61 protein-coding genes and 2 other annotated features (2 of these 63 only partly in view) are annotated in these 57177 nt (G+C 43.1%); of the genes, 9 read left to right on the top strand and 52 right to left on the bottom strand.

Annotation, left to right across the window (positions count from 1 at the left end; genetic code table 11):
• Together ABT997_RS07245 and ABT997_RS07250 are read right to left on the bottom strand one after the other, a co-directional pair.
• Positions 1-494 carry the 5' portion of an ABC transporter ATP-binding protein gene (locus ABT997_RS07245; RefSeq protein ID WP_023022533.1) on the bottom strand. The gene continues 274 nt to the left of window position 1, outside the view, so the window shows 494 of its 768 coding nt (coding positions 1-494); the start codon lies at positions 492-494; the stop codon falls past the left edge of the window.
• 177 nt (positions 495-671) lie between these two features.
• Positions 672-929 (bottom strand): SemiSWEET family transporter, encoded by a 258-nt coding sequence (locus tag ABT997_RS07250; RefSeq protein WP_003011864.1) that lies wholly within the window; start codon positions 927-929, stop codon positions 672-674.
• A 286-nt stretch (positions 930-1215) separates the two neighbouring features.
• On the opposite strand from ABT997_RS07250, the gene ABT997_RS07255 reads away from it, so the two are divergent.
• Positions 1216-1479 carry a SemiSWEET family transporter gene (locus tag ABT997_RS07255; RefSeq protein ID WP_006596747.1) on the top strand — a complete coding sequence of 88 codons (264 nt, stop codon included), beginning with the start codon at positions 1216-1218 and terminating at the stop codon, positions 1477-1479.
• 371 nt (positions 1480-1850) lie between these two features.
• Here the strand turns inward: ABT997_RS07255 and ABT997_RS07260 are convergent, their stop codons facing one another.
• From ABT997_RS07260 to ABT997_RS07280, 5 genes are all read right to left on the bottom strand, one after another.
• The gene (locus ABT997_RS07260; RefSeq protein WP_350019070.1) at positions 1851-3836 is read right to left on the bottom strand and encodes an FtsX-like permease family protein; all 1986 of its coding nucleotides are present in this window, start codon (positions 3834-3836) and stop codon (positions 1851-1853) included.
• The gene (locus tag ABT997_RS07265; RefSeq protein ID WP_061563696.1) at positions 3837-4595 is read right to left on the bottom strand and encodes an ABC transporter ATP-binding protein; all 759 of its coding nucleotides are present in this window, start codon (positions 4593-4595) and stop codon (positions 3837-3839) included.
• Positions 4596-4610: 15 nt separating this feature from the next.
• Positions 4611-4739, bottom strand: coding sequence for a hypothetical protein (locus ABT997_RS07270; RefSeq protein WP_257721762.1), 129 nt, complete (start codon positions 4737-4739; stop codon positions 4611-4613).
• Between the two features lie 158 nt (positions 4740-4897).
• On the bottom strand, positions 4898-5872 hold the full coding sequence (locus ABT997_RS07275; protein WP_048690524.1) for a sensor histidine kinase: 975 nt from the start codon (positions 5870-5872) through the stop codon (positions 4898-4900).
• Entirely contained in the window at positions 5865-6542 is a 678-nt protein-coding gene (locus ABT997_RS07280) for a response regulator transcription factor (protein WP_006596753.1), read from the bottom strand. Before ABT997_RS07280 ends, ABT997_RS07275 begins: the two co-directional genes overlap by 8 nt.
• A 183-nt stretch (positions 6543-6725) precedes the next feature.
• Between ABT997_RS07280 and ABT997_RS07285 the strand changes: the two genes are divergently transcribed.
• Positions 6726-7910 (top strand): DUF2974 domain-containing protein, encoded by a 1185-nt coding sequence (locus ABT997_RS07285; protein WP_350019071.1) that lies wholly within the window; start codon positions 6726-6728, stop codon positions 7908-7910.
• Between the two features lie 133 nt (positions 7911-8043).
• Here the strand turns inward: ABT997_RS07285 and ABT997_RS07290 are convergent, their stop codons facing one another.
• Positions 8044-9312: a DUF6287 domain-containing protein gene (locus ABT997_RS07290; protein WP_350019072.1), complete on the bottom strand. Its 1269-nt coding sequence runs from the start codon at positions 9310-9312 to the stop codon at positions 8044-8046.
• 175 nt (positions 9313-9487) lie between these two features.
• Here ABT997_RS07290 and ABT997_RS07295 point away from each other — a divergent pair, with 175 nt between their 5' ends.
• Positions 9488-10009, top strand: a complete 522-nt coding sequence (locus ABT997_RS07295) for a DUF2975 domain-containing protein (protein WP_314370119.1) — start codon at positions 9488-9490, stop codon at positions 10007-10009.
• A gap of 10 nt (positions 10010-10019) precedes the next feature.
• Complete coding sequence (locus ABT997_RS07300; RefSeq protein WP_003006064.1) at positions 10020-10226, top strand: helix-turn-helix domain-containing protein; 207 nt, start codon at positions 10020-10022, stop codon at positions 10224-10226.
• Positions 10227-10742: 516 nt separating this feature from the next.
• Here ABT997_RS07300 and metG read toward each other — a convergent pair.
• The 16 genes from metG to ABT997_RS07380 form a co-directional block, all read right to left on the bottom strand.
• Positions 10743-12734, bottom strand: coding sequence for a methionine--tRNA ligase (gene metG / locus ABT997_RS07305; RefSeq protein WP_350019073.1), 1992 nt, complete (start codon positions 12732-12734; stop codon positions 10743-10745).
• 213 nt (positions 12735-12947) lie between these two features.
• Entirely contained in the window at positions 12948-13640 is a 693-nt protein-coding gene (locus ABT997_RS07310; protein WP_002900876.1) for a phosphoglycerate mutase, read from the bottom strand.
• A gap of 232 nt (positions 13641-13872) precedes the next feature.
• Entirely contained in the window at positions 13873-14334 is a 462-nt protein-coding gene (locus ABT997_RS07315) for a Fur family transcriptional regulator (protein ID WP_350019074.1), read from the bottom strand.
• Positions 14335-14483: 149 nt separating this feature from the next.
• Positions 14484-14639: a hypothetical protein gene (locus tag ABT997_RS07320; RefSeq protein WP_193389714.1), complete on the bottom strand. Its 156-nt coding sequence runs from the start codon at positions 14637-14639 to the stop codon at positions 14484-14486.
• A 119-nt stretch (positions 14640-14758) separates the two neighbouring features.
• Positions 14759-15034, bottom strand: coding sequence for an HU family DNA-binding protein (locus ABT997_RS07325; RefSeq protein ID WP_006596762.1), 276 nt, complete (start codon positions 15032-15034; stop codon positions 14759-14761).
• 134 nt (positions 15035-15168) lie between these two features.
• Positions 15169-16002, bottom strand: coding sequence for a DegV family protein (locus tag ABT997_RS07330; protein ID WP_154852252.1), 834 nt, complete (start codon positions 16000-16002; stop codon positions 15169-15171).
• A gap of 83 nt (positions 16003-16085) precedes the next feature.
• Positions 16086-16817, bottom strand: coding sequence for a metallophosphoesterase (locus ABT997_RS07335; protein ID WP_154852249.1), 732 nt, complete (start codon positions 16815-16817; stop codon positions 16086-16088).
• 16 nt (positions 16818-16833) lie between these two features.
• Positions 16834-18498, bottom strand: a complete 1665-nt coding sequence (recN, locus tag ABT997_RS07340; RefSeq protein ID WP_154852246.1) for a DNA repair protein RecN — start codon at positions 18496-18498, stop codon at positions 16834-16836.
• Between the two features lie 7 nt (positions 18499-18505).
• Complete coding sequence (locus ABT997_RS07345) at positions 18506-18937, bottom strand: arginine repressor (protein ID WP_048715457.1); 432 nt, start codon at positions 18935-18937, stop codon at positions 18506-18508.
• Positions 18930-19745 (bottom strand): TlyA family RNA methyltransferase, encoded by an 816-nt coding sequence (locus ABT997_RS07350; RefSeq protein ID WP_154852243.1) that lies wholly within the window; start codon positions 19743-19745, stop codon positions 18930-18932. The genes ABT997_RS07345 and ABT997_RS07350 overlap by 8 nt, the downstream gene beginning before the upstream one ends.
• A complete protein-coding gene (locus ABT997_RS07355) occupies positions 19726-20613 on the bottom strand; it encodes a polyprenyl synthetase family protein (RefSeq protein WP_350019075.1) in 888 nt (295 codons plus the stop codon). The genes ABT997_RS07350 and ABT997_RS07355 overlap by 20 nt, the downstream gene beginning before the upstream one ends.
• Positions 20610-20822 carry an exodeoxyribonuclease VII small subunit gene (locus tag ABT997_RS07360; RefSeq protein ID WP_006596769.1) on the bottom strand — a complete coding sequence of 71 codons (213 nt, stop codon included), beginning with the start codon at positions 20820-20822 and terminating at the stop codon, positions 20610-20612. Before ABT997_RS07360 ends, ABT997_RS07355 begins: the two co-directional genes overlap by 4 nt.
• On the bottom strand, positions 20800-22140 hold the full coding sequence (gene xseA, locus ABT997_RS07365; RefSeq protein WP_154852233.1) for an exodeoxyribonuclease VII large subunit: 1341 nt from the start codon (positions 22138-22140) through the stop codon (positions 20800-20802). The genes ABT997_RS07360 and xseA overlap by 23 nt, the downstream gene beginning before the upstream one ends.
• A 112-nt stretch (positions 22141-22252) precedes the next feature.
• Positions 22253-23107 (bottom strand): NAD(P)H-hydrate dehydratase, encoded by an 855-nt coding sequence (locus tag ABT997_RS07370; RefSeq protein WP_154852230.1) that lies wholly within the window; start codon positions 23105-23107, stop codon positions 22253-22255.
• Between the two features lie 132 nt (positions 23108-23239).
• Entirely contained in the window at positions 23240-24094 is an 855-nt protein-coding gene (locus ABT997_RS07375) for a bifunctional methylenetetrahydrofolate dehydrogenase/methenyltetrahydrofolate cyclohydrolase (RefSeq protein WP_185759636.1), read from the bottom strand.
• Positions 24095-24250: 156 nt separating this feature from the next.
• On the bottom strand, positions 24251-24481 hold the full coding sequence (locus ABT997_RS07380) for a DUF1797 family protein (protein ID WP_006596773.1): 231 nt from the start codon (positions 24479-24481) through the stop codon (positions 24251-24253).
• Positions 24482-24710: 229 nt separating this feature from the next.
• On the opposite strand from ABT997_RS07380, the gene ABT997_RS07385 reads away from it, so the two are divergent.
• The 3 genes from ABT997_RS07385 to ABT997_RS07395 all read left to right on the top strand — a co-directional run bounded on the left by ABT997_RS07385 (position 24711) and on the right by ABT997_RS07395 (position 28057).
• A complete protein-coding gene (locus ABT997_RS07385) occupies positions 24711-26978 on the top strand; it encodes an ATP-dependent Clp protease ATP-binding subunit (RefSeq protein ID WP_350019076.1) in 2268 nt (755 codons plus the stop codon).
• A 259-nt stretch (positions 26979-27237) separates the two neighbouring features.
• Positions 27238-27687, top strand: a complete 450-nt coding sequence (locus ABT997_RS07390; protein ID WP_195610903.1) for an NUDIX hydrolase — start codon at positions 27238-27240, stop codon at positions 27685-27687.
• A 67-nt stretch (positions 27688-27754) separates the two neighbouring features.
• Positions 27755-28057, top strand: coding sequence for a DUF1827 family protein (locus ABT997_RS07395; protein WP_350019077.1), 303 nt, complete (start codon positions 27755-27757; stop codon positions 28055-28057).
• 80 nt (positions 28058-28137) lie between these two features.
• Here the strand turns inward: ABT997_RS07395 and ABT997_RS07400 are convergent, their stop codons facing one another.
• The 14 genes from ABT997_RS07400 to typA all read right to left on the bottom strand — a co-directional run bounded on the left by ABT997_RS07400 (position 28138) and on the right by typA (position 43655).
• Positions 28138-28572: a GNAT family N-acetyltransferase gene (locus ABT997_RS07400; RefSeq protein ID WP_006597133.1), complete on the bottom strand. Its 435-nt coding sequence runs from the start codon at positions 28570-28572 to the stop codon at positions 28138-28140.
• A gap of 60 nt (positions 28573-28632) precedes the next feature.
• Positions 28633-31425 (bottom strand): isoleucine--tRNA ligase, encoded by a 2793-nt coding sequence (ileS, locus tag ABT997_RS07405; protein ID WP_350019078.1) that lies wholly within the window; start codon positions 31423-31425, stop codon positions 28633-28635.
• 51 nt (positions 31426-31476) lie between these two features.
• Positions 31477-31693, bottom strand: a binding site (T-box leader).
• A complete protein-coding gene (locus ABT997_RS07410; RefSeq protein WP_126403906.1) occupies positions 31684-32553 on the bottom strand; it encodes a DivIVA domain-containing protein in 870 nt (289 codons plus the stop codon). Its footprint overlaps the feature before it by 10 nt.
• 9 nt (positions 32554-32562) lie before the next feature.
• A complete protein-coding gene (locus ABT997_RS07415; RefSeq protein WP_350019079.1) occupies positions 32563-33351 on the bottom strand; it encodes a YlmH family RNA-binding protein in 789 nt (262 codons plus the stop codon).
• The gene (locus tag ABT997_RS07420; protein WP_350019080.1) at positions 33348-33608 is read right to left on the bottom strand and encodes a YggT family protein; all 261 of its coding nucleotides are present in this window, start codon (positions 33606-33608) and stop codon (positions 33348-33350) included. Before ABT997_RS07420 ends, ABT997_RS07415 begins: the two co-directional genes overlap by 4 nt.
• Before the next feature lies 1 nt (position 33609).
• Positions 33610-34239, bottom strand: a complete 630-nt coding sequence (locus tag ABT997_RS07425) for a cell division protein SepF (RefSeq protein ID WP_350019081.1) — start codon at positions 34237-34239, stop codon at positions 33610-33612.
• 9 nt (positions 34240-34248) lie between these two features.
• A complete protein-coding gene (locus ABT997_RS07430) occupies positions 34249-34917 on the bottom strand; it encodes a YggS family pyridoxal phosphate-dependent enzyme (RefSeq protein ID WP_154852210.1) in 669 nt (222 codons plus the stop codon).
• 2 nt (positions 34918-34919) lie between these two features.
• Positions 34920-36197 carry a cell division protein FtsZ gene (ftsZ, locus tag ABT997_RS07435; protein ID WP_350019082.1) on the bottom strand — a complete coding sequence of 426 codons (1278 nt, stop codon included), beginning with the start codon at positions 36195-36197 and terminating at the stop codon, positions 34920-34922.
• A 15-nt stretch (positions 36198-36212) separates the two neighbouring features.
• Entirely contained in the window at positions 36213-37565 is a 1353-nt protein-coding gene (gene ftsA, locus ABT997_RS07440; protein ID WP_126403900.1) for a cell division protein FtsA, read from the bottom strand.
• Between the two features lie 141 nt (positions 37566-37706).
• The gene (locus ABT997_RS07445; protein WP_350019083.1) at positions 37707-38915 is read right to left on the bottom strand and encodes a cell division protein FtsQ/DivIB; all 1209 of its coding nucleotides are present in this window, start codon (positions 38913-38915) and stop codon (positions 37707-37709) included.
• A complete protein-coding gene (locus tag ABT997_RS07450) occupies positions 38912-39982 on the bottom strand; it encodes a UDP-N-acetylglucosamine--N-acetylmuramyl-(pentapeptide) pyrophosphoryl-undecaprenol N-acetylglucosamine transferase (protein WP_350019084.1) in 1071 nt (356 codons plus the stop codon). The genes ABT997_RS07445 and ABT997_RS07450 overlap by 4 nt, the downstream gene beginning before the upstream one ends.
• A gap of 1 nt (position 39983) precedes the next feature.
• Positions 39984-41336: a UDP-N-acetylmuramoyl-L-alanine--D-glutamate ligase gene (gene murD, locus ABT997_RS07455; protein WP_350019085.1), complete on the bottom strand. Its 1353-nt coding sequence runs from the start codon at positions 41334-41336 to the stop codon at positions 39984-39986.
• 182 nt (positions 41337-41518) lie between these two features.
• Positions 41519-41785, bottom strand: a complete 267-nt coding sequence (locus ABT997_RS07460; protein ID WP_350019086.1) for a DUF3165 family protein — start codon at positions 41783-41785, stop codon at positions 41519-41521.
• A 22-nt stretch (positions 41786-41807) separates the two neighbouring features.
• The gene (gene typA, locus ABT997_RS07465) at positions 41808-43655 is read right to left on the bottom strand and encodes a translational GTPase TypA (RefSeq protein ID WP_061563670.1); all 1848 of its coding nucleotides are present in this window, start codon (positions 43653-43655) and stop codon (positions 41808-41810) included.
• 237 nt (positions 43656-43892) lie between these two features.
• On the opposite strand from typA, the gene ABT997_RS07470 reads away from it, so the two are divergent.
• Positions 43893-44618: a pseudouridine synthase gene (locus ABT997_RS07470; RefSeq protein ID WP_350019087.1), complete on the top strand. Its 726-nt coding sequence runs from the start codon at positions 43893-43895 to the stop codon at positions 44616-44618.
• Positions 44619-44654: 36 nt separating this feature from the next.
• On the opposite strand, the gene ABT997_RS07475 is transcribed toward ABT997_RS07470, so the two are convergent.
• The 3 genes from ABT997_RS07475 to ABT997_RS07485 all read right to left on the bottom strand — a co-directional run bounded on the left by ABT997_RS07475 (position 44655) and on the right by ABT997_RS07485 (position 45908).
• Positions 44655-44999 (bottom strand): rhodanese-like domain-containing protein, encoded by a 345-nt coding sequence (locus ABT997_RS07475; protein WP_048715847.1) that lies wholly within the window; start codon positions 44997-44999, stop codon positions 44655-44657.
• 38 nt (positions 45000-45037) lie between these two features.
• The gene (locus tag ABT997_RS07480) at positions 45038-45256 is read right to left on the bottom strand and encodes a YqgQ family protein (RefSeq protein ID WP_006596794.1); all 219 of its coding nucleotides are present in this window, start codon (positions 45254-45256) and stop codon (positions 45038-45040) included.
• A gap of 124 nt (positions 45257-45380) precedes the next feature.
• Positions 45381-45908 (bottom strand): Dps family protein, encoded by a 528-nt coding sequence (locus ABT997_RS07485; protein ID WP_006596795.1) that lies wholly within the window; start codon positions 45906-45908, stop codon positions 45381-45383.
• Positions 45909-46061: 153 nt separating this feature from the next.
• On the opposite strand from ABT997_RS07485, the gene ABT997_RS07490 reads away from it, so the two are divergent.
• On the top strand, positions 46062-46721 hold the full coding sequence (locus tag ABT997_RS07490) for a prepilin peptidase (RefSeq protein WP_272079066.1): 660 nt from the start codon (positions 46062-46064) through the stop codon (positions 46719-46721).
• Positions 46722-46727: 6 nt separating this feature from the next.
• Here ABT997_RS07490 and trpB read toward each other — a convergent pair whose 3' ends face one another.
• The 11 genes from trpB to ABT997_RS07545 all read right to left on the bottom strand — a co-directional run.
• Entirely contained in the window at positions 46728-47915 is a 1188-nt protein-coding gene (trpB, locus tag ABT997_RS07495) for a tryptophan synthase subunit beta (RefSeq protein ID WP_123160011.1), read from the bottom strand.
• 121 nt (positions 47916-48036) lie between these two features.
• Positions 48037-48272, bottom strand: a binding site (T-box leader).
• A 77-nt stretch (positions 48273-48349) separates the two neighbouring features.
• Positions 48350-48883 (bottom strand): VanZ family protein, encoded by a 534-nt coding sequence (locus tag ABT997_RS07500; protein WP_272079070.1) that lies wholly within the window; start codon positions 48881-48883, stop codon positions 48350-48352.
• Positions 48861-49949, bottom strand: a complete 1089-nt coding sequence (gene rlmN / locus ABT997_RS07505) for a dual-specificity RNA methyltransferase RlmN (RefSeq protein ID WP_006596799.1) — start codon at positions 49947-49949, stop codon at positions 48861-48863. The genes ABT997_RS07500 and rlmN overlap by 23 nt, the downstream gene beginning before the upstream one ends.
• 18 nt (positions 49950-49967) lie before the next feature.
• Positions 49968-50546 carry a YutD family protein gene (locus ABT997_RS07510; protein ID WP_350019088.1) on the bottom strand — a complete coding sequence of 193 codons (579 nt, stop codon included), beginning with the start codon at positions 50544-50546 and terminating at the stop codon, positions 49968-49970.
• A 221-nt stretch (positions 50547-50767) separates the two neighbouring features.
• Entirely contained in the window at positions 50768-52480 is a 1713-nt protein-coding gene (locus ABT997_RS07515) for a cache domain-containing sensor histidine kinase (protein WP_350019089.1), read from the bottom strand.
• Positions 52477-53211: a response regulator transcription factor gene (locus tag ABT997_RS07520; RefSeq protein WP_048715808.1), complete on the bottom strand. Its 735-nt coding sequence runs from the start codon at positions 53209-53211 to the stop codon at positions 52477-52479. The genes ABT997_RS07515 and ABT997_RS07520 overlap by 4 nt, the downstream gene beginning before the upstream one ends.
• A 58-nt stretch (positions 53212-53269) precedes the next feature.
• Positions 53270-54391, bottom strand: a complete 1122-nt coding sequence (gene msrB / locus ABT997_RS07525; RefSeq protein ID WP_070589644.1) for a peptide-methionine (R)-S-oxide reductase MsrB — start codon at positions 54389-54391, stop codon at positions 53270-53272.
• Positions 54392-54403: 12 nt separating this feature from the next.
• Positions 54404-54964 (bottom strand): redoxin family protein, encoded by a 561-nt coding sequence (locus ABT997_RS07530; protein ID WP_347088677.1) that lies wholly within the window; start codon positions 54962-54964, stop codon positions 54404-54406.
• 59 nt (positions 54965-55023) lie between these two features.
• Entirely contained in the window at positions 55024-55344 is a 321-nt protein-coding gene (locus ABT997_RS07535) for a hypothetical protein (RefSeq protein WP_350019090.1), read from the bottom strand.
• Between the two features lie 26 nt (positions 55345-55370).
• Positions 55371-56081, bottom strand: coding sequence for a thiol-disulfide oxidoreductase-associated membrane protein CcdA2 (ccdA2, locus tag ABT997_RS07540; protein WP_350019091.1), 711 nt, complete (start codon positions 56079-56081; stop codon positions 55371-55373).
• 161 nt (positions 56082-56242) lie between these two features.
• A protein-coding gene (locus ABT997_RS07545; protein ID WP_229104809.1) for a SepM family pheromone-processing serine protease crosses the window boundary here: on the bottom strand, positions 56243-57177 show its 3' portion. The gene runs 76 nt beyond the window's last position; 935 of the gene's 1011 nt are visible here — the last part of the coding sequence; its start codon lies beyond the right edge, outside the window; it ends in the stop codon at positions 56243-56245.

The raw sequence follows: 57177 nt of genomic DNA on the forward strand, positions 1-57177 counted from the left end.
TCTGGCGAGGTGATGATAGCCCGTGCTACGGCTACCCGTTGTTTTTGCCCACCAGAGATTTCGTAGGGATATTTTTCAAGCAGTTGGTGGATGCCCAATTCCCGACTGACGCTATCGACCTTACTCATCATTTCCTTGACCGGTCTGCGAGAAAGGACCAGAGGGAGAAGGATATTGTCCTTGACAGACAAGGTATCAAGCAAATTGAAATCTTGAAAGACAAAGCCTAGTTTTTCCCTACGGAAGCTCGACGCGTCCTTGTTCTTGATGGTCGAGGTGTCCATGCCATTGAGGTAGACCCGTCCTTCGGTCGGCTGATCCAGCATGGCTAGGATATTGAGAAGGGTCGATTTACCGGATCCTGATTCCCCCATGATAGCGACATACTCCCCCTTCTCCACGGTAAAATGGATATCCTTTAAGGCTTCAACCTGAGTTCCTTGAAAGCGGGTTTTGTAAATTTTTTTCACATGTTGTACATCTAATAAGGCCATTTTCATTCTCCATTTCTATCCGGTTATATGATTGACATCCATAAAACTTTTTTTACACCTCTATTGTAACGATTTGGAGAGAGATCTACAATAAGCTAACCTTTCATTTTGAGCCTGATTTCTTACATTTCTGTAAGGTATAAAAAAACTAGCTTCCTTGCGGGAGCTAGTTCCTTCTTATAAGGCTGTGATGGCTGTGATCAACCCAAAGATGATCCCTGGTGCATTGGCTGCAGCAAGTGGGATATCGCGTTCTTTTTTAAAGAGTCCATAATAGACCCAAAGACTACAGTTGATGGCTGCCACTAAAGGTTGAATAAAGTTTCCTTTGTGACCAGCGAGATTATCCATAATTTGTGGGAAATAAGAGACATACATCATCACAGACATAAAGGTCGCAACCCAACCAAGAATTTTCATTTGTTTTTCATTCATTTTCATGATACCTTTCGTTTTTTAAGTACGCACTATTCTAACTCTTACATACTTAAAATTCAAGTCTTTTTTCAAATGTTACCAAACTGTAAAGTGTCACAATCTTGTGATTTTGAAGTCCACAAAAAGCCATTTCTTATCCATGATTTTTTCTTGTTTCTAAGATTTTAAAAAGACATATTGTCTAGTTTTTGTCCAAATGTAATAGTTTTCAAGCGAAATCTAATGCAATTTTATTGCACAAGACCTGTTCTTATGGTAAAGTAATGATTGGAGGTAGAAATAAATGAATAAACAAAAAATAAACAAAATCGTTGGCTCGATCGGTGCCTTTATTGGTATTATCGTTTTCATTGCCTACATCCCACAAATTATTGCTAATTTACAGGGAAACAAGGCCCAACCTTTCCAACCCTTGTCAGCAGCTATATCTTGCTTGATTTGGGTCATCTATGGTTGGACAAAGGAACCTAAAAAAGACTGGATTTTGATTATTCCGAATTCGGCAGGTGTCATCCTAGGTGGATTGACTTTCCTAACATCACTTTAATAGAAATCGATCAACGACTGAACTCTACTGGTTCGGTCTTTTTTTGTGTAGCCCTTTAAACAACCAAAAGACAACTGCGATCAGATTTTGAACAAAAAGCCCGCTATAAGCGAGCTTGAAAAGTTTACAATTTTTTTCTTTGAATAACCTAAGTCGGGCTATTGTGCAAAAAAATCAAAATGATTTCTAATTATTCATAGACTATATTGAAACTTTCCGCCGTGAGAAAAGTTCCTGAAACACGATTGTTTCAGGAACTCGGGAGTTTTGATACCTCAAGATCAAAACTAAGTCATGGAACTTCTTCGAAGTTCGCTGACGTCCGTCCTCACCTAAGGAAAGTTTCAAATATGATATGAACTTGTCTTTTCTTAAATCTGCACAATCTTGCGATAACTCCGAGAAGTGATCCAAAAGACAACCAGGTAGGTGACGAGAAAGACGGCACAGACACTGAGGGTCACGACGAGGACTTGGCCACTATTGATGACACCGAGCACTTTGAGAATGAGACGAATCATATGGTAGGCAAAGGCCAGGTGGACAAAGGCAAAGATGAGAGGAAGGAAGAAGACGGTCCGCACTTGACGGTTGATGGTCCGTTTGACCTCATCTTCATCAAGTCCCACCTGTTGGAGAATGACGAAGCGGTCACGGTCTTCATAGCCTTCTGAAATTTGCTTGTAGTAGATGACGATAACTGTTCCAACCATAAATATCAATGACAAGAAAATACCGATAAAGAAGATGCCACCAAAGAGGCTATTCATTTCTCTCACATTATATGCTCGATTGCCTCCATAGACAAATGTTCCTTGGGCCTGTTGACTGCTCAATTCATCGATCATCTTGTCATAGCTGTCAGCTAACTTAAGTTGGTGTTCTTCATCAACATTGACATTGAAACCACCATAGATTTGGGTAACGACAGCAAGGTTCGGAAACTGAGCGACAAAGGCTGAAAGGTCAGGCACGATCAGGTAATTGAAATCCTCTGTCAGCATATTGAAGATGTTTGGGACATGATCGGTGATAAAATCCTTGGTCACTTCTTCCTTGACTTGGAAGTCTTTCCCATTGATGGTAAACTGCTTCTGCCCTTTCAGAGCCTGGTTATGGGCAAAGAGGATAACCTGGTTGCCGGTCAGATCGACGTGTTCTCCTGTCATCTGCTCATAGCTAGCTGCATCAAAGACCAGGAAGACTGTTCTCGGTCTGACATCGTGTTCATCATCAGGATAGACCGTGAAGTCTGTGCCCTTTTGTGATTCGACCCCAAAGGTAGCATAGGTCATCAGGTCACGATTTTTGATCTCAAGCTGGTGCCCAGATGCAAATTCATCAAATTTCTGATTGATTAGCTCCAAATCCACGCCTTTTCCTTGAATGGAGAAATCATGTGGATTCATGATTTTTTTGATCATTTCACCACCAACATAGATGTTGGTCGCAGCAGAGATGGTCACCAATACCATGGTCGAGAGGATAGCAATGGTCGCAAGCCCCACTGCATTTTTCTTCATGCGATAGATGAGGTTAGAGACCGAGATCATGTTGTTGGGTTGGTAATAATAACTCTTCTTTTTCTTAAGCAGGTGCAAGAAGACGGTGATCCCAGCATTAAAGAGCAGGTAGGTCCCAATCATAACCAAGACAACTGCTAGAAAGAAGATCAAAATCGCAGACATGGGGTCTTTGACAGACAAAGCTAGGAAGTAGCCAAAACCAAGAGAGGCTAAGCCCAGGATGGTTTGGGGCCACAAGAAGCGAGCTTTCTTTTCACCACTAGCTTTCTCACGCGTTAACTGTAGGGCATTCAAACGAAGAATACGCCAAGCGTTGAGAAAAACCAAGAGGGCAAAGATGAGACCAAAGGTAACAAAGACCAAAATTACAATCCCTGGTTGGAAGGTAGATACCAGCTGGACCTTCATCTTCATGAGTTTCAAGAGAAAGGCAAAGATCAGCTTGTCAAAGAGGGCGCCGATCAAGATACCGCTTGAGATAGTCACAAAACCAAAAATCAAAAGTTCTTTGAAAATCATGAAGATGAGATGCCGTTTTTCAAGGCCTAGCATACTGTAAATTCCCAACTCCTTGGAGCGATTTTTCATAACAAAGCTATTGGCATAGAGCACGATGATAGCCCCCGCAACATTGACCACGAACAGTCCCAATCCAAGGGTGAAGAGTATGGGAGATCCCCCTCGAAGCTTAGTAATGTTGGGATTAAAGGTCAAGGAGTCAAAGAGATAGGCGATGGTCACTGCGAGAATGACCGCAATCGCAAAGGGATAATAGAGCTTGCGGTTCTTAATCAAATTGGAGCAAGCTAATTTAGTGGTTAATCGAAACATCTACTCCACCTCACTTGCCATGATCGTCAGAGTATCTGAGATTTCTTGGAACATCTGACGCTCAGTCTTCTCCCCGCGGAAGATCTGGTTGTAAAGGATCCCATCCTTGATAAAGAGCACGCGCTTGGCCCGAGCTGCTGCTGCGGTTGAGTGGGTCACCATGAGAATGGTTTGCCCCATGGTGTTGATATCTTCAAAGACATCTAGCAAAGCAGCTGAAGACTTGGAATCCAGCGCCCCGGTTGGCTCATCAGCAAGGAGAATTTCAGGTGAGGTGATGATGGCCCGTGCCACAGCCACCCGTTGTTTTTGCCCACCAGAGATTTCGTAAGGATATTTCTCTAGAAGTTGGTGAATGCCCAATTCCCGACTGACGCTATCGACCTTGCTCATCATTTCCTTGACCGGTCTGCGAGAGAGGACTAGAGGAAGGAGGATATTGTCCTTGACGGACAAGGTGTCGAGCAGGTTAAAGTCTTGAAAGACAAAGCCTAACTTTTCGCGACGAAAGCTCGAAGCGTCCTTGTTCTTGATGGTTGAAGTATCGGTGCCATTGAGGTAGACCCGTCCTTCGGTCGGCTGATCCAGCATGGCTAGGATATTTAGAAGGGTCGATTTCCCGGAACCTGATTCCCCCATGATGGCGACATACTCCCCTTTTTCAACAGTAAAGTGAATATCCTTTAAGGCTTCGACCTGCGTCCCTTGAAAGCGAGTTTTGTAGATCTTTTTGATATGTTGAACGTCTAGTAATGACATACTTTTCTCCTTTTACTAGTAGATCAAGAAAAATTCTTGGGTTTGTTGTAGGACTTGGCGACCAAATTCCACCTTTTCCAAATCGGTTTTCTTATTTGGTTTCTTAATCTTTTTGGGTTCTTTCATCCATTTCAAGAGTTTCATTTTCTTGACCTCCTTCATTTGATGAGACTATTGTATAAAAAATAAAAGGTGGTCACCATAACCTAACCTTTCATTTTTAAAATTAAATCTTACATTTTTGTCATTTTTAAATAAAAGAGGGCCTTAGGGAGAGAATCATTAGGTACCGACGAATTCCCCTAATCCATGACCAACTTCTTCTCTTCAAAGTGAATGGCAACAGTCGTCCCTTGGCCGACTTGAGACGTCATCTGGAGTTGGTGCCCTAGCTGATCGGCAATCTTTTTAGACAGATAGAGGCCTAGTCCCGAAGATTGCTGGGTCAAATGCCCATTGTAGCCGGAGAATCCCCGCTCAAAGACACGGAGTATATCGCTATCCTTTATTCCAATCCCACTATCTTTCATATAAAGGGTCTGGTCTTTGAAATAGATCTCAATCACGCCAGTGCTGGTATACTTAAGGCTATTAGACAGCAATTGCTCGATGATGACCAAGAGCCACTTGCGATCGGTAATGACGGCGACATCTAAGTCATGCAGATCCACCGTCAAGCCCTTTTGAATAAAGAAGATGGCATACTTTCGCACCACTTCTTTGACCAGCTCTTCGAGTGGAACACGCTTAAGCACCAAATCATCGTGAAAGCTTTCGAGTCTCAGATACTGGAGGACCACATTGGCATAGGAATCAATCTTAAAGAGCTCCTGCTCCATTTGTTGTCTCAAGTCGCTGTCTTCTATATTTTTAACCAAGAGTTGACTGGCCGCAATGGGCGTCTTAATCTGGTGGACCCAGAGGGTATAGTAATCCATCAGGTCATTGTAGGTCTCTAGACTCACCGTTGTCTGCTCACGTTGGGCTTGCTGACTGGTTGCTAGCTTCTGACTCAAAACCTTTTCTAGAGGGGTCTCAGCTACTCCCTCCCCATAGAGCACTTCCTTCCGATAGGCCTGATAACCAGCGACTGCATCCCAAATGACCAGAAGAAGACTCAAAAAAGCCAAAATGCCAGTCAGGTAAAGAAGAAAATTGCGGTAGCCTTCGAAGATATAAGCAAATAAAACGAGAGAAGAAAGGAGTAAACAGATCAAAAACAGATAGCGACGATGAGAAATCAGATAGTCTTTGACAAATAAGAATCGATTATCCATTGCTCAACCCGTATCCTATCCCTTTTTTCGTTTCGATAAAATGTTCCAGTCCTGCTTCTTCGAGCTTCTTCCGAAGTCTAGCTACATTGACCGAGAGGGTGTTATCATCAATAAAGAAATCACTGTTCCACAATTCCTTCATTAAATCATCCCGAGCCACTACACTTCCAGCTTTTTCAAAAAGGATGCGAAGAATTTGAAATTCATTTTTGGTCAAATTAACGACCTCTCCCTCATAGACCAGATCCATGGATTTGAGATTGAGGATGGCGCCCCGGTGTTCTAACAAATCTTGATCAGTTCCAAACTCATATGAGCGGCGAAGGAGACCCTGAATTTTTGCCAGAAGGACATTGGGATCAAATGGCTTGGTCACATAGTCATCTCCTCCCATATTGATAGCCATGACGATGTCCATAGCTTGATCTCGTGAGGATAAAAACATGATAGGGACCTTAGATACCTTACGAATCTCCTGGCACCAATGGTAGCCATTATAAAGAGGAAGGCCAATATCCATCAGAATCAGATGAGGATTGGTCTGGACGAAGGTGCCCAATACATCCATAAAGTCATCAACTGCAATAACTTCAAAGCCCCACTGCTCCATGATTTTCTTCACTTGTTGGCGAATGGTTTCATCATCTTCGACAAGAAGAATTTTATGCATGCTCTTTCCTGCTCTTTCTTACTAGAGTATTACCCTTTCATTATATCAAATTATCCAAGGAGCATACATATTTTTCGCCATCTCAACTTACAGGTAACTCCTTTCGTCAATTTCCTATTTTTATGGAGGGGCCTTTCAGGTATTTTATGCTATACTGAACATACAGATACAAAGGAGAATCTCATGTCCACGATTTTTGATTATCTAGACTATGTCGCCTATGATTCCATCTACGATCGCCCTTTTAAGGAACTCGATGTTCTGGCACTGACAGAGCTGACCTATCTTCCTTTTGATCGGATCGTGCCCCAAGGGGATACGACCAATATTGAAGTCCGCTTATCTGATGCAGTAGAGCTAGTCGATCGAACCACAGATTTCATCGTGACAGACCAACACCTGCAATTAGTCGATGACTTAGCTAGTTCAAAGCGTTTTAAAAACATCAAACTCCTCAACTATGTCAACGAATATGAGCCCGATGTTCAGAAGCAGTTTGCGGCTATGACCTATCGTCTTACCATGGATGTTTATTTAGTTGTCTTCAGAGGGACGGATGACACCTTGATCGGCTGGAAGGAAGACTTCCATATGACCTATATGGACCATGTCCCAGCTCAGAGGCGCGCAGCCAGCTACCTACAAAACGTCATGAAGGAATTTCCTAAAGGGCGCTTCTTAGTAGCCGGTCACTCCAAAGGGGGCAATCTCGCAACCTATGCCTGCTCCTACCTTCCTGATCAGCTGTCCGAACAAGTCCATGCCATTTACTGTTACGACGCTCCAGGTCTCAACAAGTCCATTATCAAAACAGAGGGATACCAACGAATCGCACACCTCATTCATCGCTTTGTCCCACAAGGATCCATCGTCGGCATGATGCTGGAAGTCCCAGAGCCTACTACGATTGTTAAAAGTCGAGCCTTTGGTGGCTTTGCCCAGCATGACGCCTTTACTTGGATGGTTGAAAAGGATGGATTTGTGACACTAGATCAAACCAATCCCGATAGCCAGCAGACCGATGAGACCCTAAAACAGTGGGTTCGCGAAACATCGGCGGATGAGCGCAAGAAGTTCTTTGATACCTTTTTTGGCATTTTTCTGGACGCAGGCATCACTTCAATTAATGATTTGAGGAACTTGAAAAATTTCTCCAAGATCAAAGACATCTTTCAAAGTGCTCAAGACCTAGATCCTACAGAAAGGGAAATGCTGGAACGTCTAGCCAAGCAACTCATCGACACCCGTGTCCAAGCTTGGAAAAAATGGCAAACAGTTCCCCGTATCCTGGTTCAAATGGCTGCATTTTTCAAGCGAAAACAAGCAGTCGAGTCCTCCTCACCTCTGCTTCTTGAGCACAAAGATTGACAATTTCAACTCTACTCTATAAAATGTAATAATATCGTTTACATCCAATGGTGTGAACGAATTTTTTTATAGAAAGAGATTTAATTAAAGCAAAACAAAACCCAGGAAATCACATTTCCTGGGTTTTCGCTTCTTATTGACGATAGAAGTATTGATCCGCTGGGTAGTTGCCTGCAGATTGGGTAACAACCAAGCGAGGTTTGCTCTTATCTGACTGGTCTCCATTAGGATTTTCAAAACCAATCTTAAAGAGGCCAACTGCCACTCCTGTTTCTCCCACACGTAGATCTACATAAGGGACTTTACTTGTCTTATCCGAGTTCGGCACTGCTTTTAATCTTCCTTGACCTTTCACAGTTCCATCTTCTTGAATGACCATCTCCTGGCCTTTAGCATTGCGCCATGTCCCTGCCAGACTTGAGAAGTCTCCACTATTGATGGCCGCAATATCAAGGTCTACTTCCTTCTTAGGCTCTGGGTAAGCTTCCCACCATTTGTCCTGGTAGGCTTGGAAGGAGGCTTGATGGTAGAAGATACGTCTCAAAGGTGAAACGACGCCATCAGGACCTTGAACATTTTCAGGAATCAAGGTGACAATCAATTCTTGACCAGTACTTGCTCCAGTTGTTCCAGCTTGGACAAAGTAAACCTGATAGGTTGATCCAGCTTTCTTAGGTTTCTTATCTTTATTGAGGACAAATTGGACATTGGTAGCTCCACTCCAGAAGCTCCATCCCTTATCCTGATCAGAGTAGATAGAAGGAAAGACAGTAGTCCGGTGATTATAGTAATCTTCTGGACTATAGCCATACAGCTTAAAGCCGGAATCCGCAATCTGCTGTTCAATAGATTCATTGGAATAGCTTCCCGCGAAGGTTGTCAAATCCCCATCCAATACCGCATCATCTGGATTCGTCGATTTAAAGAAATCCTTCTGATTGGCAAAGACCATCTCATGATCGGGGTCTTTGTCTGACATAGTTACCGTAATAAGGGGGGCTTTATCTGTTTTGTATTTAAAGATACGCACAGTGATGGTGAAATCCTTATTTCCATCTGACTTTTTCATCTGACTAGTAGAAACTTTATTGGCTCCTTCTACTTTGAAATCCGTTGAGAAAGTTGCTGATACAGGACCATCTTCTGTCTCGTAATCAATCTTCCAAGATTTCCCATCTTTTTGAATCTTGGCCTTATCACGCGCACTAGAGACATATTCACCAGATAGATCGATGGCTTTTTCCTTAGATGAAGACGAGGTCTTCGAGGTCTGATTGAACTCTTTTTGATGATCCGGTTGAATATTAGAGCTAGAGTAGAGATAGACTCCTCCGATTAGAACCACTGCACTCACAAAAGCGATGATCATCCAAAGATATTTCTTATCTAATTTTTTGATCATTTCAATACCTCCTTGAAATGGTAGTTACCTAATAGTATACCTTAAATTCTATTTAAAGCAAATTTTGACTGAATTTCATAAACTTTTTATCGTTTTTCGATACTTTTTTATTGACTTATTTTTTATAAGGAGTATACTATAAGTGAAAAATAAAAAAACTTCAAGGAGGCTTGCGATGAAAAAGTCAAAAACCTTAAAAAATGTCATTGAAGTCTTAACGGCTTTCATTTACTTCTGTGGCTTTATAACCGTGGCTGCACTGGTCGTCCACCTGCTTTCCCGGATGGGAGTGTTTAAGGATCTCATTCAATCTGGACGCTTGTCCTTTGATGTGAATGGCATCCAACTCTTCCCCAAACATCTCCAACCTCTCTGGCAGTTGCTCTTCCCACTAGCCTCAAGCGCTATCTATATTTACCTTCTCATCACCATTCGCAGCTTCCTCAAAAATCTCTACCAAGAAAAGATCTTTTCTCACTCCAACATTGATCTTTGCAACCGAGCTTGGAAGATTCTCTTGGTCTTGTCTTTTATGTCTGGCACACTTGAAACCAGTGGCGATGCTTATCTCCTTCCCTTCACTTTCAAATTTACCTTTAACACAGGGCTTCTCCTTGCCGTTCCAATCGTCTGGGTCCTTGGCAAGATTTTAGAGAGAGGGATTGAGATCGCTGAAGAAAATGAGCTAACCATTTAAGGAGGATGCCATGATTATCGTCAATCTAGATGTCATGCTGGCCAAGCGGAAAATGAAATCCAATGAGCTAGCCGATAAAATCGGCATCACGACAGCTAACCTCTCCATTCTCAAGACCGGCAAGGCCAAAGCCATCCGCTTTACCACCCTTGAAGCCATCTGCAAAGAACTCGACTGCCAGCCCGGAGATATCCTGGAATACCGGCCAGATGAATAGGAGATGTATTTAAAAATATAATTTGAGACCTTCCTTAGGTGAGGACGGACGGTAGCGAATCCCTTTGGGATTCCATACCTAAGGTTTGAGCCTACTGTCTCAAATCTTCCGAGAGTCTGAAACGATAACGTTTCAGACTCTTTTCTCACTGCGGAAGTCTCCATTAACATTCATTACTAATAGGACTCAGCTACCATCCTTGTAAAATTCAATGATGGGAACTATATCAATACAAGAAAAGCACTCCCGCGAGAGTGCTTGAGAGTGTAGACAATCTGTTCTTTCTTACAAATCAAATTAATTCTATAAAAATCAAAAAATTTATTCGTTAGAATTATTCAATCATCTACTGAAACTTTCCGCCGTGAGAAAAGTGCTAGAAACAATTGTGTTTCTAGCACTCGGGAGTTTTGGAACCTAGGGTCCAAAACTAAGTCATGGAACTTCTTCGAAGTTCGCTGACGTCCGTACTCACCTAAGGAAAGTTTTTTAGATGATTTTTTCTTTGTCTATCGTTTAGCCGATGATGCTTCCATTTGGTACAGATGGATCAACCGTTAAGACTGTTAATTGATCTCCGTGTTCTGCGGAAAGAATCATGCCTTGGCTGACATATTTCTTCATCATCTTACGTGGTTTGAGGTTGGCCACGATTTGGAGTTTCTTGCCGACCAATTCTTGTTCGTTTGGATAGAATTTCGCGATACCTGAGAGGATTTGACGGTCTTCGCCATCTCCTGCATCTAGGCGGAAGCGAAGCAGTTTGTCTGATCCTTCGACGCGTTCCACTTCTTTGACCTCTGCTACACGGATTTCAACCTTGTCAAAGTCTTCAAATTTGATCTCATCTTTTTCAGACTTGAGTTCCACTTCTTCTGGAATCCATTCTTTTTCTTGCGGCTTGCCTGCAGTCATTTGAGATTGGATGTAGGCAATTTCTTCTTCCATGTCGAGACGTGGGAAGATTGGAGTTCCTTTGGCAACCACTGTGATATTTTCAGGGAAGCCTGCTAAAGTCAAGTTTTCAAGATCAAAGTCCAAGCCCAAGCCAAGTTGTTCCGTGATGGCGTTTGAGGTATTCATCATGAATGGTTGGATCAAGTGAGCCACGACACGAAGACTAGCCGCTAAGTGAGCCATGACCGCTGCCAATTGTTCCTTGTCGCCATCTTCTTTAGCGAGGACCCAAGGAGCAGTCTCATCGATGTACTTGTTGGTACGAGAGATGATGTTCCATACAGCTTCCAAAGCGCGTGGGTAATCAACTGCGTTCATTTGTTTGTGGTATTCAGCGATGTTTTCTTCAACTACCTTAGCCAAATCAGCATCAAATGCAGTGACATTTTCGACATAAGCTGGAACTTGGCCACCAAAATATTTGTTGATCATGGCTACCGTCCGGTTAAGGAGGTTTCCAAGGTCATTGGCCAATTCATAGTTGATGCGAGCCACGTAGTCTTCTGGTGTGAAGGTACCATCAGAACCAACTGGAAGGCTACGCATGAGGTAGTAACGGAGTGGATCCAAGCCGAAGCGTTCCACCAACATTTCTGGGTAGATGACATTCCCTTTAGACTTGGACATCTTGCCGTCTTTCATGACAAACCAACCATGGGCAATCAAGCGATCAGGCAATTTAACATCTAACATCATGAGAAGGATTGGCCAGTAGATGGAGTGGAAACGAAGGATGTCTTTTCCGACCATGTGGAAGACGGTTCCGTTCCAGAACTTGTCAAAGTTCCCATGCTCATCTTGATCATAACCAAGAGCTGTCACGTAGTTAAGAAGAGCATCAATCCAAACATAAACAACGTGTTTAGGATTAGATGGGACTTGGACTCCCCAGGTAAAGGTGGTCCGAGATACTGCCAAATCTTCCAAACCTGGCTCGATGAAGTTTTTCAACATTTCATTGAGACGGCCATCTGGGGTGATGAAATCAGGTTGGGATTTGAAAAATTCTACCAAACGGTCTTGGTATTTGCTGAGACGAAGGAAATAAGATTCTTCAGAAACCCATTCTACTTCGTGTCCTGATGGGGCTACCCCACCGATGACCTTGCCATTCTCATCACGGTATACCTCAGCCAATTGGCTTTCTGTAAAGAACTCTTCATCAGAGACTGAATACCAGCCAGAGTACTCACCTAGGTAGATGTCGTCTTGCGCCAGCAAGCGTTCAAAAACCTGAGCCACTACTTTTTCATGGTAGTCGTCTGTCGTACGGATGAATTTATCATATGAGATATCGAGTAATTGCCAGAGTTCTTTCACTCCAACCGCCATCCCATCTACATAAGCTTGCGGTGTAATGCCAGCTTCTTCTGCTTTCTGCTGGATCTTTTGCCCATGCTCATCGAGACCAGTCAGGTAGAAAACATCGTAGTTCATCATGCGTTTGTAACGCGCCAAGACGTCACAGGCGATCGTTGTATAAGCTGAACCAATATGCAATTTACCAGATGGATAATAGATAGGGGTTGTGATGTAGAATGATTTTGTCATTTTCTTTTCCTTTCAAGGCTAATGAAACCTTATGTAATAACACTTCATTATATCATTTTTAGGAGTCCCTGAAAACCAAAAAACAGCTAGGTCTGCGACGGACAAACAAAAAAGCTGACTGAAGTCAGCTTTCTATGATTGATAACGAATCCTGCTAAAATTGCCTCGCTTTGGCATTTTCAGGCTCGGGATAAAAATATCCACTGGATATTTTTATTTACCAAGATAGTATTCTTTCACAACGTTCAATTTTTCGTCAAATTCGAATACCAATGGTGGGAAGTTAGGGATTTCCACATCCATGATTTCGTCGTCTGACAATTGTTTGATGTGTTTTACAAGGGCACGGATTGAGTTACCGTGTGCTCCTACGAATACGTTTTTACCATCTTTAAGAGCTGGAGCGATTTTATCTTCCCAGAATGGAAGAGCGCGTTCCAAAGTCACTTTCAAGTTTTCAGCATCTGGAATCACTGAGTCGTCAAGTGAAGCGTAACGACGGTCAGTGTGCGCTGAGTGCTCATCATCGCGATCCATGTTTGGAGGCAATACATCGTATGAACGACGCCAGATGTGAACTTGCTCATCACCAAATTGTTCAGCAGCTTCAGCTTTGTTTTTACCAGTCAAACCACCGTAGTGACGTTCGTTCAAGCGCCATGATTTTTCAACTGGAACCCACAATTGGTCAGAAGCTTCAAGAGCCAAGTTAGTTGTTTTGATCGCACGTTTCAATACTGAAGTGTAAGCTTGGTCAAATTCGATACCAGCTTCTTTGATCAATTTACCAGCGTCGATCGCTTGTTGTGTACCTTTTTCAGACAAATCAACATCAGCCCAACCAGTGAAAAGGTTAGCTTTGTTCCATTCAGACTCACCGTGGCGAGCAAAAACCAATTTTACCATTAGATGGATCTCCTTTTTATTCTCCGAGGTTTCCCCCGTTTATCTATTCTATTCTACTAGATTTTCAGTGAAAAATCTAGTCTTAACAGGGCCAGATCGGAGATTTCGTGAAAATTTTATCAATTCTTTTTCATTGATTTTTACATGTTGCTCTCACCAGCCTCTAAATCCTGCCTGTCCCACCATTTTTCACAAGCCAGACTAAACAAAAAACCTCTAAAAAGAGGTTTGCTTACAATTGCTTATTCTGGCATTCCGGACAAAGGCCATAAACTGTGGTTTGGCACTTGGTAATGACGTAGCCACTTTTTTCTCTCGCTTCTGCTCTCACGTCTGGAACTTCGATATCAATATCGTCAATCTTCCCACAAGACTCACAAATCAGATTTAAGTGATCATGTCCCATAAAGTCAAAGTAGGTCGTAGTATCATTACGAACTTTAATTTCAGAGACAAAGCCTTCTTCAATGAGGACCTTGAGATTGTTATAAACGGTTGCCAGACTCATATTGGGAAAGGCTGGTTTCAAGTCCTGATAGATGGCATCCGCACTTGGATGTTCCTGACTTTTGACAAGATAGGAAAGGACAGCTCGACGCGTCTCTGTAATCCGTACAGATTTTTCACGCAGGTGTTGCAATACATCTTCCACTTTTTCTTGTTGAACGGAATCGAGTGTTAAACAAGCTAGCATGGTCTTTCCCCTTTCTGTGTCTTCTTTAAAACTATTATATCACGAATACCACATTTTGCCTAATTAGAATGTTTGTAAATAAGGAAAAGTGCAGAATTAAATCAGCTCGAATCAAGCTCCTTTACTCCCACACTTTTTTATATCTAATCTTAACTTCCCCAACTAAGGATCCATCTCATGGTTCCTAGTAAAATTTTGACAAAGAGGAACATAAAGAAGAGTTCCGCGATAAACCAGAGACCTTTCAATAGATAAAGAATTGGCTTAATCATGAGCAGAACAAAGATTCCAACAATCCATCTCATGGTCCACCCTCCATTTCTCACTTTTTTCTATTATACTCCTATTTATAGGCCCTGTCTAGAAACTACTCCAAAACAAAAAATCCCTTCTAGCAAGCTAGAAGGAACCTTTGTAATCACAATTATTTAACTGCGTCTTTAAGAGCTTTACCAGCTTTGAATGCTGGAACTTTAGAAGCAGCGATTTTGATTTCTTTACCAGTTTGTGGGTTGCGACCTTTACGAGCTGCACGTTCACGAACTTCGAAGTTACCGAAACCGATCAATTGAACTTTTTCACCTTTTGAAAGGTATTCTGAAACAGCTGCAAATACAGCGTCAACTGCTGCTGCTGAGTCTTTTTTAGTCAATTCTGTAGCTTCTGCCACTTTTGCGATCAAATCTTGTTTGTTAGCCATTTAACAAATCCTCCAAATTTTTTTAGGTTTTACCCTTAACATCTCTATCATATCTAAAAAATGCTTTTAGGTCAAGTACTAAACTTGTTTTTATCAACATTTATCTAGGAATAAATTCCTTTATTGACGGGCTTCTATGCAAATCGGACGAGAACTGCCCAGGCATCTTCACCAGTGTGAGTTTGAATGATCGAACCTGTCTCCAAAACAGAGATTGGAGCTGCAACCAAAGGCTGTAATTGTGCCTTCATTTGGTTAGCAAAGTCAGGCCCACCAGCATAGGAAATCCCTATTTCGGCGATTTCTTTACCAGATAAGTCTTGTATCAACTCGTCCAACCATTTTTTAAAGGTCTTCTGTCCGCGTCCTTTGACAATCGGTTGCAGTTCATCGTTCTTCATTTCCATGACAACCCGAATATTCAAAAGGGAACTCAATAAACCAGTTACGCGGCCAATCCGGCCTCCTTTCACCAGGTTTTCCAGAGTAGAAACCCCAATGTAGAGTCTAGATTTTTGCTTGACCTCTTCAATGCGGGCTACAATTTCCTCTACGCTAGCTCCTTCTTGAGCCATTTTCGCTGCTTCTACCACTTGGAACTTCATGGCTTGGTCTGTAAAGCTACTATCAATCACCGTGACATCTGCATTGGCTAAGGTAGCGCCTTGACGTGCAGCTTCCACTGTACCAGATAAGGCATGAGACATATGGATCGCAATAATTTGCGCCCCTTCTGCAGCCAAACCTTCGAAGACTTCCGCAAACACACCTACTGGAGGTTGACTGGTCTTTGGAAGGTTCTTACTGGACTTCATCAACTGAAGGAATTGTCCTTCTGTTAATTCCGCATCTGAATAGAGGACACCGTCCACCATAACAGAGAGGGGAACGATGGTAATTCCGTATTTTTCAACAACTTCAGGCTCAATCGTTACGGATGAGTCTGTAACAATTTTTACTTGTGACATAACATTCCTACAATCTTTTCTTAGATATATCCACTCTATTATATCAAATTTTCTAGGCTTTTGTGGGACAAAGTCCTTTTTACTTAATCATCGATAGCTGCAAAGCCATCATTGACCAAAGCAACATCGGCCTTCATTCCACTTTCATCAAAGAGAATGCCATGGAGGACGCCACCATATACAGCCCCGCCATCCATGCCAATCTTCCCATCTTCGGTCACCCAGAGCTCCTTGGTTCCAATCTTTTGATCCAAGAGATAGTGAACCGGGGTATGGCCGAAAACAATGGTCTTTCCTGTCTGGTTGGTCGCTTCATGGAAGGGTTGGCGAATCCAGACCTTTTGGTAATCCGTGGTTTCATGCCAATCAGGCAAGGTCAAGTCAAGGCCAGCATGCACAAAAATATAGTGTTCTGTTTCATAGACAAAAGGAAGCGAACGGATGAAAGCAACGAGGTCCCCACAAGTCTCTTGCACGCGCCGAACATCCGCCACACCATCTACTGGATCTGTGAGGGGACGACCAAGTAGAGAGTTGATGGTCGTGTCACCACCATTTCGTCGGTAATGGTCGTAGCGTTCGGTCGGGTTATCAATCCAAGCTAGAAACATGTATTCGTGGTTCCCAGAGAGACAGATGGCCCCTTGCTGTTCGACAAAATCTTTGACTAGTTCGATAACCTTACGACTATCTTCCCCACGGTCTATCAGATCTCCGAGAAAAACCAGCTGGGACTGACCATCCCAATGGGTCATCAGTTCCTCTAGCATACCTGCTTTTCCATGAATATCTCCCACTACGAAATAGCTTTCCATATCGGTTCCTTTCTTCTTAGGACGGCCGTTTTAACAATTGCTCTGCCTGCATGCGGGCTGCTTCTGTCACATCTTCACCAGCAAGCATCTTAGCGACTTCTTCGACCCGTTCTTCATGACTGAGCAAGCGAACGGTCGAAACCGTTGAAAATTCATCGCTCACCTTTTCGATAAAGAATTGGTAATCGGCTACTGCAATGACCTGAGGTAAATGAGAGATGGCTAGCACCTGACCATAACGTCCAATTTTATAAATTTTCGAAGCAATGGCCTGCGCCACCCGACCAGATACCCCTGTATCCACCTCGTCAAAGACGATACTGGTCTTGCCTTCTTTACGTGAAAAGGCTGACTTGATGGCCAACATAAGACGGGACAATTCTCCACCTGAGGCGACTTTTACTAAAGACTTAAAGTCCTCTCCAGGGTTGGTTGAAATATAAAACTCAACCGTTTCGTTTCCTTCCAGATTAAACTTAGATGGGGTAAAACGCACTTGGAAACGGGCTTTTTCCATATAGAGATCCGCTAATTCCTGCTGGATCTCTGCTTCCAGCTCTTGGGCCAAGGCATGACGCCCTTGACTTAGTTCTTTAGCCAAGGCAACCAACTGTCCTTCCATGGACTTGAGTTCTTTTTCCAAGTCTTCAGAAGAGGTTCCTCCTCCTGTTAATAGGCTATATTCCTTGCTGATTTGCTCTAGGTAATCAAGAACATCCTTAACCTGACCACCGTACTTACGAGTAATTGAATGGATCAGGTCTAGTCGAGCTTCCACCTGCATCAAGCGGTTGCCGTCAAAGTCCAAGCCATCTACCAGATCCTCCAAGCGCTTGGTCAAATCCTCCAGAGTATAGTAGGTCTCGGCCATTTGATCAGACAAGGTCTTGTATTCTGCATCATACTCTTCGATGCTTTGCAGATCATTCATGGCCGACCGCAAATTGCTAAGACTGGAGAAGTCTTCTGCATCCAGCATGGCATAAGCATTGCTTAGGGTATCTGCAATCATCTTATGATTGAGCAGGCGTTGCCGTTCTTGCTCTAACTGGACATCTTCATCCAGGGACAAGGCAGCCGCCTCGATTTCCGAAATTTGGTATTCCAGCATTTCGATGCGAGCTTGGTTTTCCTGGTTATTTTTTTGGATTTGCAAGACCTGCTTGCGCAAGGACTTGTAATTCTCAAAAGTCTCTCTATAGGCCTTCTTCGTCGCAAAAAAAGCATCTTCCCCAAAGCTATCCAGCATAGCGATATGCAATGGAGCCCGCATCAGTTCTTCCTGATCGTGCTGGCCATGAATATCTACCAAATGCTGGCCAACCGCCTTGAGAACGGAGAGGTTAACCATCTGCCCATTGATGCGACTGACACTCCGACCATTCTGGAAAATTTCTCTGCGAATAATCAACTCCTCTGCCCATTCTAAGCCCTGCTCCTCAAAAAGCTGCTGAAGGGCACGGTTTTCATCAATCGCAAAGAGGCCTTCAATCTCAGCCTTAGGAGCACCGTGGCGGATGACATCAGTCGTCGCCCGGCTCCCCAGCATCATATTCATAGCATCGATAATGATGGATTTTCCTGCACCAGTTTCACCGGTTAAAACCGTCATCCCCGTCTCAAAATTCAGAGCGATTTCTTCAATGATGGCAAAGTTTTTAATTGAAATTTCTAATAGCATCTCTCTCCTACCATTCCATCAATCGTTGTTCGATAAACTGTGCCTTTTCTTCCGAGCGGGCCACAATCAAAATACTATTGTCGTCTGAAATCATGCTAAAGATGATGTCATCAAAATCTTCTTGTAGATGCCGCTTGACTAGATAGGCTGTCCCTGGGACAAGCTTGAGGGTCAAAAAGCTCCCCATGCGTTCAAAGGATTGAAGATTATTTTCTGCTAATTTTCCACTATGTTGGACGCGTGGCAATTCATAGACATAGGCTGAACCTTTTAAAGGCGTTTTAATAATCCCCAACTCTTTGATATCGCGGGAAACAGTCGCTTGTGTCGCAGAAATTCCAGCTTCTCTCAGATGTTCGACAATGGCATCCTGAGTACCCACTTTATTTTCTCGGATAAAGCGGCGTATTTTTTCTAATCGGTTTTGTTTACTATTCATGTTTAAAGTCAGTATGGGCTTTTTCGACAACTGCCACAAACTCTTGCAGTTGAAGACGATCTTGCCCAGTATTTTTTTCTAAATAAAGTAAAAATTCAATATTGCCATGGCCCCCTTGGATCGGTGAATAATCCACACCCAAGACGGAGAAGCCATGTTCTAAGGCAAAGCCTTGAACCTGTTCCAAGACAGACAGATGGACCTTGGCATCCTTGATAATCCCATTTTTCCCAATCTGCTCCCGACCAGCTTCAAACTGGGGTTTGACAAGGGCAACCACCTGGCCTCCCTCTTGTAAAATCCCATGGAGGGCTGGCAAGATGAGGTTTAGGGAAATAAAGCTAACATCAATGCTAGCAAAGCTTGGAGTTTGCTCAAAATCCTCAGACGTCGCATAGCGGAAGTTGAACTGCTCCATCGAGATGACACGAGGATCCTGACGAAGCTTCCAAGCCAACTGATTGGTCCCTACATCCACAGCATAGACCAAGGCAGCCCCATTTTGGAGCATAACATCCGTAAAGCCTCCTGTAGAAGCCCCAATATCCAGTGTGACCTTATCCTGCAGATCAATCTCAAAAAGGTCCAAAGCCTTTTCTAACTTGAGACCACCACGACTAACATATTTGAGTTTTTCACCCTTGAGTTTTAATTCTGTCGCTTCATCAATTTTTTCGCCTGGTTTATCGAAGCGCTCGCCATTATGAACGGCAACGACCAGACCAGCCATCACACCGCGTTTGGCCTGCTCCCGGGTTTCAAAAAGTCCCTGCTTATAGGCCAGTACGTCAACTCTTTCCTTCGCCATGAATTCTAAGTCTTTCTATAATCTTTTTGATTCCAGTCCCGTCGAAGTCTACCTGTTGAGAGATGCGATTGAGCAAGTCCTCACAGGCATCTAGCTCCCGGTCCAAATAAGCCTGAGCTCCATCTAGACCGAGGAGGGCAGGATAGGTTGATTTTTCAGCTTGCAGATCCTTCTGAGGGGTTTTCCCTAAAGAAGCAAAATCAGCAGTCACATCCAAAATATCATCCCGAATCTGGAAGGCCAAGCCTAAATGGAGGCCAATTTCCTCTAAGAGAGTCGCGATAGCTGGCTCAAGCTCTAAGAGGCTCCCTGTTGCTTGGAATGGATAGGCGAGCAGTCGCCCTGTCTTATTGGCATGGATGACTTGCAACTGGTCCAAGGTCAGGCTCGCCCCTTCCCCTTCCATATCCAAGACTTGGCCTGCCACCATCCCAGCTGTCCCTGAAGCATCCGATAACAGGGCAATCAGTTGCACCCTGATAGAAGCTGGAAGGTCTGCCTCTGCCACACAGCCAAAGGCATCTAAGAAGAGCGAGTCTCCTGCTAAGATGGCTAGGTCTTCCCCAAACTTTTTATGGTTGGTCAATTGACCACGACGATAATCATCATTATCCATGGCTGGTAAATCATCATGGATCAAGCTTCCCGTATGAATCATTTCAAGAGCGGCTGCCACCTGAAAATGAGCCTCAAGGATGGGAGCATGAAAGGCCTCCAACAACTCCAATAAGAGCAAAGGTCGAATCCGTTTCCCCCCTGCATGGACTGAATAGAGGATAGATTCTACCAAGCGGGGAGCGATTTGTTTAGCCTCGTAGAAGCCTTCTATCGCTTTTTCGACCCCTTGCAGTTTTTCTTCTAGAATCATACTAGTTCCGTTTCTGAGCCATCTGCTTGCATCACCTTGACCAAGGTCTTTTCAGCCTGATCAAGTGTTTCTTGCAAGTCTTTTGATAGCTTCATTCCTTTCTGAAACTCTGAGATGGCCTCTTCGAGGGGCACTTGCCCACTTTCCAACTTTTGGACAATAGCTTCCAAATCAGCTAAATTTTCTTCAAATTTCTTTTCTTTCGACATGCTTTACCTCTACTTCTACTTGCCCATCCCGCATGACTAGCGTCAAGGCATCCTTTTCTTTGATCGTATCTACGCTATCCAAAACCTGATCTCCAGCCTGTACCAAGGCGTAGCCTCTAGCCACGATGCGACTGGTATCCAACATCAAGAGAGCTTCCGATAGGCGCTTGGCATCTGCTGCTTTTGTCTGGTAGAGCTCCTTGATTTTCAAGGTCAGCAATCGCTCCATCTGGAGAATCTGGTCTCGATAGCGCTCGAGCTGATGCTGTGGCGCTTGGGAGGCCAATCGATGACGGAGTTCTTGTAACTGGCGGCTATTTCTGGTAACCGACTCTGACACAGCCTGTTTCAACCGCAACTGAATCTGATCCAGCTTTTGCAGATAAGAATCATACAGCCGCTCTGGCTGACGGAAGATGACCGATTGGCTCAATTTTTGTAGACGTTCCCGATGATAGACCAGGCGGTTGCGCATAGCGGTTGCCATCCGCCCTTCCTGCTTCTGCAAATGATTGAGCAGGTCCAACTTGGTCACAGGCGTTGCCAACTCAGCCGCAGCTGTAGGAGTTGCTGCCCGGCGATCTGCGACAAAGTCTGCCAGAGTAGTATCTGTCTCATGCCCCACACTGGAAATAATGGGAATTCTAGACTCAAAAATAGCCCTCACAACTGGCTCTTCATTAAAGGCCCACAGGTCTTCGATGGAGCCACCACCACGACCGATGATCAAAACATCGAGGTCCGACCGATCATTGGCCTTTTGGATATTGGCGACAATTTCTTGGGCAGCTCCCTCTCCTTGTACCTTGGTTGGAAAAAGGAGAATCTCCACGCCCGGAAAGCGCCGCGAAACAGTCGTGATAATATCGCGAATAACGGCCCCACTCTGACTGGTAATAACCCCAATTTTCTTGGAGAACTGGGGGATAGCCTGTTTGAACTTCTCTTGAAAAAGACCTTCTTCTAGGAGTTTCTTTTTCAACTGCTCAAACTGAATGGCTAAAGCGCCGACGCCATCTGGCTCCGCCTTTTCGATGACAATAGAATAACTGCCACTTGGCTCATAGAGTTGGATCCGACCGATGACATTGATCTTCATGCCTTCTTCTAGCTCAAAGCCGAAACTCTTATAAATCCCTGCCCAGACAGTCGCCTGGATCACAGCTTTTTCATCCTTTAAAGAAAAATACTGGTGATTGGGACGCTTACGGAAATTCGAGACCTGACCCGTCAAATAGACCCGCTCTAGATAGGGGTCTTTATCAAATTTTAACTTGAGGTATTTGGTCAGACTGGATACCGATAAATACTCTGACATAGTTCCCCTTTCACACGGAAAATTCTAGTATAAATTATACCAAAAATAAGCGGAAAAAGCTGATTCTACCTACGGAAAAAGCCCCAGATTTCATCATCTGAGGCTTGATTGTTTATTGGCAGTTGGAAAGGCATATTCCCCTCATCCATTTTGGAATTTCTCGACTAATCGCGGTCGGTAAAACCACATAGGCATTCTTGCTTAAATCGTCTGCAATGGCCGAGTGAAGGTGACTGGCAACTACCACGCGCTCATAGAGACCAACTTGCGGAAATTGACCCGCAAAACCTGCAATCATGCCTGCCAAGGTATCACCCATTCCTCCAGTTGCCTGGTAGGGCCCTCCAACGGTTAGTTGGTAATAATCGGCTTGCCCTTGTTGCCAAATCTTGGTCTGGGGACCCTTTTGGACCAGAATACTTGCTGGAGGAAGTTGGGACAGAGACTGCCTTGTTGCTTCTTCCCCTTGGTCTGCGATTGCTAGACCTGACATGGCCTCCCATTCTTTTTGATGCGGAGTAAAGACCAGTTGAGCTGGAGGAAGAGAAAGTCCTAAGCGAGTATAGAGGCTAATGGCTCCACCATCTAGAATGAGCACTTGATGAGGCTGAACCCTATCAAAAACTAGCTTTACAAGGTGTGCCCCTAGCTCATTAGCATTGAGTCCTGGCCCCAACAAAATAACCCCTGCTTTTGCGATTTGCTCAGCCAACAATTCTTGGTCCGTCACAGCAAATGCCATGGCTTCAGGTAGCTGACTATGGAGGGCAGGGATATTCTCTCGGTCTGTCGCAACCGTGACAAGGCCCGCTCCACTATGAACCGCTGCGAGGGCTGCCATGATAATGGCTCCACCATAGGGATAAGTCCCTCCAATCAAGAGCAGACGCCCATAGTCTCCCTTATAGGAATCTGACTGACGGCTAAGGATAACTTGTTGCAGCAATGTTTGGTCAACTCTTAACATAAGCGTCCCCTCTTTCTCCCTCTATTTTACCACGTTTAGGCTAAAAAAAGGCAGGAAGCGAAGTTCCTACCTTAAAAATCTTTCTAAACATTCTACAGCTACAAACACTGTCCCGAATCCATCCAAGCTGGTTTATTTCTTTAAAGCCCGAACAGCTGCCTCATAGGTCTGAGACATGAGCATGGTAATGGTCATAGGACCAACGCCACCTGGAACCGGAGTGATGTGACTAGCCAGAGGAGCTACTTGTTCATAGTCCACGTCTCCACAGAGCTTCCCATTTTCATCACGGTTCATCCCGACATCGATAACGACCGCTCCCTCTTTGACAAAGTCAGCTGTAACAAATTTGGCACGACCGATCGCCACCACTAAGATATCGGCTTTTCTAGCAATTTTAGCCAAATGATGAGTCCGCGAATGGGTCAAGGTCACCGTTGCATTTTTTGCTAAGAGAAGCTGGGCCATCGGTTTCCCCACGATGTTGGAACGGCCAATGACGACTGCATTTTTCCCTTCGACATCGATATCATATTCCCGGAACATTTCCATAATCCCTGCTGGTGTAGAGGGAACCATGACTGGATTTCCTGCCCAAAGATGTCCCATATTGAGAGGGTGGAAGCCGTCGACATCCTTATTAGGATCAATGGCTAACAAAACTGCCTCATCGTCGATATGGGCTGGTAGAGGCAACTGGACTAAAATACCATGCCAGAGTGGATCCTGATTGTAGCGGTCAATGAGGGCTAATAAGTCCTCTTGGGAAATGCTTTCTGGTACTCGAACCACTTCACTTCGAAATCCTGCTGCCAAAGCTGACCGTTCTTTATTGCGGACATAGACCTGGCTAGCTGGGTTTTCTCCCACCAAAATCACTACCAAGCCTGGGACCTGACCAGTCTCAGCCTTTAAGCGAGCGGTTTTCTCAGCCAATTCCCCTTGCAATTTTACTGCCAAGGCCTTCCCATCAATTACATGTGTCATCTCAATCTCTTTTCTATTCAATATCTTCTCTATTATATCAGATTTGTGAACCTGCTCCTAACACTTCTTGATTAGACAAGGTTATAAGAAGAAACTATAACTATTTTCTTCCAACAAAAAAGAGACTAGATGCTCTAGACTCTTGATTGATACTTCTTAGTACAACAATTCGTAGATCTCCATTGCGATTAAGTCAATGCTATCGAATGTATAGGTCTCACGCGCTTCTACATCACGAAGAGTAAATACTGATCCATTTTCTTCATCATAGTTGTAAGCTACTTCAGCAACTACAACCCCTTCACGTTCAAAATTACGTTTTAAGTTTCCACCGTCTTTCGTCATCGCTTCCAAACGGCTGATAATTCGTACCAAATGTGATTCCATTTTGATTCTCCTATTTACTTTCTACTCTCCTATTTTATCATAAAAGAAGGAGGAAATTCCAATAAAAATCAACTTTTCCGCTATTTTCCTCTTTATTCCATGCCTAAAACCGGACTTCATACTAAATTCTTGCAAACTTTTAGAATACTGCTATAATGAAACTATAAAAGTTTGACTATTTCTGACCAATAGTTTTTACACTTTTTACCCTAGAGAAAGAGGTAAGAGAATGCTTTGTCAAAACTGTAAAATCAATGATTCAACCATTCATCTTTATACGAACGTGAATGGCCACCAACAACAAGTAGACCTTTGCCAGAACTGCTATCAAATTATGAAAACGGATCCTAACAATAGTCTACTAGCAGGATTAAACCAACAAAATCGCGGAGGACGGGATCCTTTTGAAGATTTCTTCAATCAACTAGGAAACTTCCAGGCTCCGCAAGAACCCCAAACTCCTCCGACCCAATCTGGAGGAGGCTATGGTGGTGGAAATGGCTATGGCTCAAATGGGAACGGTCGTTCTTCAGGACCCAACAGACCCCAAGCTAAACAACAACCAAAGGGCCTCCTAGAAGAGTTTGGAATTAACGTTACTGAAATTGCTCGCCGTGGGGATATCGATCCGGTCATTGGCCGTGACGATGAAATTCTTCGCGTCATTGAAATCCTCAACCGTCGTACCAAAAACAACCCTGTCTTGATCGGTGAACCGGGTGTCGGGAAAACTGCTGTCGTAGAAGGGCTAGCTCAAAAGATTGTCGATGGGGATGTCCCTCATAAATTGCAAGGCAAGCAAGTTATTCGCTTAGACGTTGTTAGTCTTGTTCAAGGAACTGGGATCCGAGGCCAATTTGAAGAGCGCATGCAACAATTAATGGAGGAAATCCGTCGCCGTGAAGATGTGATTTTATTCATCGACGAAATTCATGAAATCGTCGGTGCTGGATCTGCTGGAGACGGCAACATGGATGCTGGAAATATCCTCAAACCAGCCCTCGCTCGTGGCGAATTGCAATTAGTCGGTGCGACAACACTTAATGAATACCGGATTATCGAGAAGGATGCAGCACTTGAACGCCGGATGCAACCCGTTAAGGTCGATGAGCCAACGGTTGAAGAAACTATCACCATCCTCAAAGGGATTCAAAAGAAATATGAGGACTACCACCACGTCCACTACACAGATGGTGCCATCGAAGCTGCAGCACTCCTCTCCAATCGCTATATCCAAGACCGCTTCTTGCCCGACAAGGCCATTGACCTCTTGGATGAAGCTGGCTCTAAGATGAATTTAACCCTCAATTTCGTCGATCCAAAGGTCATTGACCAACGCTTAATTGAAGCTGAAAATCTCAAAGCCCAGGCGACGCGTGATGAAGATTTCGAAAAAGCTGCCTACTTCCGTGATCAAATCGCTAAGTACAAAGAAATGCAAGGGCAACAGGTCACTGATCAAGATACGCCAGTCATTAGCGAAAAGACCATCGAACACATCGTCGAACAAAAGACTAATATTCCAGTTGGAGATTTGAAAGAAAAAGAACAATCCCAATTGATCAACTTGGCGGCTGATTTGAAGGCTCATGTCATCGGCCAAGATGAGGCTGTTGAAAAAATTGCTAAGGCCATCCGTCGCAACCGGGTAGGACTTGGAACGCCCAACCGTCCAATCGGTAGCTTCCTCTTTGTTGGACCGACTGGCGTCGGGAAGACAGAGTTGTCCAAACAATTGGCTATCGAACTCTTCGGTTCTGCTGATAGTATGATTCGCTTTGATATGAGCGAGTACATGGAGAAACATGCCGTTGCTAAACTGGTCGGCGCCCCTCCAGGCTACGTCGGCTATGAAGAAGCTGGCCAGCTGACTGAAAAGGTGCGTCGCAACCCTTACTCTCTCATTCTCTTGGATGAGGTAGAAAAGGCCCATCCTGATGTCATGCATATGTTCCTCCAAGTCTTGGATGATGGTCGCTTGACAGATGGTCAAGGACGAACAGTGAGCTTCAAAGATACCATCATCATCATGACTTCCAATGCGGGAACTGGAAAAGCGGAGGCTAATGTCGGCTTTGGGGCGGCTCGTGAAGGTCGGACCAATTCTATCCTAGGTGAACTTGGAAACTTCTTTAGTCCAGAATTCATGAACCGGTTTGACGGCATCATTGAATTCAAAGCCTTGTCTAAAGAAAACCTCCTTCAAATCGTCACTCTTATGCTCGATGATGTCAATCAACGCCTGGCCCACAATGATATCCACCTCGATGTTACCGATAAGGTCAAGGAAAAATTGGTTGATTTGGGCTACGATCCAAAAATGGGAGCTCGTCCACTTCGTCGTACCATTCAGGACTATATCGAAGATGCCATTACAGATTACTACTTAGAAAATCCTAGTGAAAAAGATCTGAAGGCTGTCATGACCAGCAATGGAAAGATTTGCATTAAAGGAAAGAACAAACCCGCTAACGAGGCAGAAAAAGGAACTGAATAATCGCATTTAAAGTGGCTGGGACAAAAGTCCTAGCCACTCAATTGTCTTTGGATTGTCGAGCAAGACGCAGCGGTTGAGTGGGCTCTACTACGCTGATTTCATCAGCTTTTACAGGCCTACTCAACTGTGCGGAGGTGGGACGACGAAATCGAATTCTATCGAATTACCGATTTCTGTCCCACTCTCTTATTTTTATCTCCTACTGCTTTTTATGTCCATCTATGTTATAATGATAAAAAAATAAGAAGCGAGCTTTAATATGACTGTTGCAACTTTTGGAACAAAAGAAGAAAATGTTGACTATGTCAATCGTTATGGAGTCTATGCGGTGATTCCAAATCCAGCCAAGGATAAAATCATCCTAGTCCAAGCACCTAATGGAGCTTGGTTCCTACCAGGTGGTGAAATCGAGGCAGGAGAAGATCATTTCTTGGCACTTGAGCGAGAACTGATTGAAGAATTGGGCTTCACTGCGACGATCGGCGAGTATTATGGCCAAGCAGATGAGTACTTTTACTCCAGTCACCGCGGCACCCACTACTATAACCCTGCTTATATCTATGAAGTAACTGACTTTGTAGAAGCTCAAAAACCTCTAGAGGATTTCAATAACATTGCTTGGTTCCCAATCGATGAAGCCATTGACAGGTTAAAAAGAGGAAGTCATAAGTGGGGAATCAAAATGTGGAAATCTGCCCAAAAATTGTAAGCGACTTCTTTCACAAAATAAAAAAAAGTGCTATAATAAATGGAGAAAGAGCTTAGGAGGATCTCACATGAAGCTTATGAATACAACAAATAGTCATGCTACTCTGGTCAAAAGTCAATTAGAAAGTACCGATGCTACCCTTGTTGAGGTCTATTCAGCTGGTAACACCGACGTTATCTTTACCAAAGCTCCTACTCATTACGAATTGCTGATTAGTAACAAACACCGTGCCATTCGTGAAAACGAAGTTGAAAAAATTCGTGAGTTCTTTTTAAAACGCAAGATTGATCTTCAAATCATTGACCAATCTGCTATTAAGACCCTCTACTCTGATAAACTAATTGAAATTTCTTTCCCAATTGCTAAGTAAGGTGCTTCTACCTTACTTTTTTCTTTGCTGTTTTTTTCAAAAAAAATCCGTTCATCTCATTATCGAGATGAACGGATTCTTTATTTCTGATAGATCATTTTTACGTGAGGGGTAGAAGCCAAGATAAAGGGCTCGCTCACCGTTTGAAAACCTAGCTTTTCATACAAGCCAACCACCTGTTCTTGGGCCTCAATTTCAATGGTCCGCCCAGGAAATCTCTGTTCACACAGGTCCAAAATCTGCTCTACCATGTCTTTTCCCAGTCCTTGGCCACGACTATCTTTGGCTACAGCGACTCGACCAAAATGAATCGTAGCCCCTGTCTCAAAGATACGTGCATAGGCATCTACGCGTCCTTCCTCATCTTGATGAAAAAGGTGAATAGCTCTAAGATCAATAGCGTCAAGATCATTGTAGATTCTTGTCTGTTCCACGACAAAAGTCTCTAAACGCAATTGAACGATCTCGTAAAACTCTTTCAGTTCTAGTTCTTTAAATTCCTTCTGGCACCACATCTGTTCCTCTTTATTGAAAAGTCGCAAGGAGACTTTCTCCCTGCGATTTTTCACATCTTATTATTTAGATTCAAATCCTTCTGCGACTGCATCCGCAAAGTTTTCTTCGACGATGCTTGCACAGTGATCGCAGATAGTTGCATGGTAGCTACGTTCTGCTGTACTTGGATCAATACGACGGCAACGGTCACAAACCTCACCAGCTGCACGTTCAACAGTGAAGGCAACATCTTCGAAGGCCACTGCACCTTCTGGAGCTGGACCTTCTGCAATGGTCAATTCTGATACAATCAAGAGTTGAGCAACATTACTATCTACTGCCCCAAGAAGAGTCTTCACTACTTCGTTAGGATAAACTGTCAAATGAGCTTCAAGAGATTTACCGATCACTTTTTCATTACGTGCTTCTTCCAAAGCCTTTTGAGCTTGTCCACGGAAGTCCATAAAGGCTGACCAGGCATCCAAGATTTCCTCTTGATTCGTAAATGTTTGCGCTTCTGGCAATTCTGACAATTGAACAAAGTCTTCTGCTTCAAACTCAAGGTAGGACCAGATTTCTTCAGCAGTGTGAGGAAGAATTGGTGTCAAGAGTTTGGTGATTTTCACAAGGATGTCATAGAAGACTGTTTGCATCTGACGGCGTTCAAGAGATTTGGCACCTTCGATGTAGACAACATCTTTGGCGAAATCAAGGTAGAAGGCTGACAGATCAACATTGATAAAGTTAACCAAAGCCTTATAAATCGTCAAGAATTCGAAGTTTGCATAAGCGTCACGAATGGTCTTAACAAGTTGGTTAAAGCGGATGGTCATGTACTTATCAACAGAACGAAGTTCTTCGTAAGCGACTGCATCCTCAGCTGGGTTAAAGTCAGATGTGTTGGCAATCAAGAAACGAAGGGTGTTACGGATCTTACGGTAAGTTTCAGAAACTTGACTCAAGATATCCATAGAGATCCGTACGTCGTTGCTTGAGTCTACACTGGTTACCCAGAGACGCAAGATTTCCGCACCAAATTGTTTTTCGACATCACTTGGAGCAATGGTGTTTCCAAGAGATTTAGACATCTTCTCACCTTTACCGTCCAAAGCAAAACCTTGCGACAAGATTTGTTTGTATGGTGCAACACCATGATTAGCCACAGATGTGATGAGAGATGAGTTGAACCAACCACGGTATTGGTCTGAACCTTCTAGGTAGAGGTCTGCTGGATATTTAAGTTCGGGGCGATTAACCACGACACCATTCCATGATGAACCAGAGTCGAACCATACATCCATGATGTCTGTTTCTTTCTTGAACTCACCATTTGGTGAACCTGGATGGGTAAATCCTTCTGGCAAGAGGTCTTTGGCATCACGTTCCCACCAGATGATGGAACCATGTTCTTCAAAGAGTTGAGCTACATGTTCGATGGTTTCAGCTGTCATGATTGGTGTTCCGTCTTCTGCATAGAAGATTGGAAGTGGCACACCCCAAGCACGTTGACGTGAGATAACCCAGTCACCACGGTCACGGATCATGTTGTAAAGACGAACTTTACCCCACTCTGAGTGGAACTTCACTTTTTCAATTTCGTCCAAGATTTCTTGGCGGAATTTAGATACAGAGGCAAACCATTGAGGCACTGCACGCCAGATGATTGGTTTTTTCGTACGCCAGTCAAATGGGTAGGAGTGAGAGATTTCTTCTTGAGCAAGAAGTAAATCACCAAGTTTTTCAATAACCGTTGGCACAACCTTGTCATAGAATTGACCTTCGAACTCTGCACCAGCATTGGCCATCATGATTCCGCGTTCGTTAACAGTCACAGCAACTTCAAGACCATTGGCAACACCGACATTATAGTCATCCTCACCAAAACCAGGGGCTGTATGGACGATACCAGTACCGGAATCTGTTGTAACGTGGTCGCCAAGGATAACGAGTTCATCTACTGCTGTATCCCATGGGTGCTCTGTCACAATTTGGTTTAATTCTGAACCACGGTAAGTAGCCAAAACTTGAACATTCGCCCAACCAAATTTCTCAGACAAGCTGTTCAACAATTCTGAAGCAACCACAAACTTACGAGATTCGCCAGCTGGTTGCACCAAGACGTAATCAATATCCGCACCAACAGTCAAACCACGAGAAGCCGTGATGGTGAATGGAGTTGTTGTCCAAACGACGATGGAAGTATCTGTATCAAGGACACCTTTTCCGTCCTTAACCTTATTGGCATAGTAAAGGGATGTAGAAACCAAGTCATGGTATTCAATTTCCGCTTCAGCAAGCGCTGATTCAGATGACCAAGACCAGTAAACAGGCTTCGCTCCACGGTAGATATAGCCTTTATTAGCCATTTCACCAAAGACACGGATTTGCGCTGCTTCATAGTCAGGCGTCAAGGTTACATATGGATTATCCCAGTCACCTGAAACACCCAAGCGCTTAAAATCTTCGCGTTGTTTATCTACTTGAGAAAGGGCATAGTCACGGCAAAGTTTCAAGTACTCAACCAAGTCCATTTCTTTGCGTTTAACACCTTGTTTTGCCAAGACTTGCTCGATTGGCAAACCATGAGTATCCCAACCTGGGATGTAAGGTGCATAAAAGCCTGACATAGACTTAGAACGAATAATGATATCTTTTGAGATCTTGTTCATAGCATGTCCTACGTGGATGTTCCCATTAGCATACGGAGGGCCATCATGCAAGGTGAAATGTGGTTTTCCTTGGTTCAATTCTTGACGACGTTGGTAAAGTTTTGCTTCTTCCCATTCTTTTTGCCAAACTGGCTCTTTTGTAGGTAGACCAGCCCGCATCGGGAACTCTGTCTTACCTAAATTCAGTGTTTCTTTGAGTTTCATGGTGTCTCCTCTAAAAAATAATCATACAAAATAAAAGACCACGACCTCGCCAAAAAGGACGACAAATCGTGGTACCACCTTCATTCAAGAAAGAGAGTACTCTCTTTCTCCTCTTTTGTCGCTAACGCTGACCAGCGTTAGTGGTTACTTATTTCACCACTAAGATTTGTAAAAGGATCAATCTTATCAAAGGAAGTACAGGTCTTCCACCATCACCTGCTCGCTAAAACTATTTGATAAGATCACTGTTTTTACAGATTATAAAATTGAAACAGATTCCCGTTGTTCTTCCCCTTCAGGAGCATCAATATCAGCAACTTCTGGCGCATCGATATCCGCAACTTGAGGAGTATCTAGAACAATTTCATCAATAGAATCTTGATCTACCTGATTTTTTTCTACTTCTTCCAAAGCTTCTTGAACTTTTTCATTCAATCCTTCAAAAGCTTGAGTCGCAGACAATTCACGATTTACAGCTTCAATATGTTTTTGCAATTCTTCAATTTCAGCGCGTGAGAATTGACGAGTCAAATCAATTGATTCATCATCGTAGTTATGATGAACCGTTTCTTCCAAAGCTTTTTCGACTACTTCACGGAAAGCTTCATCACTGGTTTGAATATACATAGCAGTTGGGCGAAGAATTTCATCCCATTCTGGTGTATCAATGATGCTCAATTGGCTTTCGATAGTTGATTTCAAACGTTGGTGGAAGACACGCGTCTTATTCTTCAATTCTTCCGTTTCTACAGCAACTTTCTTAGCATTGTCTGTAGCATGACGGAGAATTTCATTTGCTTTCGCTTTTGCTTCTTCAACTAAATGATGAGCATCTTGCTCCGCTTGACGAACAATTGTTTCTGAGCGTTCATTTGCTGCATGCTTCACACGTTCTGCTGTATCTTGAGCGATTAATACTGATTGACTCAAAGAGTCTTTCATTTCGTCAAAGTAGTTCAAGCGTTCTTCCAACGCACTAATTTTTGTTTCCAATTCATGATTTTCACGAACTAATTTTTCATAGTCTCGGTAGACCATGTCTTGAAACTCTTCAACTTCTTTAGCATCGTAGCCTCTAAATTTTACATAAAAGCGTTTATCTTTGATTTCTAAAGCTGTAAGTGCCATAGTTCCTCCTTATTTTCTACTGGAAAATACTTCAACCGTTAATTTGTATTTTCCACTTTTTGATAGGCCATTTTCTGATAGTATTTTAAATCGGCCATACTTTCGAACACTAATTAAATCTGCTACTTGGATCATCCGACTAGGATTGTCAATTGTGGCATAGTTTACCTTTACCTGCCCAGACTGAACTAATTGAACAGCTACAGACCGAGGAAGCTTAAAGGTAGAAGCTACTAGTTTATCAAGTCGTACACTAGTAACCAATAGGTCTTTGAACTTGGATGGTTCTTCTACAGAGATTCGTTCTCGACAATCAATCTCACGAATCTTCACAGATGCTTTTGCGATCTTCTTAAGATTCTCTTTGAAATAGGAGGAGAAACGTTCATCCACATAAATATGAATTTTCCCTTGTCCAACTAGAATATCTCCAAAAGACTTTCTTTCTATGCCTAATTGATGGAGAAGCGAACCCAAAACTTGAGAGTGACTTAACCGATAAAACTTATCCGGATAGAGAACTTCTAACAGGCTCATTTCAAAATCAGATGCCTCTAACTGATAGTAGCTTGGAGCCAGAATCACTCGTGCATATTCTGTAGGATAGATTTCTGCACTTGAGAACACCTGCAAACCGTGGTGAGCACCAATTTGACGTAAAATATCAACCTGATGTGGATTTAAAAAGGATGTCAGTTCAAAACTATACTGTTGCTCCACCCGAGCCACTAATTCTAGAACTCGATCGATAAAGACGTGGTCTTCTTGACTATAGTGTTGATAAAATCCCTTGGTCATATAAATTGCACCAAAAATTGAAGGACAAATCGTTCCACTACTGACAGAGCGAGTATGGCAAACATAACTGTAAAGTCTAGCCCACCAAATTGCAAAGGAATCTTTCTAAATAGGCTCAAAAATGGTTCGACGATCCGTTGAACCATTTTAGCTAAAGCTGATTCTGATGCATTTGGAAACCAACTAAGCAAAGCATAGATGATTAATACTAGCTCAAAAACCTGAAAGAAATTTCTAACTAATTGTAGGACAAACATATTAACGATTTCGTTTCATATCAAAGTCGTATTCAGCAACTTCGACATCATTTGGAAGGCGAATATCTTCGATATTCACAACCACATTGATTGGTGTTAGTAAGTACATAGTACTTGCAACACGACGTAGATTCCCAGCTAATACATAGCGAGCACCATCCAAATAATCCAAACATCTTCTCGCTTGAACTTCAGTCATATATTGGAAGTCAATGAGAATACTTTCGTTTGCCAACAACAAGTCAACAATTTCAGTCGCTTCTTCGTATTTACGAGGGTAGCGGACATCAATCGTAATCTTCTCATCTGCAGCAGAACGATTTCTTGCCAATTCTTGTTGACGTTGATGAAGTCGAGTAATATTTTCAGAAGATGATTTTTGAGATGAAGCTGATTCAACCACTGCTGTAGAAGCTACTTGTGGACGACTTACCGCAACAGGAGTAGGTTTCTGCTCCTTAGCAGCTACTACAGCTTTTTGACGTGGTTTTGATGATGGTTGTACTGGTTTAGGGGATGATACAGGTTGGCTAGCACCGACTGCTTGAGCAGGCGCTTCTTGCACATCGTACTCATCTCCATCTTCAGTAAAATAATCAATCAATCGATCAAATCTATCTTTAAATGACATAATTCTTTCCTATTTGAAAAATGAGGTCCCAATTCGCACAAAAGTCGCACCGTTAGCAATCGCCACATCATAATCACGACTCATTCCCATGCTTAACTCTGTAAAGGGCATATTTTTCAACTGTTTCTTTTGTAATTCTTTTTGAAGTTGGTGAGTTGCTGCAAATATAGCTTGCAACTCGTCCTGACTTGCCTCAAAAGGAGCCATCGTCATTAAGCCAACAATTTGTAGGTTATCCAAGCCTTCTAGTTCAGGAAGAATCGCATCGAGCTCTTCAGGAGCAAATCCATGCTTGCTTTCCTCTCCAGAAATATTGACTTGTATAAAACATTTAATTGGGTGACTCGCCCTTTTTTGAATTTCTTGGGCAAGCTTCATAGAATCTAAAGCATGGAAGTAATCTACATAATTGATAACTTCTTTTACTTTACGACGTTGGAGACTACCGATCAAATGCCAGGTCAGTCCCTCAACTTTTAGAGCTTGGTATTTTTCTAGAAATTTATCAACACGGTTTTCACCGATATGACAGACTCCTGCATCAACCAAAGCCTTAGCTTGGTCGATACCAACATACTTAGTAACAGCAATCACATTGACCTGATCCGTGCGGTTTGCTGTTTCCATTGCTTGTGCAACCTGCGAGAATATTCGCTCTTTATTTTCAATCAGATTCATTCTTAACGATTACGGAAAAATGGTGGTGTTTCCAACTCATCATCTTCAGAAGAAGAATCCACATAGCGTTCAACTTGACGACCAGTGCTAGTATCAGACTGACGTACAATATTTTCACGACGAATGTCCCAATCTCCAAACGCAGATCCACGAGGTGTTTCTTGTTTAGCACGTGATTGAGGAGTAGGCATTTCGATTTCTTCCTTCAAATCGAATTCGCGATCGAATTGTGGAGTTTGTGGACGTTGTTCACGTGGTCCAGTTTGGTAATAACGTGCTGAACTTGGTGCATGAGATGCAATTCCACTAACTTTTTCAACCTTGTCCTGACGAACACCCGTTGCAACAACCGTTACACGGATTTCATCTTTCATTGATTCATCAATAGATGTACCGAGCCAAATGTTTACGCCATGACCAGCTGCTTGGTTAACAATTTCAGAAGCTTCTTCTGCTTCAATCAAGGTCATATCCAAACCACCAGTAACGTTGACGATCACGTCTTCAGCACCGTCAATGGTTGTTTCAAGGAGTGGTGAGTAGATAGCTTTGCGAGCTGCTTCAATGACACGCTCTTCACCATTACCAACACCAATACCCATCAAGGCATTTCCTTTGTTTTCCATAACAGTCTTCACGTCAGCGAAGTCAAGGTTAATCAATCCTGGGCTTGTGATCAAGTCAGTGATTCCTTGAACCCCTTGGCGAAGAACATTATCTGCTTCACTCAATGCTTCGAGAAGTGGTGTTTTCTTATCTACAATTTCTAACAAGTTGTTGTTAGAAATAATCAACAAAGTATCCACATGTTCGCGAAGTTCATTAATCCCTTCGATTGCAAAGTTTCCGCGTTTTGTTCCTTCAAATCCGAAAGGACGTGTCACAACGGCTACTGTTAAAGCACCAACAGCTTTAGCAATACGAGCGATGACTGGTGCAGCACCTGTACCAGATCCTCCACCCATCCCTGCAGTGATGAAGACCATGTCTGCACCTTGCAAAGCTTCTGTCAATACTTCTTCACTTTCTTCTGCGGCTTTACGACCAACCTCAGGTTGACCTCCAGCACCCAAACCACGAGTCAACTTAGGACCCAATTGGATAACTGTTTCTGCTTTTGCACTTGAAAGTGCTTGTACGTCTGTGTTTGCTGCGATGAATTCTACACCAGCAACTCCTTCGTCAATCATGCGGTTGATGGCATTGCCGCCACCGCCACCGACACCGATTACTTTAATAACTGCACCTTGTGCCGCTGCTGTGTCAAATGAAAATGTCATAAATACTTACACTCCTTAATCAAACATATTACCGATTAAATTCTTCATTCGGTCTGTAAAGGTAGTTTTTTCTTCTTGTTTTTGTTCTTCAACTGGATGTTGTTGCTCGACGTTAACTACAGGCTCAATTTCTTCCGGTACATATGCTGGAACAACTGGTTGCTGTACGGGACGCTCGAATTGAATTGGTTGCTGACGAAGACGTTGGTCTCCATGTACAGCAGCCTGAGCAAGAATATCTACATCTGTTAGATTTCCTGCATATTCAGACAAACTAATCACGTGGGCAAAAGCTGGATTGCGGATACCAATTTGATTTGGAACATACAATTTCACATTTACACCAAAGACTTCTTGCGCCAATTCTTCAATACCAGGGAGAATAGCGCCACCACCGATAATGACAATTCCTCCAGGCAAATCAAGCAAATGTCTTCTTTCAAGATCTTGTTTGATTTGGTCGAAGATGTGTTTGATTCGAGCTGAAATAATCTCTGCCAAATATTTTTCAGATACTTGGACAGGTTCTACTTCACCGATTACTTCAACATGGAAGACTTCGTCGCCAACTGATGGAACATAAGCTTCTCCATAGTTGAACTTCAAGCCTTCTGCTAATTTTTGAGAAGTTTTCAATACTTTAGAAATATCTTTAGTAACGTAATCGCCACCTTCTTGGTAGATATTTGTAAATTGAAGTTCTTGATTACGAACAGAAGCTACTGTCGTTTGTCCTCCACCTAAATCAATGACGGTCGCACCAAACTCACGTTCTCCTTCGTTCAATACAGACTTAATCATTGCAAGTGGTGAAATAATGATGTTCTCAACTTGCAATCCAGCACGTTCAACTGTTTTCCGTAAATTATGGAGGACAGTTCTAGGACCGGTATACAAGAGTCCACGCATTTCCAAACGGATCCCCATCATTCCACGTGGATCGCGAATTCCTTGGAAACCATCGACTGTAAATTCTTCTGGAATAAAGGTAATGACTTCACGGTCTGGAGTCATACTCTTTGTTAATGCAGATCTGACAACATTTTCAACATCTGCATCCGTAATTTCTTTTGAATCACTGGTTACAGGAATCATTCCTTGAGTTGCTTCAATTTGAAGAAGGTTCGCTGGCAACCCAACGTTAACAAGATTGATTGAAATTCCTGCTTTTTCTTCTGCTTGGCTTACTGCATTTTTAATCGCATTCGAAGCAGCCTCAATATCAACAATAATTCCATCTTTGACGCCAGCACTTTTCGCATTGCTGACTCCAATTACATTCATTTCTCCATTGACATGTTCTGCCACCAATACTTTTATTGAACTAGTACCGATATCTAAACCTGTAAAAAAGCCGTTTCTAGCCATTACACCAGTCCTCTCTCTTTTGTTTTCCTATACGTCAATTAATAGCTCCATTTTAGTTAGAACTATCCAAATTTCATTATAACACAAAAATGCCCATAGTGGGCATATTTTCTTTATTTATTTCAGATAATTTATGAGGGTTTACTCAGCGGGAACTTCTTCGTGTTGCTCGGTTACAACTGCACTTTCTTCAGAATCTGTCGAGTTGGCGTCAGCTTCCTCTGTTTTGTTCCCTTCCCCTTCTTCTTTTTCTTTCTTCTCCTGAGCTAAAGTAGCCATTGTTTCCGCATTATAGCTATATATCCCCGCTTCCATGTCGATGACACTGTCTTCTTCAATCAGCTTGCGAATTTGATTATAATAAGGCAATTTACGCTTGATTTGAGAAACCGGCACTAGAACCTTGGTTCCATCCTTCATGGTTAGCGTTACCAAGTCCTTAGTCACCTTGCTCGGAGTCAAGTCCACTGCCTCAATTTGATCACAAACAGAAGACGGTATTTTCTCCAGCTGTTTGACAAATTGTCGGACCAATTCTCGATCAGAAAAACGAACAGCCAGGTAAGCCTTAGGAAGCTGACCAGCAGCAACTGGTGTCTCTACTACTTCCCCATTTTCTAAAATGGGATAGTGATCTTCCTCCGTCACATAGTAACCAAAGACCTGGTATTCCTCAACCTGAACCTTAAAAGTCGTAGGAAAGGTATAGTTCATCGAAATATCTTTGACCCACGGACTCGCCGCCTTCATATTGGCAAGATAGCGATCCCGATTCAAAAAAGTTGTCAGGGTATAATCCCGATCTTGGATCTGACTCTTTTCAAACAACAAAGCCTGATCCGCATTTTTATTTCCCGAGAATTCGATAATTTTTTGCTTAGCTAAGGGGGTTAAAAGATAGACAGAAAAGAGAGCAATCAGAGTACTGATCACCAAAACAGGAATAGCCCGATAGATATGACGTCTCGCAATTTGACCTTCCTTTTTAGCCTTCTTCGCCAGCTCCTCTTCTTCGAACATAGCTTCTGAAGGTTCTGTTAGGTAGATGATTTTTTCTTCCTCAGCATCTTCTTCTGTTTCTTCAGGAAGAGTTTCTTGCACTTCTTCCTCGGCTACATTCTCATCTTCCTCTACTTCTGCAGTCTCGGTATCTTGCTCTTCTGCATCTAGATCTTCAGAGGGAGTTTTTTGATTCAGAAGTTCCTGTCTTTCCTTCTCTTCTTGTGCCTTTTTTTCTTTTTCTTCTTGCTCTTCTAATTGTTTTTTCTTTTGATACTCCTGGTTTCGTCTCTGCCATTCAGAAAGCTTAGTGACTTCCTTAGGAGTTTTTTGGTTCTTCTTATCCGTCATTTTTTCCTTTTATTAATTTCTTGATGGACTAGACTGTAAAATTCATCCAAGGAAAGCAATTCATTTGAAGACTTCATCGCTTGATGATAGCTTTCTGCCCCTTGGAACATTTTATCCATCGTTTCTTGCAACCGATCCATACTCAATTCTGGCTCAGCGATGCTTTCTGCATAGCCTTTTTCTACAAAATATTGAGCATTTTCAATCTGATCTCCCCGACTAGCTTCTTTGCCTAGAGGAACGATGATATGGAGCTTATTCATAGCCAAGAGTTCAAAAATCGTATTGGCACCTCCACGAGTCACCACTAAATCTGCCTGGTGAAGCAAAGGAAGATAGTGATCCGTCACGTAATCTACCCGATAAAGATGAGGAGCTTGCTCATTCAAGGAGGAGTCCCCTGTCAAATTAATGACATTGTAGCTTGCCAGCAAGGCTTCTCGATGATTTGTGACAAACTCATTAAACACTCGTGCACCAGCAGAGCCACCCACAAAGAGGAGGGTTGGCAACTGTGGATCAAATTGAGCAAAAACGGCTTCCAATTCAACTGGGATTGGAACTTGTTCCTGATTGACCTTGGTGACAGCTCCCACATGTTGGGCTTTCACTAGGCCTTTCGCTTGCTCAAAGGTTGTGAACATTTTCGTTGCAAACTTATAAGCAATTTTATTGGCCAAGCCCATGGAACGGTCGGATTCATGGACCAATACAGGAACAAAACAGAGTCGTGCAGCCACTACCGGAGGAACAGAAACGAAGCCTCCTTTAGAAAACAAGACCTGTGGACGTACACGAAGCATGATCCAAATTGATTGGAGAATTCCCCAGAAGACCTTGAAGATATCCAACATGTTTTGCCAAGAGAAATAACGGCGCAACTTGCCTGTCGCAATCGAATGGAAATGGATATCCAAGCCAGACTTCAAAATCTCTTGGTGCTCAATCCCCTTCTTGTCCCCAATATAATGAACTTCCCAACCATCCTCGATAAAGCGAGGGATGAGGAGAAGGTTCAAGGTCACGTGACCAACTGTACCTCCCCCTGTAAATACTATTTTTTTCATATTAATTTTTTAACTTTTCTACTGTTTTAAGGAACTCATCGCCCCGCACTTCAAAATTCGCATACATGTCCCAACTAGCATTGGCTGGACTAAGCAAGACGATATCGCCCGGTTCGGCTAATTCAAAAGCTTTGCGCGTTGCGTCTGCCACGTCCATCGCATCTAGATAGGCCACACCCGCTTGATTCGCTGCCCGTTTCACCCGTTCAGCAGACTCCCCAAGGATGACCATCTTTTTAAGACCGGTAATGTCTGGCACCAATTCATCAAATTCATTGCCTCGATCCAAACCACCAGCGATTAAGATGACATGAGCGTTATCAAAGCCAGATAAGGCTTTTTGAGTAGCTAAAATGTTGGTGGACTTGCTATCATTGTAGAACTTCACCCCTTCAATCTCGGCTACATACTGCAAGCGGTGCTTCACCCCGCCGAAGGCTGATAAGGTTTCCTGGATAGTTTGATTGTCAATGCCACGAAGTTTGGCCACTGCAATAGTAGCTAAAGCATTTTCTACATTGTGGCTACCTGGTACTCCGATTTGGTCTGCTCGCATAACGGCTTCACCTCGGAAGTAAAGGACGCCATCCTCTAAATAAGCTCCGTCTACCTTTTCTTGGGTTGAAAATGGTACCACAGTAGCCTGTGTTTGCTGAGACAAGTCTTTGGCTAGATCCTGATTAAAGTTTAGTACCACAAAATCCTTGGCCGTCATATTCTTTTGAATCGCCCATTTTGCAGCTACATAACCTTCGAACGATCCGTGGTAATCCAAATGTGTCGGCATGAGATTGGTGATGACTGCGATTTCTGGATGGAAGGCTTCAATCCCCATTAATTGGAAAGAAGATAATTCCATCACCAATGTGTCTTTAGCTGTCGCTGTTTGAGCGACTTGACTAGCTGGAAACCCAATATTCCCAGACAAGAGACCATTTTGTCCAGCAGCAGTCAATACTTCTCCAATCATGGTAGTGGTAGTTGTTTTCCCATTTGAACCAGTGATTCCGATGATGGGCGCTTCTGAAATGAGGTAGGCCAATTCAACTTCCGTCAAAACAGGGATGCCTTTTTCAAGAGCCCGTTCAACCATAGGATTCGTGTAAGGAATCCCAGGATTCTTTACCATCACCGCAAAGTCTTCATCCAAGAGTTCCAGAGGATGTCCTCCTGTTACGACTTTGATTCCTTCTTCCAGCAAGCTTTGAGCTGCAGGATTTTCTTCAAATGCTTTGCCATCATTCACTGTTACGATAGCTCCTAGGCGATCGAGTAGTCGAGCTGCTGATTCTCCAGACTTAGCCAATCCTAAAACAAGGACTTTTTTATTTTTAAATGTTTCAATGACGTTCATAGCTTTTTTCTCTCCAATTTGTTCACCTTCTATTTTACCCTTTTTTAGACAATTTAAAAAGCCTTAAGACAGCAAAAGAAGCAACACCTTACAAAAATGACCGCTTCATCATCTTTCATAAAAAAAGAGTCGCCATGATTTTATATCACAACAACTCTATTTTTGGAGATACGCTCTCCTGTTTAATCTGATTTATCCAAGCGTTTAGAAGACTTGGTTGGCAACCGCGAAATATCAATTAGGGCTAGGTACCCCACAAAAGCAAGGAAGGCGCCAACAAAAAATTCTGAAGGCAATTGGAAAATTTGGAAAATCGCCAAGCAAAGCAGGATGACCAAAGAGACCAATAATACGACCAGAGTTACTACATTCAGAGTTCCTCTAATGCTCTTTGGAGCTGCAAAAAGGTAAAAAAGGAGGATCAAAATACCTATAATTAAATAAACCATTTTGTCACTCCTTTCTTATTTCTTATTCAGCTGCAGCTGATTTTTTCTTTTTGTTTGCTTTTTCGCGCTCTGCCTTGTTGAGGATTTGCTTACGCAAACGGATAGATTCAGGCGTTACTTCCATATACTCATCGTCATTCAAGAACTCAAGTGATTCTTCAAGTGTCAAGATACGAGGAGTTTTGATAACCGCTGTTTGGTCCTTAGTAGCAGAACGAACGTTAGTCATTTGTTTTGCTTTCGTGATATTAACAGTCAAGTCATTTTCACGAGAGTTTTCACCGATGATCATTCCTTCGTAAACCTCAGTACCTGGGTTGACAAAGATAGTTCCACGTTCTTCGATCGACATGATTGAGTAGGTTGTAGCCTTACCAGCATCGATCGAAACAAGGGCACCACGGTGACGTCCACCAATTTCTCCTGGAATCAATGGCAAGTATTGATCGAAGGTATGGTTCATGATCCCGTAACCACGTGTCATTGACAAGAACTCAGTTGAGTATCCAATCAAACCACGCGCAGGAACAAGGAAGACCAAACGAGTTTGACCGTTACCTGTTGCAATCATATCCAACATTTCACCTTTACGCTCAGAAAGGCTTTGGATAACAGATCCTTGGTATTCTTCTGGAGTATCGATTTGCACGCGCTCAAATGGCTCGCACTTCACACCGTCAATTTCTTTAACGATAACTTCTGGACGAGAAACTTGAAGCTCATAGCCTTCACGGCGCATCGTTTCAATAAGAATTGACAAGTGCAATTCCCCACGTCCTGAAACTGTCCATTTATCTGGTGAGTCTGTTGGATCTACACGAAGAGAAACGTCTGTTTGCAATTCTGCTTGCAAGCGCTCTTCAACCTTACGAGAAGTCACCCATTTCCCTTCACGACCGGCAAATGGTGAGTTGTTGACCAAGAAGGTCATTTGAAGAGTAGGTTCGTCGATGTGAAGAACTGGAAGAGCTTCAACTGCATCTGTTGGAGTGATGGTTTCCCCAACGAAGATGTCTTCCATACCTGATACGGCAATCAAGTCTCCAGCCTTAGCTTCTTGGATTTCACGACGTTCCAAACCAAAGAAACCAAAGAGTTTTGTAACACGGAAGTTCTTGGTTGTACCGTCTAGTTTAGAAAGGGTAACTTGATCCCCAACCTTGACAGTACCACGGAAGACACGTCCGATACCGATACGACCAACGAAGTCATTGTAGTCAAGAAGAGACACTTGGAATTGAAGGGGCTCATCTGAGTTATCAACTGGAGCTGGGATGTGGTCGATAATGGTGTCAAAGATTGGCGCCATAGTCTTTTCTTGATCTGCTGGATCATCTGACAAGGATGATGTTCCGTTGATCGCTGATGCATAAACAACTGGGAAGTCAAGCTGGTCATCATCCGCACCAAGCTCGATGAAGAGTTCCAAGACTTCGTCTACTACTTCTGCTGGACGAGCAGATGGCTTATCGATTTTGTTGACTACAACAATTGGCACAAGGTCTTGTTCTAAGGCTTTTTTCAATACGAAACGAGTCTGTGGCATGGTTCCTTCGTAGGCATCTACGACCAAAACAACACCGTCAACCATTTTCATGATACGCTCAACTTCTCCACCGAAGTCCGCGTGTCCTGGTGTATCCATGATGTTGATACGAGTCCCGTTGTAGGCAACTGCGGTATTTTTCGCAAGGATAGTGATTCCACGCTCTTTTTCGATATCGTTTGAGTCCATAGCACGCTCTGCCAACTCTGTACGTGCGTCAAGAGTTTCAGATTGTTTCAATAATTCGTCAACGAGGGTTGTTTTCCCGTGGTCGACGTGGGCGATAATCGCGATATTACGGATATCTTCTCTTAATTTTGTCATGATTTCCTCTGTTATATTCAAAAATTTATTTTCTAACTGAACGATTATACCACAATTTTAAGCAAATAGCATAACTCAGATAAGTGTAAATGTTTTCATGCTTTCTTTCGAAAACCTTCTTTCCCATTCCCACTCCTAACCACTCTATTCATGAAAATCTTTCACCTCTTTATCCCTTTTCTTCATCCTTTTTCCGAATACTTGTGATTCTCTCCATTTCATGCTATCCTGTCTTTTATGAGATTAGATCAATTACTGGCCCACTACCAAATTCCCCGCAAGGAAATCAAACAGAGCCTGGCTAAAAGGCAGATTCTGGTCGACGGACTTGCTGCAACAAAATTATCCCAAAATGTCGATACAGGTCTCCAAGAAGTTCGCTGGAAGGATCGGATCCTTACCGACTGTTCCCATCACTATTTTCTTCTTCATAAACCCCAAGGACTAGTGACGGCTACCAAGGATGCCCAACATCCTACAGTGTTGGATCTACTCCGAGCAGAAGACCGGACCCCCAATACCTATCCTATCGGTCGACTGGATCGGGATACGACCGGCCTCCTCCTACTCACAGACAATGGACCTCTAGGTTTCCAGCTCCTTCATCCCCAATACCATATCGAAAAAGAATACGCGGTAACAGTCAACGGTCCTCTTGAACCCGCCCATATAGAGGAATTTCAAGAAGGAATCACCTTCTTAGACGGGACAACATGCAAGCCCGCCAAACTAAAAATCCTTAACTCCAGTCCCAAAGAAAGCCAGGCCCTGGTCACCCTATCTGAAGGGAAATTTCATCAGGTGAAAAAGATGTTTTTATCCATTGGGGTCAAAGTCACTGCCCTCAAACGAGTTCGCTTTGGACCTTTTACTTTAGGGGATGAGCTCAAAGTGGGGCATTATCGCCCCCTCACATCAGTTGAATGTGAAGCCATTCGCTCTTTTCTAGAAGAAACACGCTAAAAAACTCCAGAAGCTTATACTTCTGGAGTTTTGATCTTAGTTCGTCTTGACTTTTCCATCCCATGAATCCAAACCATAGGACAAGATATAGATATCTTTATAGCCCTGTTTTTTCAAGAAGAGGGCTGCATTGGTCACACGGGACCCACGACTGTTCTCATAGAGCAAGACTGGTTTATCTTTGCGAAGAGCAGACAGACTCACTTTTAACTGGTTGGAAGGAATATTCCGAGCTCCCAAAATATGCTTAGCGTGGAACTCATTTGGATCACGCAAGTCCACTAATTGGCCTTTGCGGATCAATTCTTCAAACTCTGCATTGTCCACAATTTTTGCAGCCCGACGGATACGGAAGTAATTGTAGCCCATCCAGCCAAACATCCCTAAAACAATCAACCATACTAAAATATTTGTTAAACTCACTTTTCTTTTTCCTCTTCTAAATAGCGTAATTCCTGTGCGTGTTCTCTACGTAAGACGGCTTCTGCTTCTAGATAATCCAATTTTTCCATCAGCCCAGCGTCATAGATCCTTTTTAATTCAATCTTCATCAATTCGATGTCGTAAAGTCGTTTTCCGACATAAATGATGATTCCAAATTTTTTTAGAAATTGTTGAACATCGTACAGGGTTTTCATGTGCTTATTTTATCAAATCTTTCAAGTATTTTCAAGATAGCCCCTATTTTATTTACAAGAAAAAATCTCATCCAAACAAAAATGAGCCTCCCAAGCAAGGAAGGCTCATTTGTTTATTTTCAGATTACAAACCTGGTGCTTGGCCCAATTCAGCGGCAATCATCCAGATATGTTTTTCCAATTCAGCTTTTGCACCAACAAAGATATCGTTGGTCACGTCATCTCCTTCAGCATCTGTGATATCCAAGGCTTTTTGATAAAGACTTACCAAGTAGCGGAAGATAGAAAGGACACGTCCCAAATTTTCCTCCATAGAGCGTTCGAATGAACCTTTTTCTTCTTGGATATTGCTGTGTTCCAAGAACTCAACCATGCTAGCGTATGGGGCACCACCCAAGGTAATCAAGCGTTCACTGACTTCATCAAGAGTTGCATCCAAGCTTTCCATGTACTCATCCATTTTTGGATGCCATACGAGGAAACCACGGCCACGCATATACCAGTGTACTTGGTGCAAGGCAATATGAGCGACATAAAGATCTGCCACCACTTGATTCAAAACTGCTTTTGTATCGGTTAAACTCTTGCTTACTTCGCTGATTGTTGCAAATGTTGCTACGTCTTTTGCTGCTTCTTTTTTAATTGTTGTCATAACTATATTCTCCTTTTTTAGAATTATTCTAATTTAGTTATATTATAATCCTTCTAATTAAGAAATGCAAGAGAAAATGCTTAAATAAGAAAAGTTAGAAAATTGTTTCAGTTCTAATCGTTATTCGTCATCTTTTTTACGAATTATATAAGTATGATTAACTTTTATTTTTTTACAGTCGGTGCCTGCATCGCCTCCTTTTTAGGGCTCGTCATTGACCGCTTTCCAGAAAGCTCCATCATCTGTCCGAGAAGCCACTGCGATCGTTGCCAACAGACCTTAAGACCTCTGGACCTGATTCCCATTCTCTCACAAGTACTTTTTCGATTCCGTTGTCGCTACTGCCAGAGTCCTCTTCCTTATTGGTATGCCCTTTTTGAAGGCTGGAGTGGCCTCCTTTTTTTGCTATGCTATCAGGGCTTTCTTCCCATTCCTCATCTCCTGCTTCTGCTTGGCAGTTGCGTTTTGGCCATCTATGATTTGCGATCCATGGAGTACCCTCTCCTTCTCTGGCTAATACTCCACGCTCTTTGCCTACTTTTCACCGGCCCTACCCTCTTAATGGGAGTTTTTCTCGTCTTAGGAATTCTATCTTGTCTTTACTCCATTGGCATTGGAGCAGGGGACTTTCTCTTACTGGCTACTTTTTCTTTGACCCTCTCAGCTACCCAAGTCCTCCTAGTCATGCAAGGGGCTTCCCTCATTGGTCTCCTGGTCTTTCTCTTTAAAAAAGAAAAAGACCGGATTCCTTTCGTTCCCTGTCTTTTTCTGAGTTATCATGCTTTACTCTTTTTTACAATTTTTAGCAGATAAGATTGCTTATTTTGTAGCTTTCGCTTCTAGATAATCTGCAATAGCAGCTACATCCTTGTCCCCACGTCCAGAAACATTGATGATGATGATCTTGTCTTTATCCAATTGTGGAGCACGTTTGACAGCTTCTGCAATCGCGTGTGAGCTTTCGATGGCTGGGAGGATTCCTTCTGTCTTACTGAGAAGAAGAAGCGCTTGAACTGCTTCATCATCTGTCGCTGCTACATATTCGACACGACCAGAGTCTTTAAAGAAAGCATGCTCTGGACCAACCCCTGGGTAGTCCAAACCGGCTGAGATAGAGTACACTGGCGCTACTTTTCCATCTTCGCCAAAGACAGCATAGGTCTTCATGCCATCGACAACTCCAACAGTCCCCTTGGTCATAGTCGCTGCGTGCTGGTCTGTGTCCAAGCCATGGCCTGCCGCTTCAACTCCGACCAATTTGACTTCTTCATCACCTACATATTGGGAGAAGGCACCAATGGCATTGGATCCCCCACCGACACAGGCAATGACATAGTCTGGCAAACGCCCTTCTTTTTCCAAGATTTGGCGTTTAGACTCTTCACTAATCACCTTTTGGAATTCATGGACAATGGTTGGGTAAGGGTGAGGTCCAACAGCAGACCCCAAAACGTAAAAGGCATCCAGATCCGCCATCCACGCTCCAAATGCAGCATCAACAGCGTCTTTTAAGGTCTTAGTACCTGTTTCAACCGCATGGACGGTTGCCCCCATCATTTCCATGCGGAATACATTGAGGCGTTGGCGTTCCACGTCTTCTGCTCCCATGTAGACATCACAGGCCATGCCGAACTTAGCTGCTGCAGCCGCTGTAGCCACACCGTGTTGACCAGCTCCTGTTTCAGCAATCACGCGCGTTTTGCCCATGCGTTTGGCTAAGAGGATTTGCCCCAAGACGTTATTCAATTTATGCGAACCTAGGTGATTCAGGTCTTCGCGCTTCAAATAAATTTTTGCCCCACCTAAATGTTCTGTCAAACTTTCCGCAAAGTAGAGCGGTGTTTCCCGTCCAGAATAGTCTTTCAAATAATGTTTGTATTCTGCGATAAATTCTGGGTCATTTTTGTACTGTTCAAAAGTTGCCTCTAATTGATCCAGCAAGTTTTGAATGGGTTCTGGTACGAAAGATCCACCAAATTGTCCGAAATAGCCTTTTGTTTCTGTCATGATTGTGTCCTCTTCTCTATATTTTCAATCCTGTTTATGATCTTTTTCTCTCGCTGGTCCTTTGAGCTGCAGTCTCACAGGATTCCTTTGAGATACAAAAAACCTCACACAGAAAAATCTGTGTGAGGACGATTCGATACCGCGGTGCCACCTCCATTGTAGGAAAATAATCTTTCTCCTACATCTCTGACCTGTCTAACAACAGGGTGCACGATAAGGTGTGCTCACCGAATTTTTATTGTTTCAAATTCATCATCATAAACGCATCAGCCCATTTCAAGATTCACCACTGCTTGTTCGCAATCACCACAAGCTCCCTGGAAGTGAGAAAAACCTCTACTTTTCTGATGTCTTGAAGCTATTATAGCTCCCGCTTCTGACTTTGTCAACCCAAAATTTGAAATCGTATTCAATCGTTCGGATTTTAGTCCAAACTAAAATAGATTGTCCTTACCCATAGAAGCTTGCACCCATTTAAAACACAGATAGGCTAGGTAGCCTCCCAGAGTATTGGTCCACAAATCATCTATCTCAAACACCCGATTGAAATCAAACAAGAGGTCTAACACAATCTGACTAAGCTCGATCCACACACTCATCCCTAGACTAAAGCAAAGGACGCGTTTCCGAGTACCTAGCCAAGGCCAGAGCCATAGCAGTTGAAAAACCAAAGGGAACAAGAGAAAGATATTGGCTATATTCTGTACAAGCACCTTGATCAGCTGGAGCAGACTAGTCACTTGACCTAGGTTGATGAGAGAATTAAAGGGAATCAGTAATACGACTACACGACCAAAATGTTGAATCCCAGGTGTTTCCATCCCTGGTTCAGGTCGCTGGGGAAGAAAACACATGAGGCAGAGCAGGACAAAATAGAAGAAACTGCCACCTAGTAGCAGTTGTCTTCCTTTTTTTGTTAATTGCCCTTCTTCTATCAGCCAGTTGTTACGGTTGAGCTTCTTCAACAATGGCTTTCTCCCGGTCTCTCTTCATCGTATTAGAACGCAATTGTCCACAAGCAGCATCGATATCTGTTCCATGCTCTTGACGAACCACGCAGTTGACTCCGTTTTTCTTCAAGGTGTCATAGAAGGCCATCACGCGCTCTCTTGGACTCCGACTATATTGGTCATGCTCACTAACTGGGTTGTATGGGATCAAGTTGACATAAGATAGCTTCTTGATCTTTTTGAGGAGTTCTGCCAATTCCAAAGCTTGCTCGACACCATCATTGACTTCGTTAAGCATGATATACTCGAAGGTCACCCGACGGTTGGTCGTTTCGATATAGTACTCAATGGCCGCAAACAATTTCTCAATCGGGAAGGCCCGGTTGATTTTCATGATGCTGGAACGCAAGTCATTGTTTGGAGCATGAAGTGATACTGCCAAATTGACCTGAACCCCTTCATTAGCAAAATCACGAATCTTATGAGCCAAGCCAGATGTTGAAACAGTAATGTGGCGGGCACCGATAGCCAGCCCCTTGTCATCATTAACCGTACGGACAAAGCTCAAGACGTTCTTGTAGTTATCGAAAGGCTCACCAATTCCCATCACAACGATGTGGCTGACACGTTCATCTTGTCCACGTTCGTCAAAGTATTTTTGAACCAACATGATCTGGGCAACGATTTCCCCACTGTTCAAGTCGCGTTGCTTCTTGATCAAACCAGATGCACAGAAGGTACAGCCGATGTTGCACCCTACCTGAGTGGTGACACAAACTGACAAGCCATAGTGTTGACGCATCAAAACTGTCTCGATCAACATGCCATCTGGCAATTCAAAGAGGTACTTGACGGTCCCATCTGCCGACTCTTGAACGATCCGTTGTTTCAAAGGATTAATCACGAACTGATCGTTCAAGGTTTCAATCAAGTCCTTCGATAGGTTGGTCATTTCTTCAAATGACTGGACGCGTTTCCGATAGAGCCATTCCCAGATTTGGGTTGCTCGAAATTTCTTTTCACCATTTTCTTCTGCCCACTCGATCAGTTCTTGTCGAGTCAAGCCATAAATTGAAGGTTTCATCTTATCTCTTTTCTCTCTTTACTTTTGACGGATGACAAAGTGGCGTTCTTGCTCACCCTGTGCATCTTTTTTTCTAGACCGCTGACGGTTCTTTTTCTTTGGTTGAGAAGTCTTTTGTTTTTGCTCTTGTTCACGTTCCCGTGACTGATTTTTGAAGCGATTCCGGCGATTTTGACGACCGCCACGCTTAGCAGAACGGTTCCCCTCTTCCTGTTGTTTAGGAGAGGACTTCTTGTCAAAGGATGCTCGACGGGGTTCTGCATTTTCTAGGACAAAATAAGCACAGCCATAGCTACAGTATTCTAATAAATAATCTTCCAGACGGCTGATTTTCTCTGCATCTGTGACAGGGCGATCATCTTTATAGAAGCCACGTAGACGCAACTGTTCATTGCTCCAATCACCGACAATGTAATCAAATTTGGTCAAAACCTCTGAAAAACGCTGACCAAAGACCGTCGTATCAAAGGCATCATTTTGATTCTCAACCAGCTCAAATGTCAATTGTTCTGCTAGCACTTGACTGCCAACCAGACGAAATTCCGGTCCAGGATATTTATTGTAATTAAATAATTCAGGGGATATTTCTTTGCGCATAGCCTTCCTTTATTCATACCTTTAGTTGTAACACTTTATTTTATCATAAATCCCTATCTTTAGATAGAATTTCAACGGAAAAGAGAAAATCTGTAAAAAGTCTGACGATTTAATTTACTTCTTCTTCCTGTTTCATTATAAAAAGCAGGCTTTTTCAAAGCCTGCTCAGATGGAAGATAAAGTCTTCTATCTAACTAAAACAAAGAAGGCAATCTTTGTCTCTATGAATATTCATTTCCGGATGGAAGAGGCAAATAAAGAGTGATTTTCGTATAGCTATTGGCCTTAGAATCAATCTCCATATGATAGGCTTCGCCAAATTGAAGATGCAATCGTTGGTCAACATTTTTCAAGCCAACACCTCCTAAACGAAGAAGGGTTTGGTCTGTTGACTCTGATCGGTCAAACCCTCGTCCATTGTCAAAAATCGATACGCAGGCGGAGTCTCCACTGACTTCAGTCGTCACTCGAATGAGACCAGGCCGATCGATCTCTTTAATGCCATGGTAAATCGCATTTTCCACTAAGGGTTGAAGCACCAATTTAGGGAGCTGATAGTCGCTTAACCGTTCATCTTCTAGAATTTCATAGTTGAGCTTTTCACCATAACGTTGCTTTTGAATGAAAAGATACTGGCGGACATGGTCAATTTCATCTCTCAGTAGGATTTGTTCCTGACCTTGGTTGAGAGCCAGTCGAAAATATTGAGCCAGAGACTTGGTGATATCAACCACGCGCCGACTATCATTAAACTCCGCCATCCAGACAATCGTATCCAAGGTATTATAGAGGAAATGCGGATTAATCTGTGCCGAAAGTGCCCGCAACTCGTAACGCCGTGCGTTCTGCTCCTCTTCCTTGACCTGTTGCATGAGGTTATCGATTTGGTCCAACATGGCATTAAAAGCTTGAGCTAGGTCCACCAATTCTGGAGATCCTTTGGCTGCAGCTCTCACGTGAGCATCTCCTGCTCCAATCCTCAAAATGATAGTCTGAAGGTCTCGTAAGGGTTTGATCCACAAACGAAGAACAAAGCCGATCCCTATTAAACACATGATCAAAGCTAGTAATCCTAGGCTAATAAAAGAGTACAGGAGTTGCGACTGAAGCATCTGAAGTCCTTCAAGTGAAGCCACTCCAATCAAGGTCCAATCACTATTTGGAATCGGAACTTGATAGATAAAATTCTGCCCTCCTTTTGCATAACCATCTTTCACAGCAATATAGGGCTGCATGGCCTGCATTTCTTGGCTGGAGGAATAGACCGCCTTTTTAGGATGGTAGACAAACTCATGCTTTTGATTAATGATAAAACTAAAGCCTTGCTTCCCTAGTTGAAGGTGATCCAAGTAAGCCTGAAGGCTATCGTAGCCAATATCCAAGCGTACTACTCCGAGATTTTGTCCGGTCTGATCGACCACTTCTTGGGTAATAGAAACCACCCATTTTTCTTTTTCCGAGGTCAAGGATTCCTTTCGAGCTGGCGTCAAGACCGGCATGGCTCTTTCCTTAATCGCCTCTTGATACCAACTTTCATTCATCATATCTGAAGAAGTCTGCATGCTGATTTTGGTATCTGTCGCTATCAGACGTCCGTCCTTAGTCACCAGGACTGCTGAGACCAGGTCCGGATCCGTTTCAATCATCGTTCGCATCAAGTGCTGAACCGTTTCTTGATCCGCACTCCTATCTTGGGCAAATTGGCGAACAGCCTGTTCCTTACTAAGCACTGTTGTGGTCTGCTTTAATTTTTTTAGATAAGACGTGATAAACTGACTACTTTGGTCGATACTATTTCTTGTCGTCCGCTCCGTTAGCTGGCGGATCGCCCCTGAACTCGTTTGATAGTAAAGGCTACCGATAAGACCAAAAAGTAAGAGAATGAAGAGAAAAAAGTAGAGGACCAGCTGGATCAGCAAGGGATATCGTTTCATTCATGCTCTCCTTTTTTGTACTGCCTTGGCGTCACCCCAACAACCTGCTTAAAACGTTGAGAAAAATAGTTCATATCTTCAAAACCAACCTGATCGGCGATCTCATAAATCTTTAAATCTGTCGTGAGAAGCAAGAGGCGAGCCTTCTTCATTCGCTCTTGGATGAGATATTCTTGAAAGGGAAGTCCCAATTTTTTCTTGATCAATACACTTAGATAAGAGGGACTGAAACCAAGTTGATAGGCCAAATCCTTCAGGGTTAACTGGGAATCTGCTAAACGAGCATGAATGGCTTCTTCTAAGTCTGTTGAATAACCATGACTGACCAAATCTTCGACTTGCGCCTTTTTTCGCTCTTGATCGAGTTTTCCTTTCACCTTTGCTAACATCTCTTCAATATCATCTTTTGAAAAAGGCTTCAGCAAATAATCATCTGCACCTAACTTGATGGCTTTCCTCGCAAACTCAAAGTCATCATAACCTGTCAAAAAAATGATATGACAAGACGGAGACTGCTCTTTGACGAGATGGGCCAGATCCAAGCCATTCATTTGTGGCATATTGATATCGGTTAGAAGGATATCGGCTGGTTGATCTTGAAACTTCTCCCAGGCCTCACGGCCATTTTCTGCCTGGTTGATGACGGTCATTCCAAACTGTTCATAATCCACTAAGGAAGTCAGTCCCTGCCGGATAAGCTCTTCATCTTCCACAATCATGATCGCATACATGTCTTTCACCTACTTGTCTTTGCTATGCTTATTATAGCAAATTGTGGTTCCAAATATCTCAGACATAGTCCAATAAATAACCGTAGCCCTTTTCTTTCATTTCTGCTTTAGGGATGAATTTGATTGACAAGCTATTGATGCAATAGCGAAGGCCGCCTTTTTCCTTGGGACCATCGGTAAAAACATGGCCCAGATGGGAATTTCCCACACGGCTCCGAACTTCTGTCCGAGTCATATTGAAACTCTTATCCTCCTTATAGATTGCCACATCAGGACTAATAGGCCGACTGAAACTTGGCCAACCACAACCAGAATCAAATTTATCCTTGGAGGAAAAGAGCGGCTCACCAGTCACGACATCTACATAAATACCGGTATCAAACTGATCCCAGTAACGATTGGAGAAGGCACGTTCAGTATCATTTTTTTGTGTCACCGCATACTCTTCGGGAGATAACTTCTTTTTGATCTCCTCATCGCTTGGCTTGGAGTAGCGGCTAGCATCAATAACAGGATAAGAAGCCTGATTGACATCGATATGGCAGTACCCATTCGGATGTTTCTTTAGATAATCCTGGTGGTAGTCCTCAGCCTTGATGAAATTGCTCAGTTCCTCTTTTTCCACTGCTAACGGTTTGTCGTATTTTTTTGCTACCTCTTCAAAGACTTGGTTAATGGTTGGAAGGTCTTCTTGAGAGACATAATAGACACCTGTTCGGTATTGAGTCCCTTGATCATTTCCTTGACGATTTTTCGACGTTGGGTCGATAATCCGGAAATAATGCAGGAGCAATTCTTTCAGAGATACCTGCTTGACATTGTAAGTGATATGAACTGTTTCAGCATGGCCTGTTTGAGGGACTAATTCATACTTGGTGGTATCCCCTTTTCCATTGGCATAACCTGATTCGGCATCAATGACACCCGGAACACGGGAAAAATACTCTTCCACACCCCAGAAGCAACCACCAGCTAGATAGATTTCTCGTTGGTCTTCTGGATTGACTTTTTCTTCCTGCTTTTTGTTTGCTACTGGTGTCTGACTCATGGACGCTTTTTTGATCTGCTCAGTCGTCGCATCTGATGTATCCAAGGCCATGGATCCTTTGACAAGGAAAAAGATTCCAAAACAAAATAGCCCCACTAAAAGAATGGAAATGAGTTTCCATTTTGTTTCCATTTTATGTCCTCCTTACTTCATTTCTTTTAGAGTCTGGACGATGTCTTCCTTGCTCATATAACCGATATGGGTCTTAGCGAGAGTTCCATCGCTTGCAATAAAGAGTGCCGATGGATAAGAACGAATCTCATACTCTTTTAGCAGTTCCCCTTTACTATCTAGCAAGACTGGGAAATCCTTGTAATCCAAAGACTGGTACCAGTTTTTGAAATCTGCTTCTGATTTTTCACCATTAAAAGTTGGAGCTACAACAGATAAGACCACATAATCCTTACCCGCCTCTGCTTTTGCCAACTCATTGGTATCCTCTAATGTCGATAGGCAAATAGAGCACCAGGAAGCCCAAAATTTGAGGTAAACTTTCTTTCCCTTGTAATCGGATAAGCGGTAGGTCTTACCGTCTACTCCTTGCAGGTTAAACTCTTGAACCTTCTTTCCAGCTTGCTCTGAAGGTCCCGTTGTGGATGTCTGCTTAGTCTCACTTTTGTTGGATGATTCCATTCCTTGGTTAGAGCAAGCCCCCAAAAGTCCAGTACACAAGAATCCTGCAGCTACTAAAGCTAATTTCTTCATCATTATTACCTCTTTAAACAAGGAGAAAGTCATCCTCAGATGACCTCTCCCTTCTTTCATTAGTTGTCTGATTTCATATCAGATGATTCACTCTTTTCATCTTTCATTTCTGAATCGCTAGATTTCATCTCATCTTTTTTCATATCGTCCTTCATTTCAGAACTGCTGTCAGACATCATAGATGAATCTTTCATGTCTTCTTTTTTCATTTTATCATCGGACATGGATGAATCCTTCATGTCATCCTTCTTCATATCGTCCTTCTTCATCATACTACTATCATCCGTTTTTTTCATGTCTGAATCTGATTTCTGTCCAGAACAAGCTGCTAAAGTGAAGATGCTAAGTGTAGCAATAGAAAGTGCAAGAATTTTTTTCATGATTTTTCTCCTTTAATCATTCAAGATTAGTGAAACAGGGATGCGAGGCTATTAAGATTTCCTAGCATCAGCAAGATGCCCATCAAGATGATGAGGGCACCACCAATTTTTTTCAAGGTTCCCATATGGAGCTTGAGTTTAGCAAAATGTTGTAGAACCCAGCTAGAAGCCAAGGCCAAAAGCAAGAAAGGCAGAGCCAAACCTAATGTATAGACCAGCATCAGGAGAGCGCCTTGCAATGCACCATCTCCTCCAGAAGCTGCAATGGCTAAAACAGAGCTCAAAACTGGTCCGACACAAGGGGTCCAACCAAAACTGAAGGTGACCCCTATCAGAAAAGCATTGAAGAATTCATTGCGTTTTTCGTCCTTCTTCAGTTGGATACTCTTTTGTTTTTGGAGTTGCTGAAGATTGATGAGGCCCATCTGATGGATTCCCAATAAGATGACAATCCCTCCTAGTAGGTAACGGAACCAGGGAGCATAAAGCACCTGGCCAAGGGCCCCTGCACCGTATCCTAGAATCAGGAAAACAGTTGATAGACCTGCGATAAAACAAAGCGTCTTCACCAGGCCATACCAAGAAATGTCTCTTCCAAAAATACGCACCGTTTTTTCATGCTCAGAATCCAATAGAATCCCTACATAGACTGGCATCAGTGGCAAAATACACGGGGAGAAAAAGGATAGAACTCCCGCTAAGAATACTGAAATGGAAAACAAACTGGTTTGAATCATTTCACTACCTCCCTTTCTTTCTGACACCAGTATAAAGAAAAAATCCCTCTAAAAATAGAGAGATTGATAAGCAAAAACTTGAATTTAATTAGAAGGTGAATGTTCCCCTCTGCTAACACGATGTCATACGTGCAAGTACGAAATTTGTCAAACAAGCTACTTTAATTCTTTTTCAAATAGTCAATGGCATCCTGCAAGGTTTTGACAGGAACAATTTTCATCTTGGTTTTAATTTTCTTAGCTGTTTCTACCGCTTCGTCGTAGTTGCTCTTGGCATTCGGATTGTTCTTTTTAACTTCCTCTGTCACCGGATTATCAGGGGCAAAGAAGATTTCAGCACCAGCGCGATCTGCTGCTACGACTTTTTTATCCACTCCACCGATATCTCCGACAGTCCCATCATGGTTAATGGTCCCTGTCCCCGCGATATGGCGTCCCTGACGAAGGTCTGGATCCGCTACTTGGGTATAGATGGACAAACTAAACATCATCCCGGCACTTGGACCACCGATGCCAGCTGTCGCAAACTCAATCGGTACATCACTCTTCACTTCTGTCCGGTCAATCAAGCTAATCCCAATCCCATTCTTGCCATTGACCAACTTAATAATCTTTCCTTCAGCGGTCTTGGTCTGGCCATCTTCTGTGTAGGTCACTGAGACCTTGTCCCCAATTTTTTGGGAGCCAACATACTCGATGAGCTCTTTTGAGCTCTTGAAGGTCTTGTCATTCACAGCCGTAACCGTGTCCGCAATATTTAGAACGCCTTTGAAGGTAGAGTCTTCTGCCACTTGCATGACATAGACACCGAGGAATTCCATCTCTGTCTCTTTTCCAGCCGTTTTCAGTCCTTGGTATTTGGCAGTATTTTGAGAGGTCTCCATATAAAATTGATTGATCCGGAAAAATTCCTCACTGGAACTGCCACCTGTCATTTCTTTTTCAGAGTAGATATCTGTAAAAGGAGTCACCCAGGCATAGACTATATCCGAGAAGGTCGCTTGCTTGACGGCAACAGTGACAAAATCATACGAACCGGATGCTTCATCATTTTTCTGGTTGACACGCATCACTTGGCGGATATCTTCTGAACTCC

The sequence above is a fragment of the Streptococcus australis genome, assembly GCF_040226615.1.
Lineage (GTDB): Bacteria > Bacillota > Bacilli > Lactobacillales > Streptococcaceae > Streptococcus > Streptococcus australis_E.

Excerpts from the sequence above, each read along its gene's own strand:
- ABT997_RS07250 (WP_003011864.1), bottom strand. The coding sequence starts at position 929 with ATGAATGAAAAACAAATGAAAATTCTTGGTTGGGTTGCGACCTTTATG.
- ABT997_RS07255 (WP_006596747.1), top strand. The coding sequence starts at position 1,216 with ATGAATAAACAAAAAATAAACAAAATCGTTGGCTCGATCGGTGCCTTT.
- ABT997_RS07260 (WP_350019070.1), bottom strand. The coding sequence starts at position 3,836 with ATGTTTCGATTAACCACTAAATTAGCTTGCTCCAATTTGATTAAGAAC.
- ABT997_RS07265 (WP_061563696.1), bottom strand. The coding sequence starts at position 4,595 with ATGTCATTACTAGACGTTCAACATATCAAAAAGATCTACAAAACTCGC.
- ABT997_RS07270 (WP_257721762.1), bottom strand. The coding sequence starts at position 4,739 with ATGAAACTCTTGAAATGGATGAAAGAACCCAAAAAGATTAAGAAACCA.
- ABT997_RS07275 (WP_048690524.1), bottom strand. The coding sequence starts at position 5,872 with ATGGATAATCGATTCTTATTTGTCAAAGACTATCTGATTTCTCATCGT.
- ABT997_RS07280 (WP_006596753.1), bottom strand. The coding sequence starts at position 6,542 with ATGCATAAAATTCTTCTTGTCGAAGATGATGAAACCATTCGCCAACAA.
- ABT997_RS07285 (WP_350019071.1), top strand. The coding sequence starts at position 6,726 with ATGTCCACGATTTTTGATTATCTAGACTATGTCGCCTATGATTCCATC.
- ABT997_RS07290 (WP_350019072.1), bottom strand. The coding sequence starts at position 9,312 with ATGATCAAAAAATTAGATAAGAAATATCTTTGGATGATCATCGCTTTT.
- ABT997_RS07295 (WP_314370119.1), top strand. The coding sequence starts at position 9,488 with ATGAAAAAGTCAAAAACCTTAAAAAATGTCATTGAAGTCTTAACGGCT.
- ABT997_RS07300 (WP_003006064.1), top strand. The coding sequence starts at position 10,020 with ATGATTATCGTCAATCTAGATGTCATGCTGGCCAAGCGGAAAATGAAA.
- metG (WP_350019073.1), bottom strand. The coding sequence starts at position 12,734 with ATGACAAAATCATTCTACATCACAACCCCTATCTATTATCCATCTGGT.
- ABT997_RS07310 (WP_002900876.1), bottom strand. The coding sequence starts at position 13,640 with ATGGTAAAATTGGTTTTTGCTCGCCACGGTGAGTCTGAATGGAACAAA.
- ABT997_RS07315 (WP_350019074.1), bottom strand. The coding sequence starts at position 14,334 with ATGCTAGCTTGTTTAACACTCGATTCCGTTCAACAAGAAAAAGTGGAA.
- ABT997_RS07320 (WP_193389714.1), bottom strand. The coding sequence starts at position 14,639 with ATGAGATGGATTGTTGGAATCTTTGTTCTGCTCATGATTAAGCCAATT.
- ABT997_RS07325 (WP_006596762.1), bottom strand. The coding sequence starts at position 15,034 with ATGGCTAACAAACAAGATTTGATCGCAAAAGTGGCAGAAGCTACAGAA.
- ABT997_RS07330 (WP_154852252.1), bottom strand. The coding sequence starts at position 16,002 with ATGTCACAAGTAAAAATTGTTACAGACTCATCCGTAACGATTGAGCCT.
- ABT997_RS07335 (WP_154852249.1), bottom strand. The coding sequence starts at position 16,817 with ATGGAAAGCTATTTCGTAGTGGGAGATATTCATGGAAAAGCAGGTATG.
- recN (WP_154852246.1), bottom strand. The coding sequence starts at position 18,498 with ATGCTATTAGAAATTTCAATTAAAAACTTTGCCATCATTGAAGAAATC.
- ABT997_RS07345 (WP_048715457.1), bottom strand. The coding sequence starts at position 18,937 with ATGAATAGTAAACAAAACCGATTAGAAAAAATACGCCGCTTTATCCGA.
- ABT997_RS07350 (WP_154852243.1), bottom strand. The coding sequence starts at position 19,745 with ATGGCGAAGGAAAGAGTTGACGTACTGGCCTATAAGCAGGGACTTTTT.
- ABT997_RS07355 (WP_350019075.1), bottom strand. The coding sequence starts at position 20,613 with ATGATTCTAGAAGAAAAACTGCAAGGGGTCGAAAAAGCGATAGAAGGC.
- ABT997_RS07360 (WP_006596769.1), bottom strand. The coding sequence starts at position 20,822 with ATGTCGAAAGAAAAGAAATTTGAAGAAAATTTAGCTGATTTGGAAGCT.
- xseA (WP_154852233.1), bottom strand. The coding sequence starts at position 22,140 with ATGTCAGAGTATTTATCGGTATCCAGTCTGACCAAATACCTCAAGTTA.
- ABT997_RS07370 (WP_154852230.1), bottom strand. The coding sequence starts at position 23,107 with ATGTTAAGAGTTGACCAAACATTGCTGCAACAAGTTATCCTTAGCCGT.
- ABT997_RS07375 (WP_185759636.1), bottom strand. The coding sequence starts at position 24,094 with ATGACACATGTAATTGATGGGAAGGCCTTGGCAGTAAAATTGCAAGGG.
- ABT997_RS07380 (WP_006596773.1), bottom strand. The coding sequence starts at position 24,481 with ATGGAATCACATTTGGTACGAATTATCAGCCGTTTGGAAGCGATGACG.
- ABT997_RS07385 (WP_350019076.1), top strand. The coding sequence starts at position 24,711 with ATGCTTTGTCAAAACTGTAAAATCAATGATTCAACCATTCATCTTTAT.
- ABT997_RS07390 (WP_195610903.1), top strand. The coding sequence starts at position 27,238 with ATGACTGTTGCAACTTTTGGAACAAAAGAAGAAAATGTTGACTATGTC.
- ABT997_RS07395 (WP_350019077.1), top strand. The coding sequence starts at position 27,755 with ATGAAGCTTATGAATACAACAAATAGTCATGCTACTCTGGTCAAAAGT.
- ABT997_RS07400 (WP_006597133.1), bottom strand. The coding sequence starts at position 28,572 with ATGTGGTGCCAGAAGGAATTTAAAGAACTAGAACTGAAAGAGTTTTAC.
- ileS (WP_350019078.1), bottom strand. The coding sequence starts at position 31,425 with ATGAAACTCAAAGAAACACTGAATTTAGGTAAGACAGAGTTCCCGATG.
- ABT997_RS07410 (WP_126403906.1), bottom strand. The coding sequence starts at position 32,553 with ATGGCACTTACAGCTTTAGAAATCAAAGATAAACGCTTTTATGTAAAA.
- ABT997_RS07415 (WP_350019079.1), bottom strand. The coding sequence starts at position 33,351 with ATGACCAAGGGATTTTATCAACACTATAGTCAAGAAGACCACGTCTTT.
- ABT997_RS07420 (WP_350019080.1), bottom strand. The coding sequence starts at position 33,608 with ATGTTTGTCCTACAATTAGTTAGAAATTTCTTTCAGGTTTTTGAGCTA.
- ABT997_RS07425 (WP_350019081.1), bottom strand. The coding sequence starts at position 34,239 with ATGTCATTTAAAGATAGATTTGATCGATTGATTGATTATTTTACTGAA.
- ABT997_RS07430 (WP_154852210.1), bottom strand. The coding sequence starts at position 34,917 with ATGAATCTGATTGAAAATAAAGAGCGAATATTCTCGCAGGTTGCACAA.
- ftsZ (WP_350019082.1), bottom strand. The coding sequence starts at position 36,197 with ATGACATTTTCATTTGACACAGCAGCGGCACAAGGTGCAGTTATTAAA.
- ftsA (WP_126403900.1), bottom strand. The coding sequence starts at position 37,565 with ATGGCTAGAAACGGCTTTTTTACAGGTTTAGATATCGGTACTAGTTCA.
- ABT997_RS07445 (WP_350019083.1), bottom strand. The coding sequence starts at position 38,915 with ATGACGGATAAGAAGAACCAAAAAACTCCTAAGGAAGTCACTAAGCTT.
- ABT997_RS07450 (WP_350019084.1), bottom strand. The coding sequence starts at position 39,982 with ATGAAAAAAATAGTATTTACAGGGGGAGGTACAGTTGGTCACGTGACC.
- murD (WP_350019085.1), bottom strand. The coding sequence starts at position 41,336 with ATGAACGTCATTGAAACATTTAAAAATAAAAAAGTCCTTGTTTTAGGA.
- ABT997_RS07460 (WP_350019086.1), bottom strand. The coding sequence starts at position 41,785 with ATGGTTTATTTAATTATAGGTATTTTGATCCTCCTTTTTTACCTTTTT.
- typA (WP_061563670.1), bottom strand. The coding sequence starts at position 43,655 with ATGACAAAATTAAGAGAAGATATCCGTAATATCGCGATTATCGCCCAC.
- ABT997_RS07470 (WP_350019087.1), top strand. The coding sequence starts at position 43,893 with ATGAGATTAGATCAATTACTGGCCCACTACCAAATTCCCCGCAAGGAA.
- ABT997_RS07475 (WP_048715847.1), bottom strand. The coding sequence starts at position 44,999 with ATGTTTGGCTGGATGGGCTACAATTACTTCCGTATCCGTCGGGCTGCA.
- ABT997_RS07480 (WP_006596794.1), bottom strand. The coding sequence starts at position 45,256 with ATGAAAACCCTGTACGATGTTCAACAATTTCTAAAAAAATTTGGAATC.
- ABT997_RS07485 (WP_006596795.1), bottom strand. The coding sequence starts at position 45,908 with ATGACAACAATTAAAAAAGAAGCAGCAAAAGACGTAGCAACATTTGCA.
- ABT997_RS07490 (WP_272079066.1), top strand. The coding sequence starts at position 46,062 with ATGATTAACTTTTATTTTTTTACAGTCGGTGCCTGCATCGCCTCCTTT.
- trpB (WP_123160011.1), bottom strand. The coding sequence starts at position 47,915 with ATGACAGAAACAAAAGGCTATTTCGGACAATTTGGTGGATCTTTCGTA.
- rlmN (WP_006596799.1), bottom strand. The coding sequence starts at position 49,949 with ATGAAACCTTCAATTTATGGCTTGACTCGACAAGAACTGATCGAGTGG.
- ABT997_RS07510 (WP_350019088.1), bottom strand. The coding sequence starts at position 50,546 with ATGCGCAAAGAAATATCCCCTGAATTATTTAATTACAATAAATATCCT.
- ABT997_RS07515 (WP_350019089.1), bottom strand. The coding sequence starts at position 52,480 with ATGAAACGATATCCCTTGCTGATCCAGCTGGTCCTCTACTTTTTTCTC.
- ABT997_RS07520 (WP_048715808.1), bottom strand. The coding sequence starts at position 53,211 with ATGTATGCGATCATGATTGTGGAAGATGAAGAGCTTATCCGGCAGGGA.
- msrB (WP_070589644.1), bottom strand. The coding sequence starts at position 54,391 with ATGGAAACAAAATGGAAACTCATTTCCATTCTTTTAGTGGGGCTATTT.
- ABT997_RS07530 (WP_347088677.1), bottom strand. The coding sequence starts at position 54,964 with ATGAAGAAATTAGCTTTAGTAGCTGCAGGATTCTTGTGTACTGGACTT.
- ABT997_RS07535 (WP_350019090.1), bottom strand. The coding sequence starts at position 55,344 with ATGAAAAAAATTCTTGCACTTTCTATTGCTACACTTAGCATCTTCACT.
- ccdA2 (WP_350019091.1), bottom strand. The coding sequence starts at position 56,081 with ATGATTCAAACCAGTTTGTTTTCCATTTCAGTATTCTTAGCGGGAGTT.